The following is a 57,671-nucleotide window of genomic DNA, read 5'->3' on the forward strand; positions in this document are numbered from 1 at the left end:
ATCGCGTGTACCTATCCGTTCTTCCAGAGATATTTTATCTCCGGTCTGACGGTAGGATCGGTAAAAGGATGACACAGGTTTTAACGGAAATGCAGATTTCCGTAGAACAGGGCGGGAGATTCCGCCTGCGAAGCGGCAGGCGCCGGACTGATTTTCCGGTTTTCCGCGCCGCGAATATAAAAAAGCTGCCGTCGGCAGCGCAAAGCAAAAAGGAGGGTTTACAAAATGAAAAAGAAACAGGTACTTGCAATGGCTCTGACAGCTTCAATGGCACTCGGCATGACGGCCGCTACTGGCGTAAGCGCAGCGGCGGAGGATGAGGTCGTTACACTGAAATGGATTCAGGTGGGCAACGGGATGCCGGAAAATTATGATGCATGGCTGGCGCAGATTAATCCGTATCTGGAGGAGAAAATCGGCGTAAATCTCGACATGGAGATTGTTCCGTGGGGCGACTGGGACAATCGCAGAAGTGTAATTACAAACTCCGGTGAATATTTTGATATTCTGTTTACAGACCAGACGCGCTACAGCGCGGAGGTGACGACGGGTGTGCTGATGGATATCACGGAACTGCTTCCGGAGGCGGCTCCCGATCTGTATTCCTTCATTCCGGAGGATTACTGGAAGGCTGTTTCCGTGAATGATGCGATTTACGGAGTTCCTACCTATAAGGACAGTTCGATAACCGAGTATTTTATCTGGGATAAGGATATTGCGGATAAATACGATATTGATATTGAGAGTATTACTACATTTGAGGATCTGGAACCGGCTCTTGCAAAAATCAAGGAGGGCGAAGGCGGCAATCCGTATTATATGTCAAAGTCCGGCGCAGATTTCCTTGTAACGGCATATTATGACCAGCTTGGCGCAGGTCTGTCCGCGATTGGCGTAAAATATGACGACGAGACAAAGACGGTTGTCAATCCGCTGGAGGACGAGGAGATTCTCTCAAAGCTCGACATCATTCACCGGATGTATGTGGACGGTATCATCAACGGTGATGCACCGACAGCAGACGATTCCAACAAATACAGAACCTTCTTCACAGCGCAGGGCTGGAGCGGAGCTGCCAAATCCACATGGGGACCGAATAACGGCATTGCAAACTGCGTGGCAATCCAGTACGGCGATACGGTTGTGTCAAATACATCGGTTCGCGGCTCCATCAGCGCAATTTACTCCGGCTGTGAGCACCCGGACAAGGCGCTTGAACTTCTGCAGCTTGTAAATACGGACAACAAGGTGCGTGACTGGCTGTACTACGGCGTAGAGGGTGAAAACTTTGAATATACGGAAAACGGCACTGTAAACAAGCTGAACAGCGACTGGAGTATGGCGGGCTATACCCAGGGTACCTTCTTCGCAGTTACCGACCTGGAAGGCTCCGAGGGACAGTGGGATGAAGTAAAGGCTCTGAATGAAGCGGCAAAACCGTCCGCGATGCTTGGATTTGATATGGACACCAGCAACGTGGAAACAGAGCTGGCGAACTGCCGCGCCGTATACGAGAAGTATAAATCCGAATTCTTTACGGGTGCGCAGGACCCGCGCGAGCTGATAGAAACCATTAAGAGCGAGCTGGACGCTGCCGGCTGGGAGACCATCCGTGCGGAGGCACAGGCACAGATCGATGCCACAAAATAAAATAGCTCTGCTCTGAGCGGGACGAAAAAGCCGGAAATAGCAGCTGCTGCAAATTGTGTTTAATTTATATGGCGCATTTTGCAGCAGCTTTTTTATAACTGATAAAAGGGGGCAGGAAGGAAAGATGTGGTATCTTGATAAGAGAGTGCAGGTAATCTGCGATGAATTGAAGAAGCTGATAACGGTGAAGACCATGAAGTTCGATAAAATCCGCTATAAGGAAGGACTGTTTTTTTATCCGCGGGAGGTGCAGGAGAACGGCGGGGAATGGCGGGAATTTTATCCGGAGAAGATGAAATGGTACGGTCCGGACCGTCACTACTGGTTCCAGGCGGAATATACCGTACCGGAGGAGCTTGCCGGGCAGGCGCTGCGTCTTTGCGTGAAGACGCAGATCGAGGAATGGGACGATGGAAAAAATCCGCAGTTTCTTCTGTTTGTAAACGGCGAAGCGACGCAGGGACTGGATATGAATCACCGTCTGGTGCATATGACGGAGGCGGCTGCGGCGGGGGAAAAGTGGCGCTTCGATCTGCAGGCGTACACCGGCACGCTGCACGCGGAATTTGATTTGATTCTGGAAATGCAGCAGGCGGATCTGCGCATTGAAAAGCTGTACTATGACCTTGTGGTGCCGCTGCGCGCATTCTCCCGGATGGAAAAAGATGACCGGAACCGGATGGAACTGGAGAGAGTATTAAATGAAGCAGTGAATCTTCTCGATTTGCGGACGCCGTACTCGGAGGACTTTTATCAGAGCATCCGGGCGGCGGAGCAGTATCTGGAGAAGACCGTGTACGGAGACATGGCGGGGTGCGCAGATGTGGTTGCGACCTGCATCGGTCACACGCATATTGATGTGGCGTGGTGGTGGACGGTGGCGCAGACGCGGGAGAAGGTGGCGAGAAGCTTTGCCACCGTGCTGAAGCTGATGGAGGAATATCCGCAGTACCGTTTTATGTCCAGCCAGCCGCAGCTTTACCAGTTTTTGAAGGAGCGGTATCCGGATATGTACGAGCGCATTAAGGCGCGCATCCGCGAGAAACGCTGGGAGCCGGAGGGCGGCATGTGGCTGGAGGCGGATACCAATCTGACGTCCGGGGAATCGCTTGTGCGTCAGCTCTTTTACGGAAAGAAATTTTTCCGGGAGGAATTCGGCACGGACAGCCGGATTTTGTGGCTTCCGGATGTGTTCGGGTATTCGGGCGCGCTGCCGCAGATTATGAAAAAGAGCGGAATCGATTATTTTATGACAACAAAGCTTGCGTGGAACCAGATTGACAAGATGCCGTATGATACATTCATGTGGAAGGGCATCGATGGCTCGGCGGTGTTTACGCACTTGATTACCACGCTCGGCGTCGGGCAGAGCGAGGAGGATTTCTTTACGACCTATAACGGAATGCTGCACCCGGATGCGATCATAGGCGGCTGGCATCGGTATCAGAATAAAGATATCAACAACGATATTCTGGTAGCGTTCGGCTATGGAGACGGAGGCGGCGGACCGACGAGGGAGATGCTGGAGACGGCAAAGCGCATGGAAAAGGGCATCTGCGGAATCCCGAAGGTGCGGCAGGAATTTTCGCGCGTATATTTTGATGAATTGTATGAGCGCGTGAAGGACAGCCGGAGACTTCCGGTGTGGGAAGGAGAGCTTTATTTTGAGTACCACCGGGGAACGTATACTTCGATGGGCCGCAATAAGCGCGCAAACAGAAAATCGGAGATTCTGATGATGGACGTGGAGCTTCTGTGCACGCTGGCGGCGCTGCGCGGAATGCAGACGCCCGCAGAGGAGCTGGAGCGGATGTGGAAGGTGATTCTGCTGAACCAGTTTCACGACATTCTGCCGGGTTCGAGCATCCGCGAGGTGTACGAGGTGACAAAGCAGGAATACGGGCAGCTTGCCAGAAAAGGCGGGGAACTTCTTTCTGAGCGGATGCATCTGTTTGCAGGAGAGGGGGACTGTGTGACGCTCTTTAACACGACAGGCTTTACGCGGAACGATATCGTGCGCCTGCCGGAAGGTATTTGCGGTGCGCTTGTGGATGCGGACGGAACGCGCTGTCCGGTGCAGAGCCTCGGCGCGGAGGCAGTGGTTTATGCTGCAGGACTTCCTGCGAAGGGATGGAAATCATTCTATATCGACAGAGAGAATGGAAAGCCGGATGCTGCGCGCAGCGTGCCGTTTGTGCAGGAGGGCAATATGCTGGAAACGCCGTATTACCGGATTCTGTTTGATGATGACGGTATGTTTTCTTCGATTTATGATAAGAAAAACAGAAGAGAAATCCTGAAGCCGGGCAGACCGGGAAACCGCTTCTGCATGTACGAAGATAAGCCGATGAACTACGATAACTGGGATATTGATATTTATTATACGGAAAAAAGCTGGGATGTACCGGCGCCTGTCCGGATGGAGTGGACGGCGTGCGGACCGGTGTGCGCCGTTCTGGAGCAGGAGCGCCGGATAAGCAATTCCAGGATTTGCCAGAAAATATATTTTTACGCGGATACGCCGCGCATTGATTTTGAAACATGGGTGGACTGGCGGGAGCACCAGCATCTGCTGAAGGTACATTTTCCGGTGGATGTGCATACGGACGAGGCGTCGTTCGATATCCAGTTCGGAAATCTGACGCGCAAGGTGCATACGAACACGAGCTGGGATATGGCGCGCTTTGAATCCTGCGGACAGAAATGGATAGACCTGTCGGAAGGACATTACGGCGTCAGTCTGCTGAATGACTGCAAGTACGGCCATTCCGTGCGGGACGGAGAGATTGGTCTGACGTTGATTAAATCCGGGATTGAGCCGAATCCGGCAGCCGACCAGGAGGAGCATGTGTTTACATACGCTCTGTATCCGCACAGTGGGAGCCTGCGGGAATGCGACACGGTGCGCGAGGGCTACTGTCTGAATTTCCCGGTGCATACCCACGCGGACAGTGCGTTTCAGCCGGAGGCGTCCTTCCTCTCCTGTGACAGCAAAAATGTCATGCTGGAGACGGTAAAGGAAGCGGATGACGGGAACGGCATCATTATCCGTATGTATGAGTATGAAAATGCGCGCACGCAGGCGACGGTTTCCTTTGGCATGGGATACGAAATCGGGCAGGTACAGGAATGCGATCTGATGGAGGAGACGCAGGGCGGCGATATCGTCCCGGAGGGCGGCAGCTTCCGTTTTGAAATCCGTCCATATGAGATCAAGAGCTACAGGGTGGTGCTGAAATAAGTATGGAAAAATATAAAGACAGAACGCTTTCGCCCGGTGCGCGGGCAAGGGATTTGCTGGAGCACATGACGACGGCGGAAAAGGTGGGTCAGCTTAACCAGAGGCTGTACGGGTTTCGCGTCTGCACGCGCAGCGAAAACGGTCTGGAGCTCTCGGAGGAATTTTGCCGGGAGGCGCAGAAATATGGCGGAATCGGCGTGCTGTACGGGCTGTACCGCGCCGACCCCTGGTCCGGGCGCGATTATCAGAACGGACTGGCGGGACGCTTTGCCGTGCAGGCATATAATCTTGTGCAGGAATATGTGATCACACAGTCGCGCTTCGGGATTCCGGTGCTGATCGCGGAAGAGAGTCCGCACGGGCATCAGGCGCTGGACGGCTATCTGCTGCCGGTCAATCTGGCTGTCGGGGCGACCTGGAATCCAAAGCTTGCCGGGCGGGCCGTCGGTGCGTGCGCGCGGCAGATGAAAAAGCTGGGGGTCGACCTGGCGCTCGTTTCCATGCTCGATGTGCTGCGCGACGCGCGCTGGGGACGGTGTGAGGAGTGCTTTGGCGAGGATGCATATCTGGCTGCGCAGTTTGCGCGGGAGGTCGTCGGCGGCTACCGCGCGGAGGGTGTGGACGTTGTGGCGAAGCATTTTGCGGCGCAGGGAGAGACCACCGGCGGCGTGAACGCCAGCTCCGCGAGGATAGGAGAGCGGGAGCTGCGTGAGATTCATCTGCCGTCGGCGTATGCGGCGGTAAAGGCAGGAGCCGCCGGTATCATGGCGGCGTACAATGATATTGACGGGATTCCGTGTCACAATAATCCGTGGCTTCTGGGCGATGTACTGCGCGGGGAAATGGGCTTTGACGGCATTGTGATGGCGGACGGTGTGGCGGTCGACCGACTCGGATTTCTGTATAATACCCCGGCAGAGTGCGGGGCGGCGGCGCTTTCCTCCGGTGTGGATGTATCGCTCTGGGATGAGGGGTTCGCTCATCTGGAGGAGGCGCTTGCGCAGGGAATGGTAAGCCGGGAGCGGCTGGATGAGGCGGCGTGGCGGGTGCTGAAGCTAAAATTTGAGCGGGGGCTGTTTGATGCGCCGTATCTGACGGCGGACGGACAGCGCTGCCCGGTACCGCCGGATTCGGAGGCATATGTGTCCGGCAGTCCGGAGCCGGGAAAGATTCCACAAAGAGAGCAAAATCGGGGATCGGCAGAGTATGCGTCTGAGAGCCTTGCGCTGGCGCTGGAATCGGCGGTGCTTCTGAAGAATGAAGGCGGTATCCTTCCGCTTGCGGGCGCGGGAAAGAGGGGCGGCGATTCAGAGCGGAAACGGCTGCGTGTTGCGCTGACCGGAGAGATAATCCGGGATGTGTATGCGCTGCTCGGCGATTATACGCCGCCGGTGCGTCAGGAGTTCTCCTGGAGCATCGAGCGCGGATTTTATGAGGTATTTGCGCGGAGGAAGGACCTGGAGCTGGTAATCTGTGACAGAGCTGAGAAGACGGCGGAATGTGATGTGACGGTACTTGTGCTGGGCGGCAGCTCCAGCCGTTTTGGCGGGGCGGAATTTGACATTAACGGCGCAGCGGTCACAGGCGGCGGAGGGCATGGCCTTATGGATTGCGGCGAGGGTGTGGATTTATCTTCGCTGCAGCTTCCGCAGACGCAGCTTATTTTTGCACGGAAGGTATTTGCTGCGGCAAAACGGGTTGTAACGATAGTGACTGGCGGAAGACCCTATGCGCTGGGAGAGATAGCGGAGCAATCCGATGCGCTTCTGTACGCTTTCTATCCGGGACCGGTGGGCGCTCTGGCGCTGGCGCAGCTTCTTACCGGAGAGTATGCCCCGTCCGGACGTCTGCCCGTATCGCTGCCGCGCAGCGCCGGTCAGCTTCCGGTCTGGTATAATTCCCGCATATCCTATGAGGCGATGCATTACTGTGACGAAAAGGATGGGGCGCTGTATTCCTTCGGCTCCGGAATGGGATACGGGGACGCGGAGTATCAGGATATTGCGGTCAGAATGCAGGAGGATGGTGTGGTCGTCTCCTTTACAGTGTCGAATCCATTCGAATGGGAGGAGACGGCGGTCCCGATGGTATTTCTCCGGCACCGGGGCGGAAGCGTTCTGCCGCGGAGAGCGGAGCTGAAGGCATTCGGAAAATACCGGCTGGCTCCGGGGGAGACAAAGCGCGGGAGGCTTTTGCTGCCGGCGGAGGCGTTTGCGGTGTGGGACAGCGCGATGCGCCGCCGCGTGGAGCCGGGAGGGGCGGTTCTGACGGTGCGTGACGGCAGTCGCGTATTGCTGGAAACGGAAATAAGAAAAGACTGCTATTGCGCTGCTTTACAGACCGGGACGGGAGGCTTTCTCTGACCGGCATCATAACAGGAAATGACTGGGAGGGAAATTATGGAAAGACAATTATTGCGGGATGGCTGGCATCTGCTCTGGAAAGGACGCGCGCTTCCGGCATCCGTGCCGTTTTCCGTTTATCATGATTTGCTTGCGCACGGGGAAATAGAAGACCCCTATTACCGGGACAATGCGGAGGCGGCGCTCGCGCTGTCAGCAGAGGACTATACGTATGACTGCGACTTTCGGGCGGAGGCGGCGCTTTCCTCCTGCCGGGAGGTACTGCTTCATTTTGACGGCGTCGATACGCTTGCCGACATTTATCTGAACGGCACGCTGCTCGGACATACCTGCAACATGCACCGGGAGTGGGAGTTTCCGGTAAAGGAGCTTTTAAGGGAGGGCGATAACCGCCTGGAGGTGCGCTTTTATTCGCCAGTCCGTTATATGGAGGAGAAGGTGAGAGAGCAGGGCTCCATTCCATGCAATACGGATACGCTGGACGGCTTTAACTATCTGAGAAAATCGAGCTGCATGTCCGGCTGGGACTGGGCGCCAAAGCTGCCGGATATGGGGATTTTCCGCCCGGTAACGCTGCTGGGCGTTTGCGATGAGCGTATTTACAGCGTGCTCATCCGCCAGAAACATATGGAAGGAAAGGTATGCCTGTCGTTTGATGTGGATACGCTGCGCCGCCGCACAGGCGGGGAGGTGGCGTACCGGGTAATGGTGACGGCGCCGGATGGAAGCGTGCAGAGGCGGGACGATTCTCCGCGGGAGCTTGTGATAGAGCAGCCGGCGCTGTGGTGGCCGAGAGGCTACGGCGGACAGCCGCTCTATACGGTGCGCGTGGAGGCGCTGGCGGACGGCGCGGTGCAGGATGTGTGGGAGCGCCGGATCGGTCTGCGCACGATGGGTATGAAGATTGAAAAAGATGCGTGGGGAGAGAGCTTTGCCCACGAGATCAACGGCATAGCGATTTTTGCGATGGGCGCGGACTATATTCCGGAGGACTGTCTGCTGCCGCGGTTTTCCAGGGAGCGCACAGAGAGGCTGCTGGCGCAGTGCGCGGAGGCGAATTACAATACTATCCGCGTCTGGGGCGGCGCGGGCTACCCGGAGGACTGGTTTTTTGATTTGTGCGACGAGTACGGCTTTCTGGTGTGGGAGGATTTGATGTTCGCCTGCTCCACCTACCGTCTTACGGAGGAATTTGAAGAAAACATTTCGCAGGAGATTGCGGAAAACATCCGCCGTATCCGCCATCACGCTTGTCTGGGACTGTGGTGCGGGAACAACGAGATGGAGGGCATGATTATGGACGGCTATACGCGCGACCCGCATCTGATTGGCGATTATACGCGCATGTACAGCTATGTGATTCCCGGAATCGTGAAAAGGGAGGACCCGGACGCTTTTTACTGGCCGTCCAGCCCGTCGTCCGGCGGGGATTTCGACGAGCCGGAGGCGGAATCCAGAGGAGACGCCCATTACTGGAAGGTATGGCACGGCTATCAGCCGTTCCCGGATTACCGCAGGCACAACTTCCGCTATGCCTCTGAGTTTGGCTTTGAGTCGCTTCCGGCGCTGAAGACGATAGAGAGCTTTACGCTGCCGGAAGACCGCAACATCTTCTCGTATGTGATGGACCGCCATCAGCGCAGCGAGAACGGCTATGCGAAGATGATGGTCTATATGGCGCAGTATTTCCGCTATCCGGAGAATCTGTCCGACCTTGTGTACGCTTCCCAGCTTCTGCAGGCGCAGGCAATGCGCTATGCCGTGGAGCACTGGCGGCGTCACCGCGGCGAGTGTATGGGAGCTATTATATGGCAGCTGAATGACTGCTGGCCGGTGACGTCCTGGTCGTCGATTGATTACTTTGGACGCTGGAAGGCGCTGCATTATTTTGAGAGGCGCTTCTTCGCGCCGGTGCTGCTGTCGTGCTGCGAGGAGGGACTGCTTACGCAGAATCCGAATCTGAACGCCCGACCGTATACGGTGGAAAAGAGTGTCCGCCTGCATGTGGCAAATGAGACGATGCAGGAACAGAACGTAACGGTGCGCTACAGTCTCCGCGACGCGGACTCGCAGCTCATCGGGCAGGAGAAGGAAATCAGCGTGCAGGTGCCGCCGCTTTCCGGCGTCTGGCTGGAAAAGGAGGAATTCCCGCAGGCGGATCTGCTGGAGCACCATGTGTTTTATACATGCGTGCAGGAGGGCGGGGTGATTTCCTCTGGCAGCGTGCTGTTTTCCATGCCGAAATTTTACAATTACAGAAATCCGCAGCTTTCCGTGCGGCGCGAGGGCAGCGAGCTGATTGTGACGGCAGCCGCCTATGCCTCCGGTGTGGAGCTGCAGAATGAAAACGAGGACTGGGTATTAAGCGATAATTATTTTGATATGGAAGCCGGGGAGCGCCGTGTGCAGATTCTCTCCGGAAACGCCGGTCATATCCGTGTGCGCAGCGTATATGAAATCGGACGTTGAAGCGTTCATCGTTATTCCCGTAAACAGCAATCCGGACAGATGTTCCGGCAGAATTGCATGGCTGTTTCAATGAAAATTTGAGAGAAGGACCGTCAGAATCAAAAAAGGATTCTGGCGGTTTTTTCTGCTGATGTACAAATTTTGTATTTTCTCTTGACAGCCTGTTCTTTTTCTATTATGATTATAACAGTGTTATATAACGATGTTACATACGGAGGCAGAAGAAGGATGGAGGAAGAGAAATCCACTCTGGAGAGAATACATGAGGCGGCGAAGCGCAAGTTTCTGGAAAAGGGCTTCCAGGCGGCTTCCCTGCGCAATATTGTAAAGCGGGCGGGTGTGACGACGGGCGCGTTTTACGGGTATTACGACAGCAAGGAGGAGTTGTTTGCCGCGCTGGTGGATAAACAGGCAAACTATGTGCTGGAGCTGTTTTGCAATACCATTGATGATTTTGAAAAGCTTCCGGGACAGACGCAGACGGAGCAGATGACGGATACCTCTGTCGTCTGTCTGGAAAAAATGCTGGATTATATTTATGATAATTACGACGCATTCAAGCTGCTGATTGAATGCGCGGAGGGCACCGCCTATGCGGACTTCGTACATCAGCTTGTGGTGCGGGAGGTGGATTCCACCTTCACCTACATACAGACGCTTGCCAAAATGGGATGTCATGTGGAGCCGCTGAATAAAAATCTGATACACATTATCGCCAGCGCGCTGTTTTCCGGAATTTTCGAGGTGATAGTGCATGATATGCCGAAGGAGGAAGCTAGGGAATATATCTCACAGTTTCACCGGTTTTACACGGCGGGCTGGTCGGAGCTTCTGAATGTAAAATTCGGAAAATCCTGAAAGGGCTCCGGGAATATAAGGAAGGGTTCTTTGCCGGGCAACACATAAAATGCTTATGGGAGAAATCCGTTGAGGATTTCTCTTATATAATGATGCCCAGGGGGCGAGAGTGCATAGCACGAAGCAATCCATAGGCATCATAGTTGGAGGTTTATGCCTCGACATCACACTAATGGTTAGAAAAAACTAACTAAAACAAGGAGGAGAAGAAATGAAGCAAAAGGAAAAATCAGTGACAGGCTGGCTTGCCGATTTTACAGGCACGCACAAAAACCTGTACATAGCCAGCGTCCTGCTGGCGGTATGCGGCGTCGCGTGCAGCATCGTGCCCTATGTGATTATGGGGGACGTTGTTTCCAGGCTTATCGCGGGAGAACGGCAGTGGGGGATTTATCTGCGCGAGGGGCTGCTGATGGCGGTGCTCTGGCTGGCGAGAGTAATTTTTCACGCTCTCTCAACAACCTGCTCCCACAAAGCGACCTTTCACGTTCTGGGGAATATCCGCAGACAGGTGTGCGACAAGCTGGCGCGGGTTCCGCTGGGAAGGGTGAAAGACACGCCGTCCGGTTCCCTGAAAAACATTATTGTGGAGCGGATTGACAGCATCGAGACAACGCTTGCGCATATCCTGCCGGAGTTTACGTCGAACCTGCTGGCGCCCGTCGCAGTGTTTGTCTATCTCTGCGTCATCGACTGGAGAATGGCGCTGGTATCTCTGGTCAGCCTGCCGCTCGGCCTGCTTGCTTACATGGGGATGATGATAGGGTATGAGGAGAGCTTTAAAAACACCGTAATAAAAACCAGGATTCTCAATGACACGGCGGTGGAATACATCAACGGCATCGAGGTGATTAAGGCGTTCGGAAAGGCGCAGAGCTCCTACGAAAAGTTTAAAATTGCGGCAAAGGAGGGCGCAGACTGCTACATCGAATGGATGCGCCGCTGCAACGTATTTTTCAGTATCGCTATGGTTTTGTTTCCGTGTACGGCGGTTTCCGTGCTCCCCATCGGCGGTCTGTTTGTGAAAAACGGCACTCTGGCGGTCGCGGACTTTGTGCTCTGCCTGATTCTTTCGCTGGGGCTGACGGCGCCGCTTATCACGGTGATGTCCTATTCGGATGACATCGGCCGTCTGCGGACGATTCTGGGCGAGGTGACGGAAATCCTGTGCTGGGAGGAGCTCTCCCGTCCAGAGGAGGACAAAAAGAAGCCGGCGGACTACTCGGTGACGCTGAAGGATGTAACCTTTGCCTATAAGGAAAAGGAGGTGCTGCACGGCATCGATATGCAGATACGTCCGGGAACCGTTAATGCGCTGGTGGGACCGTCGGGAAGCGGAAAATCCACGATTGCGAAGCTGATTGCGTCGCTGTGGGATGTAAAGAGCGGAAGCATCTGCATCGGCGGCGTGGATATCCGGGAGCTGTCTCTGGAGGAATACAACCGCAGGGTGGCTTACGTTTCGCAGGACAATTATCTGTTTGATGATACCATCCGGGAAAATATCCGCATGGGAAGAATGGACGCCACGGACGCGGAGGTGGAGGAGGCGGCGAAAAAGAGCGGCTGCCACGAGTTTATCATGCAGCTTGAAAACGGCTATGATACGGTGGCGGGCGGCGCCGGCGGACACCTCTCCGGCGGAGAGCGCCAGCGTATCGCCATTGCCCGCGCGATGCTGAAGGATGCGCCTATTGTCATACTCGATGAGGCGACTGCCTACACGGACCCGGAGAATGAGGCGGTCATCCAGTCCTCCGTGGCGAAGCTTGTGCAGGGAAAGACGCTGATTGTGATTGCGCACCGCCTCTCGACGATTGCGGATGCGGATTGTATTTTTGTGGTCGATGACGGCAGGATTGCGGAGCGTGGAACGCACCGCGAGCTGCTGGAGAATGGAAAGCTCTACGCAAAGATGTGGAAGGCGCACATCGGCGTGAAAAACAGTGAGAGGGAGGGCGTATCCTATGCTTAAAATATTCCGGAAGTTTTTCGATTTCTGCGGCGAAACAAATAAAAGAAAATTTTACAAATCCCTTGCGTACGGCGTGCTGCTCGCCTTTATGGAGGCGCTGAAGATACCCGCCATCATGCTGATGCTGCAGGGAGTCATTGGCGGGACTATTACCGGCGGGCTTATCTGGCAGTGCTTCGGCATCCTCTTATTTAGTATTGTGGCAGGCTCTGCGGCAAAATACCGCTCCACCATCCTGCAGTGCGAAGCCGGCTATGGCACAGCGGCAAACAAGCGGGTGGAGATAGCGGAACATCTGCGGTATCTGCCGATGGGATACTTCAATGAAAACAGCCTCGGCTATATTACCTCCGTAACGACAAACACAATGGAAAATCTTGCGGATACGGCAACCCGCGTGGTAATGCTGACTACGCAGGGAATCCTGACGACGGCGCTGATTGCTGTGATGGTGCTTCTTTACGACTGGCGCATCGGGCTGGTGGTGCTGGCGGGAATGCTGCTTTTCTTCGTGATAAACAGCCGGATGCAGAGAAAATCCCAGAAGATTTCTCCGGAAAAAATCAAATCGGATACGTCTCTGGTGGAGAAGGTGATTGAGTATGTACAGGGCATCGCGGAGGTGAAGGGCTATAATCTCACCGGACGGATGGCAAAGAAGCTCAATCAGGCGATCGACCGGAACACGGATATCAATATAGAGATGGAGCTGACGTTTGTTCCCTTTATGGCGCTGCAGAATGGACTGATTAAGCTGACCGGCGTTGTGATGACGCTGCTCTCCATCTGGTTTTATCTGCAGGGGAGCATGGAGCTGATCACCTGCATCGGTATGACGATCTGCTCCTTCCTGGTATTTTCCAGCCTGGAGCAGGCGGGCAACTATTCTGCGCTGCTGCGCGCCGTGGATGTCAGTGTGGACAAGGCGCAGAGCGTGCTGAGCCTTCCGGCGATGGATATCGAGGGAAAAGAGATTGCGCCCGAAAATACGGACGTGGAGCTGTCCGGAGTGGAATTTTCTTACGAGAAGAAGAAAATCATCGACGGGGTCTCCATACATATTCCGGAAAAGACGACGACGGCGATCGTCGGACCGAGCGGCGGAGGAAAGACAACGCTCTGCCATCTGATTGCCAGATTCTGGGATGTGGATGCGGGAAGTGTGACGCTGGGAGGACATAATGTAAAAGAGTACAGCATGGACAGTCTGATGAAAAATTTCAGCTTTGTGTTCCAGAATGTCTATCTGTTCCAGGATACTATCGCCAACAATATCCGCTTCGGGCAGGAGGACGCCCCGATGGAAAAGGTGATTGAGGCGGCAAAGAAGGCGTGCTGCCACGATTTTATCATGGCGCTGCCGGACGGATATGAGACGGTCATCGGCGAGGGCGGAGCGTCGCTCTCCGGCGGAGAGAAGCAGCGGATTTCCATCGCCAGGGCGATTATGAAGGATTCGCCGGTCATTATTCTCGATGAGGCGACCGCCAACGTCGACCCGGAAAATGAAGCGGAGCTGATGGCGGCAATCGATGCGCTTACCAGAGAAAAAACCATCTTCATGATTGCGCATCGTCTGAAGACTGTCCGCGGGGCCGACCGGATTCTCGTGATGGACCAGGGAAAAATCGTGCAGCAGGGGCGTCATGAGGAGCTGATGAAACAGGAGGGCATCTATAAGCGTTTCGTCGAGGCGAGAGAGCTGGCGGCAGGCTGGAAGCTGTAGAGCGACTGGCAGGATATTGACTGATTACCAGAGTATAGCAGGGTTACTGCGAACAGAGCGAACAGTAACGGAATGGGGACGCAGAGATTTGAAATTCAACAGCCCGGCTTGTAAACTTCAAATTGCTATGGTATGATATAAATATCAGAAAAAACTTTGCCGGGAATGCGGCATATAATAAAGGTGGTGAATCCTTTGGGAGTAAAAGATACGGTAACAACAAAATATATGAGACAGAATGAAATCTTTGCGGATGCCTTTAATTATTTTGTATATGGCGGTGAGCAGGTTATCAATCCGGAAAGCCTGGAGGAACTTGATACCCGTGAAATAGATGTTCCCTATGGTGGAGAGAAGGGTGCGAGACAGCCAGTGCAGAAAACCAGGGATGTTATTAAATCAGTCATCGCGATGATGGATAAACGTACCGCTTATTTGCTTCTGGCAATCGAGAACCAGTCTAATATCCATTATGCGATGCCGGTAAAGAACATGGTGTATGATGCTCTTCAATATGCGAAGCAGGTAGAAGAGGCGATAACTTCCCATAAAATGTCTGGTGATTATAAAGGTTCAGATAGTGACGAATATCTGTCAGGCTTTATGAAAGCGGATCATTTGCTGCCGGTAGTAACATTGGTCATATATTTCGATTCCAAAGAATGGGATGGCCCATTGTCTATTCATGAGATGTTTGCGGGGCAGGATGCGAGAGTGCTTGCGCTGGTTCCTGATTATAAGATTAACTTGCTCTCGCCGGCTTCAATAGAGGATGAAGACTTTGGAAAATTCCAGAGTTCTTTGAAAGAAGTGCTGTCATTTATCAAGTATGCAGGAGACAAGGATGAATTAAAAAAGGTATTGGATGCAGACGAATCTTTCCGCCATTTGGGGAGAGAAGAAGTGGATGTATTAAATGCCTGCGTAGGTGCAAAGATAGCAGTCAAAGAAGGTGAGGAGGCGATTGATGTGTGTTTGGCAATACAACAAATGAATGAGGAAGCGGCTCAGAAGGAAAGAATATCCACACTGTTTGTTAGCATTAAGAACCTTATGGAAAAAATGGGATGGTCTGCGGAACAGTCTATGGATGTATTGAGTGTTTCCGACAGTGACCGAAAGGCGCTTTGGAAGTTATTAAAATAAAATGCAGAATGAGCCAGGCAGTATCAATCAAACAGATACTGCCTGTTCTCTGCAGATGCAAATAATTTACTATGAAAAAACGCTTGACTTTCTTATCATGCTATGGTAGTCTGACAAAAGTTAGTTAAAACTAACTAAACGTGAATAAATCATGCAGACTCCCGGAGAATTGGTAGGATACTCTGTTTCCCCGGAACACTGCTGGTTCCGGGGAGGATGCTCTGCACAGTCAGAAAGGGGACAGATGAAATGGATTATTTAGAGATTGAGAAAGTAATCGGAAGGGAAATTCTCGATTCCAGGGGAAATCCGACCGTTGAGGCGGAGGTTATCCTGGCGGACGGAACCGTTGGAAGAGGAATGGCACCCAGCGGTGCATCTACCGGTGAATTTGAGGCGCTGGAGCTGCGCGACGGCGATGCGTCCAGATATCTTGGGAAAGGTGTACAGAAAGCTGTTGAAAATATAAATACGAAAATCTGTGAAGTGCTGGTTGGTATGGATGCCTCCGATACTTATGCAGTAGATAAAGCAATGATTGATGCGGACGGAACAAAGGATAAATCCAATCTGGGCGCAAACGCGATTCTGGCGGTATCCATCGCCGCTGCACGTGCGGCTGCGGCTGCGCTGGAGGTTCCGCTTTACCGGTTCCTGGGCGGCGTTTCCGGAAACCGTCTGCCGGTTCCGATGATGAACATCGTAAACGGCGGCTGCCATGCGCTTTCCTCCGGGCTGGACGTGCAGGAATTTATGGTAATGCCGGTGGGCGCGCCGAGTTTTAAAGAGGGGCTCCGCTGGTGCGCGGAGGTGTTCCATGCGCTGGCTGCCATTTTGAAATCCAGAGGACTGGCAACCTCCGTCGGTGACGAGGGCGGCTTTGCGCCGGCGCTTGCATCCGATGAGGAGGCAATCGAGACGATTCTGGAAGCGGTAAAGAAGGCAGGCTACGAGCCGGGAAAAGACTTTATGATTGCGATGGATGCGGCGTCCTCCGAGTGGAAGACCGGAAAGACGGGCGAATATAAGCTGCCGAAAGCAGGAACGGTCTACACCTCTGAGGAGCTGATTGCACACTGGAAGAAGCTTGTGGAAAAATACCCGATTATTTCCATCGAGGATGCGCTTGATGAGGAGGACTGGGAAGGCTGGAAGAAGCTGACGAAGGAGCTGGGAGATAAGGTGCAGTTGGTGGGAGACGACCTGTTTGTTACAAACACAGAGCGTCTGTCCAAGGGCATTGCACTTGGCTGCGGAAACTCTATTCTGATTAAGCTTAACCAGATTGGTTCTGTTTCCGAAACACTGGAGGCAATCAAAATGGCGCACAAGGCGGGCTATACGGCGGTAACCTCCCATCGTTCCGGAGAGACGGAGGATACGACCATTGCGGATCTCGCCGTAGCGCTTAACACCTGCCAGATCAAGACCGGCGCACCGAGCCGTACAGAGCGCGTCGCAAAATACAATCAGCTTCTGCGCATAGAGGAGGAGCTGGGCGCCAGTGCAGTATATCCGGGCATGAAGGCGTTTAACGTTTCAAGATAATATAAAACACGTTCTCATATCAGTCTCAATCCGGAAGGAATGCTTCGTTCTGCAACGGATGTCTGAGGCTGGCGGGAGCAGTAAATATTTCTGCTCACCCACTGACGGGAAAATGGTCAGAGGGTGAGCAGAATTTTTTGGGGGACAGTTGGCGCAGTTCACTGGACCATGCGTCGGACGGGATAAGTTTTGGAAAGCATCCCTTAAATTTTGTTGCGATATGTCTGCGTATTGGTTATAATAAAAACAATAGCAGAAGCGATGGGAGGTGTGTCTATGTGTACGAAGAATGAACTGGATCATATCATACAGCAACTGGCACAGATATACCATTCCGTTTATGGAAGTAATCTTGTTCAGGTGATTTTGTATGGTTCTTATGCAAGGGGAGACTACGATAGTGAGTCGGATGTGGATATTGTTGCAATCGTGCATGGCGAGCGGACGGTATTACAGGAGCAGCTAAAGCAGGTATGGGATGCGTCCAGCGAGCTGGAACTGGAATACGATACGGTGCTATCTCCTACGGTAATTCCATATGAAGAATTTGAACGGTACAGGGAAGACTTACCGTATTATCGCAACATTGCACAGGAAGGGGTGGTAGTCGTTGCCTAATAACAGGAAAGAATTAATGGATTACCGCCTTGAAAGTGCAAAAGAGCGTCTGAATTCAGCGAAAATATTGCTTATAAACGGAAGCTATAAAGATTCTATTGGAAGATCTTATTATGCAATGTTTACGGCTGTCCGGGCATTACTTGCGAAAGACGGGATAGATTATTCCAAACATGCCGGGGTGATTTCTTATTTTCAGAAGGAATATATCAAAACAGGACAGTTTGACAAAAAATATTCAAAATATTTAAGTCAGGCTTTCCAGATTAGAAACAATACAGATTACTCAGACTTTTTTGTGGTTTCGCAGTCAGACGCAAAGGAGCAGTATGGAAAAGCGGAAGAATTTCTGGGAGTGATTGAAAATTATTTAATACCACAAAATAAAATGTAAAAATTTTCTGCTCACCCACTGACGGGAAAATGGTCAGAGGGTGAGCAGAATTTTTTGGGGGACAGTTTATCAAACAAAAACGGGTTAGAAAAAATGAATGGAATTTTATTTACAGCCGCTTGACAGGCGGTATTTTTTATGATATATTTCATAACGTAGTTATGAAACGATGTTTTTTAAAGAGAAACGATTTTATTTCCGGTGCAAAGGGCCGGGCGGACCGGCAGGATATTGATGAAAATACACGGCATTTTAGATGAGGATAACAGATGAGAAAACGGGTAGAGGGCGTGCGGGAGAGGATTCTGGAGTGCGCTGTCAGGGAATTTCTGGAAAAGGGTTATACGGACGCTTCTCTGCGCACGATTGCAGAACAGGCGGGGACCAGCACAAACTCCATATATGTGCGCTTTCATGATAAGGAAGGACTGTTCTGCGCAATCGTGGAGCCGGTGGCGCAGGAATTTTCGGCGCGGTTTATGACGGTGCAGGAAACCTTTCATTCCTTTGAGAAAGAGCGGCAGCAGGAAGAAATGGGAGAGTATTCCTCCAACGAAATGATGAAGCTGATTGACTATATCTACGACCATTTTGAAGCCTTCCGGCTGCTGCTGGACGCTTCCTACGGGACGAAATTCCAGAATTTCGTAGGCTCTCTGGTGGCGGTAGAGGAGGAATACACCTATAAATGGATGGAGGTCACAGGTTACGAGCCGGAGATTTCCTCCGCGATGACGAAGGAACTGTATCACATGGTGGTGACGTCTTACTTTGAAGGCATTTTCGAAGTGATCCGTCACGACATCAGCCGGGAGGACGCAAAGAAATACGTCGGGATGCTTGGAAAATATCACCATGCGGGGTTTAAGGCGATAGCAAAGGAAGAGCCGTGATAAAACAGGCTGCATCCGGCAGCGGATAACAGCCTTTTTATAAAATCAAAAGTTAGCAAAAACTAACTTCAAAAAGGAGGAATTTACATGAAAAAACAAAGCCCGCTGCTACGCGTCTGGGAGCTGGGAAAACAGGAGCATGGCGGTCTGATTTTCGCCATTGTATGCACGCTCACAGGAGTGGCGCTGGGAATGCTGCCGTATTACGCGGCGGCGCAGATGATTATCGGTCTGCTTGCGGGAGAGCGGGAGCTGTCCGTCTATCTGCCGTGGCTGGGCATCGCGCTGGCAGGTTACGCCGCCCGCACCCTGCTTTATAATCTGGCGCTCTCGCGCTCGCACAGGGCAACCTTTTCGATTCTAAAAAGCATCCGGCAGAGGATTCTGGAAAAGCTGCCGCGCCTTTCTCTGGGAACCGTCATGGATATGTCCAGCGGGAAAATGAAGCAGATTATCGTGGACCAGGTGGAGGGCATGGAGACTACGCTCGCCCATCTTCTGCCGGAGCTGACGGCGAACATTGCCGGACCGGTGCTGATTCTGATTTACATGTTTGCGCTGGACTGGCGCATGGCGCTGCTGTCGCTTGTGACCATTCCGGTGGGAATGGTGTTCATGATGTCGATTATGGGGACTTATGCCAAAGATTACGAGGGAGCGGTCAGAACCACACAGGAGATGAACGGAACCATTGTGGAGTACATAGGCGGCATAGAGGTTATCAAGGCGTTTAACCAGGGCAGAACCTCCTATGCCAGATTTACGGACCGCGTAAAAGCCAACGCGCAGTATTACTATGACTGGATGAAACGGTGTCAGTTCCGGATGTCTATGGGTTACGCCATTGTACCTGCCACGCTGATTACGATTCTGCCTGCCGGATGGCTTATGTACCGGAGCAGAAGCCTGCCGGTGGAGACCTTTATCACGTCGGTGATTCTCTCGCTCGGCGTCGCCGGACCGCTTCTGGCGGCGATGAATTTTGTCGATACGCTGGCGCAGGTGAACACCACCGTGGAAACGGTGGACGGGCTGCTGCAGGCGCCGGAGCAGCATCACGCGGAGGATACCGCAGAGATTTCCGGCAACGATATCGTGCTTTCCCACGTATCCTTCGGCTATCATGCAGATAAGAATATTTTAAAGGATGTGAGCCTGTCCATCCCTGCCGGAAGCATGACTGCTCTGGTGGGACCCTCCGGAAGCGGAAAATCCACGATTGCGAAGCTGATTGCAGGCTTCTGGGACGCAGAGCAGGGCAGCGTATCCATCGGCGGCACAGAGGAGCGCCGGATACCGCTTGCGCAGCTTTATGAGAGAATCGCGTTTGTATCGCAGGATAATTATCTCTTTGACGATACCATCCGGGAAAATATCCGTATGGGCAGGCTATCCGCCACGGACAGGGAGGTCGAGGAGGCAGCGGAGGCAGCCGGGTGCGGCGGCTTTATTCGCGCTCTGGAGCACGGCTATGAGACAAAAGTGGGCGGAGGCGGCGCGCACCTCTCCGGCGGTGAGCGTCAGCGGATCGCCATCGCCAGGGCGATGCTGAAGGATGCGCCCATTGTCATTCTCGACGAGGCGACGGCGTACATAGACCCGGAAAACGAGGCGGTCATCCAGCGGGGAATCGCCCGGCTGGTGCAGGGAAAAACCGTGATCGTGATTGCGCACCGGCTCTCCACCATTACGGATGCAGACCAGATCGTGGTGGTGAAGGACGGTCAGATTGAAGCGGCGGGAACGCACGAAGCATTGAGAAAGACCTGCCCGCTGTATGAATCTATGTGGCAGGCGCATATCGGAGCAAAGGATGGTGACGTCAGATGATCGGAGCATTTAAAAAAATCTGGGATTTTGCCGGAAGTGAGCGGAAAAATATTAATAAGTCAGTAGCGGTCAGCTTTCTGAACGCGGTGTTTCATATGTTTGAGGTGGGAGCAATCTACTTTATCATTCTGGCGCTGACGGAGGGAGAGCGGGGAACGCAGCCGGCATGGACGGCTCTGGCTCTGATGCTGGTCAGCGTTATCGGCTGCGGCGTTACGACCAGTGTATCCAAGATGCAGCAGACGCACGCCGGCTATTTTATGGCGGCGAATGAGCGCATCACCATCGGAAACCGGTTAAAAAGCGTGCCGATGGGATTTTTCAATGAGAACAGTCTCGGAGAGGTGACGGGCGTCTGCACCACGGTTCTGGGAAATATTGAATCAATGGTGCCGATGGTCCTGGTCAATATCCTGGGCGGTCTGATTGGCACGGTTGTATTTACCGCCATGCTTCTGGTATTCGACTGGCGCATCGGTCTGATTGCGCTGGCGGGGATGCTTCTGTATTTCGCGGTTTTATCCTCAATGCAGCGCAGATCCGCCGCCATTGCGCCGGACGCCCAGAAATCCCAGACGGAATTAACCGCCGCGGTGCTCGAATATGTGCAGGGCATGAGTGTTGTAAAATCCTTTCATCTGAGCGGCCGGGGCGATAAGAAGCTGCAGGATGCGCTGGAATACAGCCGCAGAAGCAATCTGGAAATGGAGGAGCTCCTCACGCCCTACAGTATCCTGCAGGAGCTGATACTGCAGGTTGCCGGAACCGGAATGATGCTGGCGGCAGTTCTCTGCTGGATAAACGGCACCCAGACGCTTGCCGGTGCGCTGATGAGCATTGTCATGTCCTTCCTGGTGTTCGGGCAGATCAAGCTGTTCGGCATGGGTGTTACCATGCTGCGGCTGGCGGCATCGGGCATCGACCGGACGCTGGAGACGGAGCATATGGAGCAGATGGATGAGCGGGGAGAGGCGCTTTCGCCCAAAAATCATGAGATTACTTTTGAAAATGTTCACTTTTTGTATGAAAACAGGGAAATTCTCCACGGAATCAGCGTGACGCTGCCGGATAAAACCACCACGGCGGTCATCGGTCCTTCCGGCTCCGGCAAGACAACGCTGGTCAATCTGATTGCCCGTTTCTGGGATACGGACAGCGGTTGCGTGAAAATCGGCGGACGGGATGTGCGCGATTATACGCTGGAGTCGCTGATGAATCAGATCAGCATGGTGTTCCAGAACGTGTATTTATTTGCGGATACCATCGAGAATAATATTAAATTCGGAAAACCGGACGCCACGCATGAGCAGGTGGCGGAGGCGGCGAGAAAAGCGTGCTGCGATGATTTTATCGAAGCGCTCCCGGACGGCTACCAGACTGTGATAGGCGAGGGCGGCGCCACTCTTTCCGGCGGGGAAAAGCAGCGCATCAGCATTGCCCGCGCCATGCTGAAGGATGCGCCCATCGTTATTCTCGACGAGGCGACCGCCAATGTGGATCCGGAGAACGAGGACCGTCTCCAGAAGGCAATCGAGGCGCTGACAAGGGATAAAACCATTGTTATGATTGCGCACCGCCTGAAAACCGTGAAAAACGCCGACCAGATTCTGGTGGTAGATGACGGGCGCATCGTGCAGCAGGGGAAACATCAGGATTTAATCGGGCAGCCGGGTATTTACGCCGATTTCGTCCTCGGACGCAGGGAGGCTGCCGGCTGGAAGCTCTGAAGCAGGATTGGCTCTGCTGCGGAACTCTCCCGGAGACTGCCCGTATGTTTTGCGGAACATACGGGCAAAATTTGCGCTCTGCTGATAGCCGGTCTGCCAGGCGATGTCCCGGATGGAGAGCTGCGTCGTGGTAAGCAGGCGCGCGGCGCAGGACATACGGACCGAGGTGATATAGGCGCCGATGGTAATATGATACTGGTGATGAAAGATAGCCTTCAGCTTCTGGACGCTGATGCCGACCATCGCGGCAAGCTGCATAATCGTAGGGGGATTGACGGCGTTCAGGCGGATAATCTCATGCGCCTTATGCACCGCGCGCAGATCCGGGAGCGTAAGCTGGAAGGAGCGGTTTTTCCCAATCCGGATTCTTCCGTAATCAAGCTGCTTCAGAAAGCCGTTTTCGCTGCTGTATACCTCCTGCTGCAGATGAGCGAGGCATTCCAGCAGTTTTCCCTCCAGCATCAGAGGCGAAAGCCGTTTTTCCCGGATAAGCCGGATAAGCTCTTCCAGAATCTGATAAACGTCCTCCGGGAGATAGCGGTACGTATAATCCGGGCGGAAAGCGGACAGAAAGTCTGCCTCCAGAAGCCGGGAGGCGCCCAGCTTTTTCAGATAGTCTTCGTAGACAATCAGCTCGATGCCGTAATAGTGGTCGCCCTTTTTCCAGTGCTGGATGCCGTGCAGGTTCTGCTCCACCGCAAGGAAGGAGCAGGGCGTGGATTTTGCCGGCGCTCTGCCGTCGAGCTGGTACAGGGCGGCGCCAGTGTGGAAATTGCCAAAATGAAGCAGCGTTTTTTCCAGATGGAACGGGAGCGAAAAATCCTCGGAAATCGTATAGCTTCCCGTCATCAGAAAGTAGCTGCCCGGCTGCTCAAAGAGATACATATGCCCGTAATCCGGGTGCTCCGGATTTGTATATAAAGTAAAATGTCCGTTATGCCGTCTGGCATATAATTGCAGATGTTCCATAAGCTGCGTCTGAAAATTCTCCATATTGTCTGAAAAGCGTAATTGCGGTCCGCTCATTCCGGTGACATATCAATGGGTTAGTATATTCTAACATATAATCATTTCGGGTGCAACTATAATGATAATGGGTGCATGGCTTGTAAAAGCGTTCTGTGATGTTATAATGTAGCCTGTGGTTTGTAATAACTAACTATAAACATTATGGAGAGGAGCAAAAATATTGAAAAAAGCGATTCGATTTGCAGAAGGATTTTTTATGGCGGGCATTTGCGGAGTTTTTCTTTTCGCAGGAAATACAGTGCAGGCAGCGGAGGATGCGGTGCAGTTCCCGGTGACGATTGAGCATGCGCTGGGGGAGACTGTGATAGAGGAGCAGCCAGAAAGAGTCGTTACCATTGGCTGGGGAAACCTGGATGTGCCGTTAGCTCTTGGCATCGCGCCGGTCGGCGTATCGAAGCCCACCTACGGGGCGACGGATGAAAACGGTCTGTTTTCCTGGACAAATGAGGCGTTTACCGGACTGGGCGTGGAAGAGCCGAATGTATTTGACGATACAGACGGGCTGGATTTCGAGGCAATCAACAATGCCCAGCCGGATTTGATTCTGGCGGTATATTCCGGAATATCGGCGGAAGAATATGAGCAGCTCAGTGAGATCGCGCCGACCGTTGCCTACACGACAGAAGCCTGGGCGACCACCTGGCAGGACATGACGCTGGATAATGCGAAGGCTCTGGGAAAGGAAGCGGAGGCGCAGACGCTGGTAGATGACCTGGAGGCGCTGATTGCGGAAAAAACGGCGGAGCATCCGGAAATAGAGGGACTGACGGCGGCATACTGCTACTTTGATACGACCAATCTCGGCTCGTTTAACGTGTATATGCCGAAGGATCCGCGCGCATCATATCTGATGGACCTGGGGCTGGAGCTGCCGGAGGAAATCCGGGCACTGGATGATGGAAGCTTCTTCTTTATGACCATCAGCTCGGAAAACATTGATGTGCTGAATAATCTGGATTTAATCGTAACGTGGGGAGAGAGCGATACGCTGGAGGCGCTGCAGGCGGACCCGCTGATCAGCCAGGTGCCGGCGGTTGCGCGCGGTTCTGTGGTATTTCTTTCCAACGATACCTCTCTGATTGCCGCATCCTGCACACCGACGCCGCTTTCCATTCCGGCGACCATCGATGAGTATCTGGAGGTCATCAGCGCCGCGGCAGAGAAAGTGGAATAAGAGGAGAGCCTTATGAAACACGGCAGAACAGTTTCTTTTGCAATAATCAGTATATTTCTGCTGGGCGTCGCCGTCCTGCTGTCGTTTGCAGTCGGCGCCAGAAACATTCCCCTGCCGGATCTGATGAAAACGATAACGGGAGCGGATACGGATTCGCTGTATCTGCCGATACTGCAGAAAAGAATTTTAAGGACGGTCCTGGGACTGATTGCCGGCTGTGCGTTGGGGACGGCCGGCTGTCTTATGCAGACCATCACGAGAAATCCGATCGCGGACCCTTCGATTCTGGGCGTGAATACGGGCGCGTCTCTTTTTGTGGTGACCGGTATCGCATTTCTGGGGATACACACCACCGCGCAGTATATTGTCTGCGCGCTTCTGGGCGCGGCGCTGACTGCGTTTCTGGTTTTCGGCATCGCGTCCTTTACGCCGGGAGGAACCATAAATGCCGGAAGCGCAAGCCCCATCCGTCTGGCGCTCTCCGGCGCGGCGGTCAGTACCGCCTGCTCATCCCTGATCAGTACGGTCATGCTGCCGCGGACGAACGTGATGCAGGTGTTCCGCTTCTGGCAGACCGGCAGCATCGGCGGAGGCTCCTGGGAAGGTATCCGGATGGTACTGCCGTTCCTTGCGGTGGGGATGGTTCTGGCAATCGTGCTGGTGCCTTCTTTAAATGTGCTGGCGCTGGGCGATGATATCGCAATGGGGCTTGGCGTCAATGTTCCCAGGGTGCGGGCGCTGACAGCGGCGGCGAGCGTGCTGCTTTGCGGCGCTACGACAGCAGTCGCCGGTCCGATAGGCTTTGTCGGGCTGATTATTCCCCATATCGTGCGCATTTTCTGCGGGAACGATTTAAAGGTGCTGCTGCCGTTGTCTGCGCTGGATGGTGCGGTTCTGCTGCTTCTGGCGGATGTCGCCGGCAGATATCTCGGCCGTCCGGGAGAGATGGAGGTCGGCATCGTGACGGCGTTTATCGGTGCGCCCGTCTTTATTGCAATCGTAGGGAAAGCGAAGGTCGGAAAATGAAGAACAGTGAAAAGAGAAGTATTGCAAAGGAGTGCTTCCGCGCGGGAAAACAGCGGGAAATCCGGTTTTTTGCCGGGCTGCTGGCAATCTGGGCCATCCTGTCCGTTTTTCTGCTGATGCACGGGGATGAGTCGTACTCCCTGCAGACGGTCCTGCGGGTGCTGCTCGGAGAGGACATCAGGGGCGCGGCCTATGCAGTTCGCACCATACGCGTACCGCGGGTGCTGGTGGGTACGCTGGCGGGCTTTGCCTTTGGAATTGCCGGAAATACCTTTCAGAAAATCATGCGCAATTCGCTTGCCAGCCCGGACGTGATGGGCGTTACGACCGGAGCCAGCGCCGCCGCCATCGTCTCGATGATGGTGTGGAACCTGGACGGGCTGCAGACAGAGCTGCTCGCGATGGCGGGAGGTATCTGTGCCGCATCGGTCATTCTGCTTCCCGCCGCCCGGCGCAGGGATGCGGTAAATAAGATGATTCTCACCGGAATCGGCATCCAGGCGATGCTGCAGGCGGTGATTAATTTTGTGATTCTGAAAACCTCCGATTATGATGTCTCCGCCGCGCTGCGCTGGCTCTCCGGCAGTCTCAACGGAGCGCGGATGAAGGATGTACCTCTGCTTGGCGGCATTGTTCTTTTGTGCACGGCGGTGATTCTGGCGCTCTCCAGGGAGCAGCAGCTTCTGGGGCTGGGCGAGGAGCTGCCTGTGCTTCTGGGAATGCGTGCGAAGCGCTCCCGGATGCTGCTGATTTACAGTGCTGTCATACTCTGTTCGGGCGCCGCCGCGGTGACAGGACCGCTCTCATCGGTGGCGTTTATGTCCGGTCCGATTGCGGCACGCATCCTGAAGACAGGCGGAACGGGCGCTCTTCATGCGGGAATGACCGGAGCGGTGATCGTGCTTCTGGGGGAAGCGGCGGGGCAGTTTGCGTTTTCGACAAGATACCCGGTCGGCGTCATCACCGGAATTATCGGCGCGCCCTATTTGATTTATTTATTGATGCGGATGAACAGAAAAGCGGGATAGCAGGAGACGAAAAATGGATATGGCAAACAGGAAAACGGCAAAGGACCATGTACTGAAAGCGGAGCAGCTTCAGGTGGGCTACGGCAAGAAAGTCATTGTAAAGGATATGAATATTACCATTCCGGACCATAAGATTACCGTGATTATCGGCTCGAACGGCTGCGGGAAAAGCACGCTGCTGAAGGCGTTCGCGCGTCTGATTCCGGTCATGCAGGGAGAGATTCTTCTGGACGGGAAAAATTATGGAAGCATACAGCAGAAGCAGCTTGCGCAGATAATCGGTCTGCTTCCGCAGTCTCCGCTGGTGCCGGAGGGTATCCGGGTCTTCGACCTGGTGGCGCGGGGAAGGTATCCGTACCAGAAGGCGTTCCGGGGGATGACGAAGGAGGACTATGAGGCGGTGGATGAGGCGATGGAAATGATGGGCGTCGCGGAGTATGCTGACCGGAATGTGGAGGAGCTGTCCGGCGGGCAGCGTCAGAGAGTGTGGATTGCCATGACGCTGGCGCAGCAGACAGACATCCTGTTTCTGGATGAACCGACCACCTATCTTGATATCACCTATCAGGTGGAGATCCTGGATCTGCTGACGGAGCTGAACCGGACGCGGAAGACGACGATTGTCATGGTGCTGCATGATATCAACCTTTCGGCGCGCTATGCGGATTATCTGTTCGCGCTGCGGGACGGCAGACTGATTGCGGAGGGAACGCCGGAGGACATTGTTACGGAAAAGCTGATCTGGGAGACCTTTCATTTAAATTGTCTTGTTGAAAAGGACCCGGTGTCCGCGTCACCCTATATTCTTCCGAAGGGAAGGTATCATGTAAGATAAGGGGATTTTATCCGCGATGTTGACAAATGAAAGACTGCAGTGCTATAATGCATACAGTTAGCGCCTGCTAACCAATGGTTGGCAGGCGCCATTTTGCAACAGAAGAGCGTGAGGATGCGCTTATTTTACAGGAGGGAAGGGGGAAGCTATGAAACGGGCGACGGAGGATTATCTGAAAACGATTTACATGCTTTCGAAAAAAGGTGAGGTACACGGTTCGTATATTGCAGAGAAGCTGGGAATCTCGCGGCCGACGGTTTCTGTGTATCTCAGAAATCTGGAAACAGAGGGGTATATCCGCATGGATGAAAACCGGGCGGTTTTTCTGACGGAGGCGGGAGAGACGATTGCCAGGGATATTTATGCGCGCCATGCCACACTGCAGCAGCTTCTGGAGGAGCTGGGCGTGGACAGCAGAACGGCGGCGGAGGACGCCTGCCGTATGGAGCACGCCATCAGTCCGAAAAGCTTTGAGGCAATCAAAAAACTGATGATACAGAAAGGAAGCTGACAGACCATGAAATTTTACCGGCTTGGGAAAAAAGAAAACCCGGTTATTTTTTTATTACCGGGCACCTGCTGTCACTGGAAGGCAAATTTTGGCGGGGTGATTCCGCTGCTTACGGACGTCTTTCAGGTAGTCTGCGTATCCTACGACGGATTTGACGAGACAGAGCAGACAGAATTTCCGGATATGCTTACGGAGACGAAAAGGCTGGAGAGCTATATACAGAAAAAATTCGGCGGGCGCATCTGCGCCGCATACGGCTGCTCGCTGGGAGGCTCCTTTGTGGGGCTTCTCATCCAGCGCAGAAAAATACAGATTGAGCACGGGATTCTCGGAAGCTCTGACCTGGACCAGGCAGGTGCGCTGAAGGCGGGGCTGGAAGCCGCCCTTATTTCGGGGATTCTTGCCAGAATGTTCCGGAAGGGGACGCTGCCTGGCTTTATGAAAAAAAGACTGGAGAAAAAACCGCCCAAGGAGCAGGAATACTATCAGAAGATGCTGGAGATGTTTGGCGTCGGAAGCACCCGGATGTCCTTCGTGACAGTGAGAAGCATCCGCCGCCAGTTTTATTCAGACCTGGTGACGCCGCTGGAGACGGATATTTCTGTGCCGGGAACGACGATACATTGCTTCTATGCCGCGAAGATGGGTGAGGAATATCTTCAGCGGTATCAGAAGCATTTCCGCCAGCCGGACATCCGCAGACAGGAGCTGCAGCACGAGGAGCTTCTGGTAAGCTACCCGGAAAAATGGGCGGAGGAAGTAAAAAGCTGCTGCGGGCTGCTTCACCTGTGAGGAAAGAAAAATATTAGGCGTATCGACGCCAATTTCTGTCTGTTTCTGACGCAGATAAGCACAGCTCCCATGAGAAAGGAAAGAGGCTGCCGCATTTTTGTATGCTGGCAGCCTTCCGGAACTTTCTGAGCAGGCAAAGAGATTAGAAGCGACGGGGGATTTTTTCCGTATCGAAGGTCTCATTCCGGAAATCACCATTATAATAAGGGAATGGGGCGACCTTTGCACGAATTTCTTTTTGCCGGTGTCCCTTATCTCCCCAGAGAACGACAACTTCCTCACCTTCTATGGCAAATTCTGGTTTTATGTAAGCCAGAGAAATCATTCTTCTTTCATAGTAGGCCCAGGTTCTTCCGACAGCCATGCCGATTTTCTGTCCGTTTTTCAGTACCTGGTCACCGCGTAAAAGCATATGTATCATATCGCCGTCTGTCGGAGTCTCAATCGAATCATAGGGCTCGACATCTTTGCCACGGAAGTTTGAAGCAAACACATCTGCAACATCGTCTGCATTCCATTCCAGTGTTATAACCTTCCTGGGTTGATTGCTCTTCACTTTCAGAAGCGCTTCTTTTCCAATGAAATCATGATTGTAGTTAATCAGATATCCCCAGCCGATATCATAAGGATATACGTAATAATCTTCTATGTAATCTGAGTTGCTCCCATAAGGGGTCAGCGGCATACTGCGCTGTTTCATAAATGCACCGAGCTCCGGATTACACTCTTCATAAGGATAGAGGAAATGCTGCATCTGGTTTGGATATCCTGCTGTAGTATGGTTGATGATTCCATAGCTTCCGATTCCCTGCGGACGTCCGCCGTAGGATTCTAATACATCGCGGATTTTTGTGTAAACTTTTTCGCCGTATTCTGCCTTGCCGTGGACTTCGTAGGCGAGACAGCCTGACATGCCGAGGCGGTGTACAGTCATTTCGGTGCCGCAAATCTGTACCTTTTTATTTTTGGCGAATTTAATATCATGCAGGTCAGTCTGTGTTGCTTCTTCCAGGATTTCCAGGGATTTCGGACCATCAATCTGGAAAAAGTATTCGTCCTGCACATAGGTTCCCTGAACGTCAAGACCGCTCGTGGTTACATAATACTCAAGGACGGGAGCGAGCCAGTAGGTTCTGTATACGGTTCCTTCTTCCTTCATAATTACGCCGTCGGCAATCAAATGACCGTTTTCATTGCAGATTAGTGCATGTTTGCTCATGCCTTCCTGCATCAGTGAAAAATCGCGGTTTACACATACCCGGTTTAAGAGTGTGGCTGCGTCGGGTCCTGAAAGAACATATATAGGTGTTACATTCAGAGTAATTCCAAGCCAGGCAGATTCTCTTCCTGCCAGATACTCATCCCTGGCGCTGGTGTAGACATAAGGAAGTGTTGCTCCCATCATGGTCATACTGGTCTGTGCGCCTTTAAATACATTGCTGTCCGATGAAAAAATCATTGTCATTCTCCCTTCTGTTTTCAAACAGTTTTTTGATAGTTTGATTATAAGCAGAAAATAAGACCCTGTGAAATGCCGTTTTTAAAGGATTATTTCAAAAAATGGAATAATTTATTGTAAAGCAGAAATCGTCGTGCTAAAATGAAGCCGGAGGAGGGAACCTATGATTAAGATAGATTATATCCGGGAATTTGTTATTCTGGCGGAAACATTAAGCTTTTCAAAAACTGCCGAACTGACCTATGTCACCCAGCCGGCTCTGACACGCCATATTGCGGCACTGGAAGAAGAACTGGGCGGAAAACTTTTGTACCGGAATACCAGGAATGTTTCGCTTACGCCTGCGGGCGAGGCGGCGTATGAACCACTGTGTGCCCTGCTGACAAATTATATGACAATAAAAGAACAGACAATTTCCTTATCTGCCGGGAAACAGGGGGTTTTGCGAATCAGCAGTCCGTACTACTGGACAGAGGATTTTATGGAGCCTGGGGTTGAGCTGTTTATGGAAGACCATCCGGATGCCGAGGTACAGATTTTTTCCTGTCAGCCGCCGGAAGGAATGCAGGATATTATGTCCGGAAAATCGGATATTCTGCTGTATATGAAAATTCTGGATGTGGATGATCATATCCGGTATGCTTCGTTTGCAAAGGAACGGTTTGCTGTAGTCTGTCTGAAGGATTCCCATCTTGCAAAGTATGATTCGCTGTTTCTTGAGCAGATACATGGAGAGCAGATTATTTCTTTTGATTTTGAAAACAGTGTTTTCAGTGGATATAACCGTCATCTTTTAGCTCTTATGGCGAAGAGGTGTATTTATCCGAAGGATTTTTTGATTGCACAGCAGGTGGATACGGTTGGCATCAGTCTCAGAAAGCATGGCGGTATCAGTATTCTTCCTTATGGGCTTCGCCATATGGACAGGTCGTATTTAAAATTCCTGCCGTTGATGGATGAGGATTGCCTGATTGATATGTGTCTGTATTACCGGACAGATAATGATAACCCTTTAATTTCACAATTTGTCCGGGCTGCAGTGACAGCGAACAGACCGCATCCGGTAATTCAGGAAAGCTTCCTGCAGGTCCGGCAGTAATTTAAATGATAAAGGATGGTGTATAAAACATGATTTTTGAAAAGCAATATCTCCCGCAGTTCCGGGAGGCTGACAGGGACGGTTATGTGGGGCTGCGCGGGTACATGAATTATTTCCAGGATATGGCGACGCATTATATGCATAATCTGGGAAAGGGAAACGACACGATACCGGAGAAGTACGGTATTGTGTGGATGTATACGAAATACCGGATGCAGGTATTCAAAAAGGCTGATTTTACTGGCGAGATAAAGCTGGAGACCTGGGTGCCCCAGTGGAAGTTGTCCTCTATTATCCATCAGAATCTGCGCATTTCCAGAGACGGGGAGGAATATGCCAGAGGAACATTGGAGTGCTGTCTTTATCATCTGGAGAAAAAGAGGCTGGTGCGCCTCAAAGAAATTGAATTTCCGGCGAATATAGCGGAAAACAGAGACCTTGCGATGCCGGAATTCCGGAAGCTGCCGACGGAGATGGCAGGGATGGAGTACGCATATACCCATAAGATACGATATACGGATTTGGATAAGACCGGACACATGACGAATCTGAAATATGTCGATTTGTTTTTAAACGCGTCAGACAGCGGCTTTTATGAGAATTTTCAGATTGAAGAGCTGGAGCTTCATTTTCTGAGACAATGCTATGAGAAAGAAGTCCTTCATGTTTATAAAAAGAGGGACGGCAGAAGGCTTTCGCTTCTGGCGGTGAACGACGATAAGGTTCCCTGTGCGGCGGCAGAACTCCTGGGACGGAAAGAGGGCGCTTAAAAAACGTAGCGTATAAAAGCTGGACGAACAAATAAAGTGATTTGCTGATATTAGGAAAATCGGAAGATTATGGGGAGGAATAAAGTGAACAGCCAGAATAATATAAATCAAAAATCACACATGATTATTTATACTACAGAAGATGGTCTGACTAAGATTGAAACAACCTTTGATGAAGATACGGTCTGGTTATCTATTGATCAAATGGCTGAATTGCTTCAGAGAGATAAATCGACGATTTCCAGACATATAAAAAATATTTATTCAGAGGGAGAACTTGTTCGGGAGGGAACTGTTGCATTTTTTACAACAGTTCAAATAGAAGGTGACAGACAGGTTACAAGAGAGATTTGTTATTATAATTTGGATGTCATTATTTCCGTTGGCTATCGTGTAAAATCCAAACGTGGTACACAGTTTAGAATCTGGGCAACAAATATTTTAAAGGAATATATGAAAAAAGGATTTGCTATGGATGATGAACGTCTGAAAAACTTAGGTGGCGGTGGCTATTTTAGGGAATTACTTGAAAGAATCAGAGATATTCGTGCTTCAGAAAAAGTATTTTACAGACAGGTTCTGGAAATCTATGCAACCAGCATTGACTATGATCCAAAAGCTGAAATCTCCATTCAATTTTTCAAAAAAGTCCAAAATAAAATTCATTATGCGATTCATGGACAAACTGCAGCTGAGGTTATTTATACAAGAGCAGATGCGGAGAAGGATTTCATGGGACTTACTACATTTGCAGGAAAACAGCCGACGTTGAAAGAAGCAGTTGTGGCCAAAAACTATCTGGATGAAAAAGAACTTCGTGCGATGGGCCAGCTTGTATCTGGATATTTGGATTTTGCGGAACGTCAGGCAGAGCGTGAACAGGCAATGACCATGAAAGATTGGGCAGACCATTTGGACCGTATTCTCACTGTAAGCGGAGAACAGTTATTGCATGGAAAGGGAAGTATTTCGCATAAGCAGGCTGTAGATAAAGCGACGGATGAGTATAAAAAATACAAAGCTAAAACGCTTAGCGAAGTAGAAACAGATTATTTGAATGCTATTAAAATGTTGGAACAGAAAACCGAAAAGAAGTAAGAAAAAGTCATCTGAAAAAGCAATATCTCCCGCAGTTCCGGGAGGCTGACAGGGACGGCAGAAGGCTTTCGCTTCTGGCGGTGAACGATGATAAGGTTCCCTGTGCGGCGGCAGAACTTCTGGGACGGGAAGAGGGCGCTTAAATACAGTGCTTGACAAGGAATAAGTTCCATGATAGAATAATAACCGACAACTTGTCGGTTGCGAGGTGTATTGGGAGCGTGTAACAGATGCGTATAGTAAAAGAAGCAGAAGAGCGCAAAAACGAAATACTGGATGTTGCAGGGAGATTATTTGGCGAAAAAGGTTATGATGCCACAAGTACCAATGATATTCTGAAGGAAATTGGTATTGCAAGAGGTACGCTTTACTATCATTTTAAGTCCAAAGAAGAAATCCTGGATGCTTTGATTGACCGCATGACAGAGCAAATACTTGAAAAAGCCAAATCCATCGTGGAGCAAAAGGATATACCTGTGTTACAGCGTTTTACTATGATGATGCTTGCACTTAATATAAGTGACGGCAGTTTTGAACATGAAATTCTGGAACAGGTGCATAAACCGCAAAATGCTCTTATGCACCAGAAAATACAGAAAAAACTATTGTCTGAAGTCACACCGCTTATTGCATCATTAATTACGGACGGTATCACGCAGGGGATATGTCAGACAGATTATCCGGAGGAAGCTGCAGAAATGACGTTTCTATATTCCTACATAGCATTTGATGACCTCATGGAATACAATGAGGAAGAAAAGAAAAAGAAGATAGCAGCATTTATTTATAACATAGAACGTCTTTTAAACATGGAGCAGGGGAGTATGGAGAACATCCTTCGACCGTTGTTTGGAGAAAATTCATAGCGATATATGGAAAGTATGATAAAAAAGAAAGATAAGGGAATAAGGACATCTGATTCCTTTATTTTTTAACATATAACCGACAGGCGGACGGTCTATAAAGATGCGTTTCCCATAAAAATAATGATAGAAGGGGGTCATGAATATGACATTTGCAGAAAAAAAGAAATCGATTCACAAAGCAGACAGGGGAGTAAATGAGATGAAACCAAATTATCTGAAGAAATATATCATCAGTTCCTATATCCTCGTCTGGGCGCTCATTATTTTTGTGGCAGGCCCGGCAAGCCTTGTCTTTCATGCACCGCCTGTTATCATGTGGATTGTTCGAAACCTTATCGCATGGTCTCCGACATATCTGCTTTTGATTGGGTGGAAATATTTCAGACCCGATGAAACAAGAACGGCTTTTGTAAAGCGGTGTTTTTCTGGAAAAGTAAAGCTGCTTCCACTGCTGCTCTCCTTTGCCCTTACCTTTGGTATCAGCGTGTTGTCGCTGTTCCTTTATTCCATTATGAAGGGAAAGCCGATGCTGTCCTACATCGATCTGGGAACCACAGCGCTGCCGCTCAGCATTTTTCTCTCCCTGACTTCGGGACCGACAGGGGAAGAACTGGGATGGCGTGGTTTTATGCGGGAGGAATTTAATAAAAAGTATGGCTTTTTGAAATCCTCTGTCTGTCAGGGACTGGTATGGTGCTTCTGGCATACTTTGCTTTGGGTAGTGGATTCGGATTTTACCGACTGGAGGGCAATCCCTTATATTATTTCCAACATAGTTGTGATTACATCCATTACCATACTGATGAATATTTTTCTGGAACGGCATAACAACCTGCTTTATTCGGTATTGCTGCACTTTGGCTTTAATATCATTTATGTATTTCTGGATGCGGATATAGGTTTTTTTGTGATTTTGACCGCTCTGTATCTGGTCATCACGCCGATTGCCGTATGGATAAGAAATAAGTTTGTTGAAAAAATGTCAGCAGAGAAAGGAAGATAAAGGAATGAGTAATTTAGAGAAAATTCAAAAAGGAATGAGGGTATTTCAGATACTATCTAAAATCAGTTTGGTATAAGCGGATGTGGATATATATTGTTGGAGAAATTTTGCTCCTTCTCGCAGTGTATCTTATTGTTCAAGGAATACGGTGTAGTATTGCCGTGAAAGAAAGCAAAGAAAGGCTTGCCAAAGAAGCTGTTTCAAAATTCATAGGAGAGCAGTAAATTGCTCGATTGTATAATAGTGAGAGATACACAGACAAAATGGAAAAAGTAGCGACAACCTAAAATTTGATGGAGGCACGATATATGGAATTGATTATGCAGCCTACTTGTTTTACATGTGGACAGGCTTGCATCGCCATGATTGCAGGAAAAAGTGTCGATGAAGTTATCATAGACATGAAAACAGACGGTGCCACAAGTATCGGTCAACTGATCGAGATACTTGACTTTTATGGTATTCGACACGCAGAAAAAAACAAGCGTATTTCAAAAAAGAATCCTGTTCCCTATAATTATTCGATTTTGACAGTCCATATGGATGCGGGATATACCCATTGGACATTGTTTTATGATGATAAATATTATGACCCAGAGTTTGGTCTGATTGAGGGCGAATACACATATGGGAAAATCACGTCATTTTTGGAAATATATGCCGAATAATAGATTCCCACTTGTCGGGGAATTGAGAGAACGAAAAATCGAAAGTTAGGGAGATAGCCATGAAAGAAAATATTGTAGCAAAGTTGACAGTAAAAGACGATAAGTATGCTTGCGCTCTTGCTGATAAAATCATATCCGAAAGTTTGGAAACCGATGAATGGTACGAATATTTTAATGAATTTGCTTCTTTGCTTAATCATCCAAAATCATTGGTGAGAAATCGAGCATTGTATATTCTTGCAGCAAATGCTCAATGGGACGAAGAAAACCGTTTCGACTTGATAATTTCCGATTTTCTTGCACATATAACGGATGAAAAGCCAATTACAGCCAGACAGTGCATAAAGGCGCTTGCACAGGTTGGTTCAGCAAAGCCGCAATATATTCCAGTAATATTATCATGTTTGCGGAGCGCAGATTTATCGAAGTACAAGGACAGTATGCGTCCGCTAATTGAAAAAGACATAACTGAAACGGAAAAGATATTGACAACGTAACTTCCGATTTGTTGAAAAACTAATCAAAAGTGAAGTTCGAATTTTGGATGGGAGAAAAAATGAGCCTGTTGATTATCAATACTTTAGAAAAAAATGATCCATTAGCAAAAGAAGCTATCAGAAATTTATCTGCTCAAACGTCCCTATATACCATTTTTCATACAATGGAAATGAAAATAGCTCCATGTATCGGGTGCAATGCCTGTTGGTTAAAGACACCGGGAATTTGTGCGATAAAAGACGACTATGAAAAGATACTGAAAGCCTGTCTGCAACATGATACAACGATTATTATTTCCGATACTTCGTTAGGATTTATCAATTATAAGGCAAAAAATATTGTTGACCGAATGCTGCCGCTCGCCACTATGTATACTCATATCATAAACGGGCAAATGCGACATATTCCACGCTATGAAAAGAAGTTCCAATTTGGAATTGTATATTCCGGCGTTGTGGATATGAAGTATATGGAGCAATGGTTAGAACGGTTTGCATTGAATTTCAACGGAGTAAGTATTGGTGCTTTTCCGATTGAAAAATGTGGGGAGGTTTCACTATGCACTTAACAATTATCAGTGGTGCGGCACGTTCACAGACCAAAAGCAATACCGCAAAAATTATTGCTGCATTTTGCAAAGGATTTCAGATTGATAATAATACCGTAGAGGTTTGGTATCTTTCGGACAGAACACAATGGAGCAGAGCAAGAAACGCTTTTTACAACAACAAAGAAATTTTGTTTGCTTTACCTCTTTATGTTGAAAATGTTCCTGGTATTATGCTAGAATTTTTAGAAAGTTTATCTCCTAAAACCTGTCCCGATACCCGGCTTTCTTTTCTCATACAAGGCGGTTTCCCGGAAGCGTCCCAAAGCAGATGCTGTGAAAGTTTTCTGAAAACCCTGCCGGGAAAATTAGGGTGTGAGTATGGAGGGACTTTTATTCGGGGAGATATGTTCGGAGTTGGACTTCTTGGAAATAAACTGGGAGAAAAAATGGTTCAGCCGTTTGTCGATATTGGAAACTGTTTCGCACAATATGGGTATTTTGAACCGAAGATTTTTTCACAATTTGCCAGCCCGGAGTATTTATCCAAAAAACAAATCCGCCAATTTGAAAAAACGGGAAAATATATTCAAAAATGGTTTATGAATATAATTGCAAAACGAATTGGCTGTAAAGGGAAATTGAGTGCTAAACCTTATACATGGATTTCTTAAAACAACTACATTAACAAAGAGCCGGACGCTAAGACACAGAGCCGACAGACTTGTGAGAAATCGAAATTTGAAAGGAGGAATTGAAAATGCTTTTTGTTTTTTTTAGTGCGGCATTTTCATGGATATTACTGGGATTATTTGTTGCATTTGCCTGTGCCTGTTTGGGTAAAAAGAAAGGTTAAATTCCCGTTTGTCGGGGAGTTACTTAGAACAAAAAATTGGGATTTGGCTTTATCTTATCGTACCATCGCAATGCCTAAAGAGCCGAAGTATTGGGAGGAAAATAAATGCGAAAAATGATTGCAGGAGTATTGACAATACTTCTATTGATGATGTCAGGAACAACAACGGTGTTTGCTGCTGAAAATAATGAACAGACGCCATCGGGTATTGCCTATTCCGATTTAGAAAAGCAGATAGAGGATTATATTGAAGTTCGTAAAGAAACGACTTCTTCTGTTTCTATAACTGTTTTTAGTGGAACGAATGATATTGCATCCGTAATTTATGGAGATGCAAATACGAAAGAGAACATTAAGGCGGACGAAGATACCGTTTATGAATGGGGCTCGATTTCTAAAATGCTTATTTGGACAAGTGTGATGCAGCTCTATGAGCAGGGAAAGATTGATTTGAATGCAGATGTCCGAACTTATCTGCCAAACGGGTTCTTATCCAATCTGTCTTACAAAGAACCAATCACCATGCTTCACTTGATGAACCACACCGCAGGATTTCAAGAAACTGTGTGGGATGTGGAAGTGACGGACAAAGAAAAAATTATCAGCCTGAAGGATGCGCTGCTCTCTACAGCTCCCGCACAGATTTATGAGCCGGGAACTGTCGTATCCTATTCAAATTGGGGCGCAGCTCTGGCGGCATATATTGTGGAATATGTCAGTGGGATGGACTATGCGGACTATGTGTATGAAAATATTTTTGAGCCGCTCGGTATGGAGCATACCACTATTAAGCCAGATTGCAGCGACAATACCTGGGTAGAGAATCAAAGGGAAAAGATAAATGCTTATTATAATGTGCAAGGTGAATATGAAGATTACGGAGAGTGCAGACGGTATATCCTGCTCTATCCCGCAGGCTCGGCTACTGGAACAATGAGTGACCTTGTACGGTTTGCAAAAGCCTTTCTGCAGGACGGCTCGGAATGTCCATTATTTACATGGGCAGATACCCTTTCTGTAATGCTTTCTCCAACGCTCACATTTAGTGGGACAGACACACCTCGGATATGCCACGGATTATTTTCGCAGAGATACGGAGTAACCCTCATCGGTCATGCAGGGAATACAACAGGTTTTTCCGCTAATCTGGTGCTTGATACAGATGGTGGGACAGGTATAGTGGTCATGACAAATGAAGTGGGAGAAACCACCTATAATTATGGTCTTGTAAGCCTTGTATATGGGGATTGCAAAGAGGAAACAGGATTTACATACGATGATATAGCGGGAATTTACCTCAACAGCAGAGCAAATTATAAGAGCAGTTTTACCAAGCTATATAGCATGATTAGCGGTCTGCTCCCTATATCAAAAGGCGAAACTGAGGGTAACTTTACAGCGGCTATGGTTGGTACAGTAACGCAGATTTCAAAAGATGCCTGCATCATGGATGATGGAAACGGCTTAAAAACCTATCTCTCTATACAAAGGGACGAAAACGGAAATGTAGTTGCTCTGCAGCACATGACGGGGATGGATTTTCAAAAAGAAAATACCATGCTCTTTGTCATCAAGATTATTTTCTTCTGCCTGTTTGTACTGTCCTCTTTCTGGACGCTCATTATGCTTATTGTGCATGGAGTTACGCTGCACAGGTTTAAGCAGACTGATGTATGGAAAAAGAAGCGGTATCAGTTATTGGCGGAGTTGTTTATAGTGCTTGCATCCGTATTGATTTACTGGCTCATTTTACCGCCGCTGATGGGCGGCAGTTTAACCAAAGGGCAGGTTATTGTAAAGTGCGTGATGATAATTGTTTTCTCACTTGCGGAAATAGTGACATTGGTGTTTGGCTTATTTAACGGCATAGATAAGGAACATACCGAGAAAATGCAGATATTTTCCAATAAGCATAATCGTGGAAAAGGACTACGGCAAAAAGCAGGATTTCTTATCACAAGGATAAGTGGCATCCTTTTAGTAGCAAATGTTTTATATTGGCATTTCTATCAGTTTTGGGGATGCTAGTGTGGAGCGGTGATATATGTTCGTTTTTTGGGGAGAGAAGTTTTGTCGCATCGGGACAGAGCGGACAAAACGGGACAGACAAAACAGAGAGCATCTGATATTCTTATCTGGAAAGAGCGGGAGACCGCTTTTTTTCCAGAGCAATGGTTAGAAAAAGCTAACCAAAAGAGGAGGATACAGATGATGTCAAAAACAACAAATGGAAAAATGCTGACCGGGCGTGATCTGATTACGACGGGTATTTTTTCCGCACTCTACTTTGTGATTAATTTCGCGTTTATGCTGATTAGCGGGTTTCATCCGCTGCTGTGGATTCTGATGCCGGGGCTTATCGCGCTGTTTTCCGGGATTCCGTTTCTGCTCATGTGCGCGAAGGTGCAAAAGCCGGGCGCTGTGCTGCTGATGGGAATCATCACGGGACTGATTTATTTTGCGACCGGACAGTTTACGCTGCTGATTCTGGCGACCTTTGTGATTGCCTGCGCGCTCGCAGAGCTGTGCCGTGCGCTGACGCATTACAAAAGCTTTGCAGGAAATGTCGCGGCGTTTATCTGCTTTTCCCTGGGAATGACCGGTTCGCCGCTGCCCGTCTGGGTAATGCGCAGCGATTTTCTGGCGCAGATTTCGGAGCAGGGAATGCCCGCCGATTACGTGGCGACACTGGAGAAGCTGTCTTCCCCGGCTATGCTGGCTGTCATGATAGCGGCGCCTGTCATCGGGGCGGCTGTCGGCTCTGTTTTCACAAAGCGGATGTTTAAAAAGCATTTTGAAAAAGCCGGGATGGTCTGAATATGGGCACAGAGAAAACAGCGGGCGGGTGCAGAAAACCGGACCCAAGAGCCGGACTGCTTCTGCTTGTCTTTGCCAATATTATCGCGTTCGGCGGAAATAATGTTTATCTGGAAATTACCTGGATCGGGGTGCTCGCCTGCCTGCTTTTTGCCTGCGGGCAGCGGCGCTCCGGCATAAAATGGCTGCTGGTCTATGCGGGTATCTGGTGCCTGCAGCGGTATATTCTTCCGGTATCGCCGAAAATCATTGCGACCAGCTTTTCTATTTTTGCCGCTTATGCCAGAAGAATGCTGCCCTGTCTGATGGTGGGAAGCCTTCTGATTCATACGGTTTCCCTGCGGGAGCTGACGGTGGCGCTGCGAAGTCTGCATGTGCCGCAGAAGCTGATTATTCCCATCTGCGTTACGCTGCGCTATTTTCCGGCAATCCGGGAGGAGGCGGGGCATATCCGGGATGCCATGCGGCTGCGCAGCATCAGCGGAGTGGATAAAATCGAGGCGCTGCTTGTGCCGCTGATGGTGTCCGCCACCGCCACGGCGGAGGAGCTGTCAGCGGCGGCGGTGACGCGGGGAATCGAAGACCCGGCAAAGAAAACCAGTATGATACGGCTGCATTTTACGGCGTGGGACTGGGCGCTGACGGCACTGGGCGCGCTTTTTACGGCGGCCATGTTTCTGCTGCAGGGGGTGGGAAGATGATAGATGTTTCTGAGGTATCTTTTTGTTATACACAAGAGGGAGATACGCTCCGGCAGGTCAGCTTTTCCGTAAAGCCGGGGGCGTGCGTCCTGCTCTGCGGGGAGAGCGGCTGCGGGAAAACAACGGTAACAAAGCTGATTAACGGGCTGATTCCGCATTTTACGGAGGGCTGCCGTCTGCAGGGCAGCGTGCTGGTGGACGGGATGGAAGTGAAGAATATGCAGCTCTATGAGCTTGCAAAGAAGGTCGGCTCCGTGTTCCAGAATCCCAAAAGCCAGTTTTTTAATCTGGATACGGACAGCGAGCTTGCCTTCGGCATGGAAAACCAGGGAACGGCGCCGGAGCAGATGGAGCAGCGGATGGCGCAGACCGTCCGGGAGCTGGAAATCGGCGGGCTGCTTCACCGGAATATTTTTACGTTGTCCGGCGGGGAGAAGCAGATGCTTGCTTTTTCCAGCGTGTATGCCATGAATCCGGAAATCTATGTGCTGGATGAGCCGACGGCGAATCTGGATGCGCAGGCAATCGGGCGGCTGAAGCGGCAGATTCAGCTCTTAAAGGAGCAGGGGCATACCGTGCTGATCGCGGAGCACCGTCTCTACTTTTTGACGGATGTCATCGATGAGGCGCTGTATTTTTGCAGGGGCAGGCTGGAACGGAAATTTTCGCGCGGGGAGTTCCTTGCTCTTACGGAGGAGGAGCGCCGGGCGATGGGGCTGCGGAGCCTTAAAGAGACAGAGCTGTCGCTTCCGGCGGCACGCACGGAAAAGGACGGAGAGGGGCTGACGGTTTCGGGGCTGTGCTGCGGCTATAAAAAGGAAGCGGATGTAATCAGCAGGCTGTCCTTTTCTGCAAAGCCGGGCGAGGTGCTGGCGGTTACCGGACATAATGGAATCGGAAAGACAACGCTGGTGCGCTGTCTGTGCGGGCTGATGAAGCAGCGGCAGGGAGAAATCTCTCTGCAGGGCGCTCCTCTGGGCGAGAGGGCGCGCCGCCGGGAGAGCTTTCTTGTGATGCAGGATGTAAATCATCAGCTTTTTTATGACAGTGTCCGGAACGAATGTGAGCAGGCGGCGGGCGGCGTTTCCGGCGAGCAGATAGAGGCTGTTCTTGACCGGTTCGGGCTGCTTCCCTTTAAGGAATGCCATCCGATGGCACTGTCCGGCGGACAGAAGCAGCGTCTGGCGGTGGCGACGGCGCTTTTGTCGGGAAAACGGATTCTGATTTTTGATGAACCGACCAGCGGGCTGGATTACCGGCATATGAAGCAGGTAAGCGCAGTTGTGCGCAGTCTGGCGCAGCAGGGGAGGATCGTGCTGGTAATTTCCCACGACAGGGAATTTATGCAGGAGGCGTGCGACCGCCTGCTGGAATTACAGGAGGCGGCGGACGGCAGGTCTGCATCATTCGTGAAATGAGCGTCTTCCGTATTTGAAAAACGGCGCCGCCACCGTGACAGGGTGGCTGGCAAAAGGGACGGGATAATTGAAATGGGAGGAAATATGAAAAAGATTACGGAGCAGTGCAGGGACGCCGTTCTTCTGGCGGAATCGGACGGCTGCCAGGTCTATCAGTTCCGCAATGAGACGGGAGAGGGAACCATCACGCTTTACGAGGTGTTTCCGGGGGTGGCGCTGGCGTACAATGATTTCCATATGCGCTACTATAATTCGGTCTTTGAGCCGGGGCGGGATTTGTTCTGCATCGACCATTGCCGGGAGGGGCGCCTGGAATATGCCGCGCGCGATAATGCCTGCGGTTATGTGGAGGCGGGAGACCTGAAGCTTGACCGGAGGCTGACGCATTCCGGGCGGTTTGAAATGCCGCTTTCCCACTATCATGGCGTGATGATTTCGTTTGATATGGAAACGGCGTGCCGGACGTTGCCGCAGGAGATAAAGGATTTTCCGGTGAATCTGCAGGCGCTGCAGAAAAAATTCTGCAAGGATATCTACCCGGTCGTTCTGCGCGGCGGAAGCCAGATCGCGCACATTTTTGCGGAACTCTATGCGGTTCCGGAGCAGATTAAGCGCGCGTATTTTAAAATCAAGATTCTGGAGCTGCTGCTTTTTCTGGAAGCGCTCCAACCCTCGGAGCACGCGGAGGAAAAGCCTTATTTCTATAAGCCGCAGGTGGAAAAGACAAAGGCGCTCCAGCAGTTTTTGCTCCTTCATCTGGACGAAAACTTCACGCAGGAGGAGCTGTCCGGGCGCTTTGATATTCCCCAGACAACAATGAAAAAATGCTTTAAGTCGATATTCGGCGCTACAATCGGGGCTTATGTGACGGAGTGCCGCATGAACCGGGCGGCAGTGCTGCTGAAAACCAGCAGGGATATGAGCGTGGCGGAAATCGCCGGGCGCGTGGGCTACGACAGCCCCAGCAAGTTTGCAATGGCTTTCCGCAGGCAGATGGGCATGTCGCCGGCGGAATACCGGAAACGGAGGTAAAACAATATGAAACGAAAAGAGAGCTGGATCGGCAGTCTGCTGGGATATGCGGGCGGGCAGAAAGGAAAATTTCTGGGTTCCATTCTGTTGTCGGTAATCAGTGTCACGGCGGGGCTGGTTCCCTATTACTGCCTGTACAGGGTGATCGCGCAGTTTGCCGACGGCACGGTGCAGAGAAGCAACATCTGGATGTGGTGCGGCGCGGCGCTTGCCGCTTACGCGGTAAAGGCGCTGTTTTTCGGTCTTTCCACGGGGCTGTCCCATCATGTGGCGTACCATGTGCTCGCCGGGCTGCGTCTGCAGGTGGCGGACCGCTTCCTCCATGCGCCGCTGGGGGAGGTACAGCGTCATTCCATTGGAGAAATCAAGAATATTATCGTAGATAAAATTGAACAGATAGAGCCGCCTCTGGCGCATGTGGTGCCGGAGGGAGCAGGACATCTGGCGTTGCCCATCGTGAGCCTGCTGGCGCTGGCATCTGTGGATATCCGGATCGCGCTGGCGTCGCTCGTTACGCTTCCGGCGGCGCTGATATGTATGATACTGACCTTCCGGATAAGCGGAAAGAATTTTGAAAAATATAATCAGTCCAACGCCTATATGAACAGCGCTATCGTGGAATATATTGAGGGAATCGAGGTCATCCGCACCTTCGGGCGCGCCGGGGTCTCCTATGAAAAATATGCCGGAGCGATCCGCGATTACCGTACCTTCGTGGTGCGGTGGATGTCCTCCACCTGGGTGACAATGAAGCTGGCGTTTGCCCTGTTTCCGTCCACGCTGCTCGGAACGCTGCCGGTCAGTCTTTATCTGGCGTCGCGCGGAGCGATTACAGCGCCGCAGGCTGCTTTGGCGGTGATGCTGTCCATGTCGATGGTGACGTCTCTGGCAAAGCTGGAAGTGTTCTCCAATGAAATACAGCAGATGAAGGCGACAGTAGAGGAACTGCAGCAATATCTGACTATGCCGGCGCTGCCGGAGCCGGAAAAGCGCGCTGATGTACAGAAGTATGATATACAGATGAAGGACGTGCATTTTTCCTACGGCGGAAACATGCAGGAACGGGAGTGCGGCAGGAGCACACAGAAATGTGAGGAAAACGAGGTTCTGCACGGAATAAATCTGGATTTGCCGCAGGGAAGCTTTACTGCGCTGGTGGGTCCCTCCGGGAGCGGAAAATCGACCGTCGCCAGGCTGCTTGCCCGCTTCTGGGACCCGGATAAGGGACAGATTCTGATAGGAGGCGTGGATATCCGGGATATGCCGCTCTCCCAGCTCTCGGAGTATGTCAGCTTTGTGACGCAGGACAATTATCTGTTCCGCTGCTCCCTGCTGGAAAACATCCGCATGGGAAATCCGCAGGCGACGGATGAGCAGGTGAAGGAGGCGGCGCGCGCAGCGCAGTGTGAAGAATTTATCCGTAAGCTGCCGCAGGGATATGATACGCCGGCGGGAGAGGCGGGGAAACGCCTGTCGGGCGGAGAGAAGCAGCGGATTGCCATTGCGCGCATGATACTGAAGGATGCGCCGGTAGTGATTCTCGACGAGGCGACCGCCTTCACAGACCCGGAAAATGAGGATAAGATACAGCAGAGCATTGCCCGCCTGGCAAAAGGCAAGACGCTGCTGGTGATCGCTCACAGGCTTTCCACCATCCGGCAGGCGGATAATATCGTGGTGCTGGAGAACGGAAATATTCTGGCGCAGGGGACGCAGGAGGAGCTTCTGAAAACCTGTCCGCTGTACCGCGATATGTGGGAGGCGCACATCGGGGCGAAGGAATGGGCAGTCCCGGCTTCTGCGGAAAACGGGCAGGCGAAGTCACCGGATAAACAGATGAAGAAGCATTCCGGGGAGCAGAAGCCGGAAAAACAGATGAAGAATCGTTCCGGGGAGCAGAAGCCGGTAAAACAGACGAAGAGAAATTCCGGAGGGCAGATGCCGGAGAAGAGGGCGGGTGAAAATTATGTTTAGTACGGTAAAACGGATAATATCCTGGTGCGGGGCGTTTAAGGGAAAGCTTTACGCGGGCTTTGTATTTTCCTTTTTCTCGCACTGGTTTGCGGCTGTGCCGGTGATGATTGCGGCGTACACGGTCGGAATGCTGCTGATGAGCGGCGAAGGTGGCGTGGCCTTTGACGAACGGTGGGTCTGGCGGAGTGCTCTGCTGATTCTGCTCTCCGTAGCTTTGCGCTTTCTCTTTGATTATATGCGGTCGAAGTGCCAGGAGGTAATCAGCTACGAGCTGGTGGCGCGGGACCGGCTGGCTGTCGGGGAAGCGCTGAAACGTGTATCCCTCGGATATTTCCAGCAGAAGAATACCGGAAATATTTTAAGCTCTGTCACCACCGGGCTTACCACGCTGGAGAGCATGGGAATCCGTATGGTGGACAATTTTGTCGGAGGATATCTGAATTTCCTGGCGATTTTCCTCTGCCTGCTGGTCATCCGCCCGGCGATTGCCCTGATTGCCCTGGCGGCGGCATTTGTATCCTTCCTGTTTTTGATGCTGATATCGGCGCACAGCAGAAAAAACGCGCCGGTGGAGGCGCAGAGCAATAAGGAGCTGACGGGTGCGGCGCTGGAATATGCCAGAGGTCTTTCCGTGGTGAAATCCTTCGGGCAGAACGGCGCGGCGGCAGCGGCGATGGAGGAAGCGGTAAAAAGCAGCAGACGGATTCATCTGAAAATTGAATGGGGCTTTGTTCCGCCCAACTGCCTGCATCTGCTTGCGCTGAAATGCGGCTCCGTGGGGCTTGCCCTCGCGTCCTGCCTTGCCGGGCTTTCCGGGGAAATGACGCTGCCTGTGATGCTGATGTTTGTATTCTTTTCCTTCAGTATTTTCAGCTCGCTGGAGCCGGTCAGCGACAGCGCCCATATACTGGGCGTCATCGACGACGCCATGAACCAGCTCGACGCGCTGCGGGAGGAAAGCTTTCTGGATGAGGACGGAAAAGACATCCATCCGGAGCGGTTTGATATTGAATTTAAGAATGTGGATTTTGGCTATCAGAAGGACCGGCAGGTGCTGAAGAACGTTACATTCCGGATTCCCCAGCATACCTCAACCGCGATCGTGGGTCCGTCGGGAAGCGGAAAAACAACGATTGTAAATCTGCTGGCGAGATTTTATGATGTGGATGCGGGCAGCATATCGCTGGGCGGACGGGATGTGCGGGAATTTACCTGCGACAGCCTGCTTTCCAATATTTCGATGGTATTCCAGAATGTCTATCTGTTTCACGATACTATCCGGGCGAATATCTGCTTCGGCAGACCGGATGCCACGGAAGAGGAAATGGTGGAGGCCGCCAAAAAAGCATGCTGTCATGAGTTTATCAAAAAGCTGCCGGACGGCTACGATACAGTAATCGGTGAGGGCGGCGGGACGCTCTCCGGCGGAGAAAAACAGCGGATTTCCATCGCGCGCGCCATGCTGAAAAACGCGCCCGTCATCATCCTGGATGAGGCGACCGCCAGCGTGGACCCGGAAAATGAGCATCTGATCCAGCACGCTATCTCGGAGCTTGTGAAGGGAAAAACAGTCATTACCATTGCTCACCGGCTTGCGACGGTTGAAAATGCTGACCAGATTCTGGTGGTAAATGACGGACAGATCGTCCAGAAGGGCACCCATCAAGAGCTGATGGAGGAGGACGGGATTTACCGCCGCTTTGTAGAAGTCAGACAGAGGGCGGAGGGCTGGTGCTACAGCCAGAATTAACGTATCCGGCGGGACTGTGCGCAGGCAGCGCCGCAGCGCCCGCCCGGCATCTGCCGGAGCAGAGCGCAGACCGGATACCCGGTGACCCGGCTGCGCTTTAACCCGGATATCCCGTTACTTTCGGCGGTATATCCGGCTTCTGTGCAAGCTGGCAGATAATATCCGCGCAGCCCTCAATTCCGAATTTGGCGGTATCCAGGCAGACGTCATAAAACTGTGCCATGCCGAATACCGTATCGGTGTAGTAGGTGCAGTATTTCCGCCTTTTGCGGTCGATTGCCTGCAGCTCATCGGAAAGCTTCGCCTCCGGCGTAGCTGGCATAAGCGTTTTCATGTGCTGTATCCGGTAGTAGGAGGGAGCGTGGACGAACACATGAAGCGTGTGGTCGAATTCCCGGAGAATGCTGTTGGCGTTTCTGCCGATGATGACACAGTTCCCTTTTTCTCCGATTTCGCGGATAACCTCCTTCTGTGCCTCGAAAAGCTTTTCGCTCAAAGGCTTGTTGTAAAAATCAAAAAGACTCTGGGCGAAGCCGAAGTTGTGCGGCACCCGCTCGTCATAGTGCAGAAAACGCTCCAGATCAACGTTGGACTGCGTTGCCGCTTTCATAATAATCTCTTTATCGTAGTAGTCGTAGTGCAGCTTTTCTGCAACCATCCGTCCGATGGTTCCGCCGCCTGCGCCGAACTCGCGGCTGATAGTGATGATTTTCTTCATGCTATACTCCCTATACTCCTTTTACAATACCGGTCGTCAGACAAATTGCTGCCGGTTTTCCGGCTCATAATACCTTGTTCAGAAAATCGATGGTCCGCGCTTCTTTCGGATGCTTCAGGATTTCCTCCGGGGTTCCCTGCTCCACGATATAGCCGCCGTCCATAAACACAATGCGGTTTGCCACCTCGCGCGCAAAGCCGATTTCGTGTGTCACCACCGCCATTGTCATGCCGTCCCGCGCCAGTTCGCGCATAACCTCCAGTACCTCGCCGACCATTTCCGGGTCGAGCGCGGAGGTGGGCTCGTCAAACAGCATAATGTCCGGGCTCATGGCAAGCGCGCGCGCAATCGCCACACGCTGCTTCTGACCGCCGGAGAGCTGGTTGGGGTAGGTGCCCGCTTTGTCGGCAAGTCCGACGCGCGCTAAAAGCTCCATACCTTTTTTCTCAGCCTGCTCCTGCGTGAGCTTCTTTAATTCCACCGGTGCGAGCGTGATATTCTTCAGCACCGTCATATGCGGGAACAGATTAAAGTGCTGGAACACCATGCCGATGTTTTCACGCACCTTGTTGATGTCCGTGTGCTTATCCGTCACGTCCATGCCGTCGACGATAATCTTTCCGGCGGTGACGGTCTCCAGCTGGTTCACACAGCGCAGGAACGTGGATTTTCCGCTTCCGGAGGGACCGAGCAGCACCACGACCTCACCCTCGCAGATACTGATGCTGATATCCTTCAGAACCTCCAGCTTTCCAAAATTCTTTTTCAGATTTGTAACCTGTATCTTTACTTTACTGCTGTCCACGTTTCAGCCTCCTTTCCACACGCTTTGCCACCTTGCTCAGAGTGATGATGACAACCATGTACATAACGCCGACGATAGCCCATACCTGCAGATTCATGAAGGTATTTCCGGCAACGTTTTTGGCAGTGTTTACCAGCTCCGGGAAACCGATTACGGAGAGGATGGAGGTATCCTTCAGCGTAATGATGAACTGGTTGATGATAGAGGGAATCATGGTGCGTATCGCCTGCGGAATAATAATCAGACGCATACTTTTTCCATATGAGAGTCCGAGACTGCGGCTCGCCTCCATCTGTCCCTTATCAACGCTCTCGATTCCGGCGCGGATAATCTCCGCCATATAAGCGCCGCAGTTCATGGAGAGCGCGATGATGCCCGCGGTCAGCGCCGAGAGGCGGAAGCCGGAGACATTCATCATTTTCGCAGCCTGCGGGACGCCGAAATAAACAAAATATGCCAGTACGATCAGCGGAACGCCGCGCACGGCATCGACAAAAATGGTACCGATTAAATTCAGAACACGGTTCTTCCCTACATTAAACAGGGCGACAATCAGACCGATTATCATGGCGAAAAGCAGCGAGAGCACACACAGAAGCAGTGTGTTGCCCATCGACTTTAAGAGCATTACGCCATATACCTGGATGATACTTATCATGTAAACTTCTCCTTCCGGAAGACTGATGAGAGGAAGCTCCGCCTGCTGCGATCACAGCTTCCGGGAGCCTGCCTGCTGAAAATTTTCCCACGAGATAAAAAACGCAGAGGGCTGGAAAAACCCTCTGCGCCAGTATGGTTTACTCCTCAGTCTTCAGATATTTATCAAGAATTTCGTCGTAAGTTCCGTTTTCTTTGATATTCTTCAGACCGGCATTAAACATATCGAGAAGCTCCTGGTTTGCCTCATCCATGATGGCAAAGCCGTACGGTGCAGATTCGCTCTCGGCGCCCTCAGCTTCCAGTTTCTTTAACTGAACGCCATCCTGTGTGATATAAGCGAGCGTAATCGGAGTATCGTCGATACAAGCGGCGCTGTTTCCGTTGATAACATCCTGGTACATATCTGTGGAGGTCTCCATCGTGGTAACGGTGAAGCCGTACTCATCCATCAGACTTTCTGCGAAGGTCTTGCTTGCGGTACCGATTTTAACGACCACATTTTTGCCTTCCAGGTCTTCCAGAGAAGCGATATCGCTGTCTGCCGCCACAAAGAAGGACTGTGTTGCATCGTAGTATCCGTCTGAGAAGATCCAGCCTTTTTCCTTTCTCTCATCGTTGATGGTGGCACCGGCAATCAGACCGTCCGCCTGTCCTACCTGGACAGCGGCAACGCCGGCATCCCAGCCGATGGACTGCAAATCGTATTCAAATCCCTGGTCCTCAGCGATAGCGGCAAGAATATCGACATCAATGCCGACAAATTCACCGTCCGCGTTGGTGTATTCAAAGGGACGGAACGCTGTGTCGGTAGCAATCACCCACACCTTATCAGATGCGGATACGGCACCTGCCATTGTGCAGAGGGCAAGCGCGCCGACTGCTGCTGCAGAAACCAGTTTTGCGGTAAAATTTTTCTTCATACTTATTTCCTCCTTTTCTTTTCAGAAAAATATCTGAATAACACAAAAAGACAACGCGACCGTCAGCCGGCTTCGTTGCCCACTTGTACTGTACTTTATTATAAAAGCCGGACAAATTCTTGTCAATCAGAAATTGTGAATTGTTATAATGAATATTTTGCATTTAATCCGATTCAGAAAACCTGCTTACAAATACAGGAAAACGTGATACAATGTTACTATTCACAGCCGATGTGGGTATACAGGCAGAATCGTCATGCCTGCAGGCATGTAAGAGACTGCCTGCATACCCACATCGAGCCTGCGAAGCAGGAACCCGCCAGCATAAGCAGTCTTAGCTCCGTAAGGAGCGGGACTGGAGCCTCAGAGAGGCGGGCTTTCTTATTCAGTACCACATAAGGAGGGCGACAGATTGAACAGACCACTAATCGGATTGATTCCATTATATGATGACGAAAAGGAGAGCCTCTGGATGCTTCCGGGGTATATGGACGGCATCGTATCAGCAGGCGGAACGCCGCTGATGCTTCCGCTGACAGAGGATGAGGATATGCTGGGGCAGATGACAGAGCTCTGCGACGGCTTCCTGCTGACGGGCGGACACGACGTATCGCCCGCGCTGTACGGGGAGACGCCCATCGAAGCCTGCGGCGCATGCTGTCCGGCGCGGGATGCGATGGAGAAAAAGCTGCTTGCGCTGGCTCTTGAGCGGGACATGCCGGTGCTCGGCATCTGCCGCGGTATCCAGTTTTTAAATGCCGCGCTCGGCGGAACGCTTTATCAGGACCTGCCGCAGCAGAGACCGTCCCGGATAGAGCACCATCAGAAGCCGCCCTACGATATACCGGTGCATAAGGTGACGATTGTAGAGAAAACGCCGCTGGCAGAGCTTCTGCAGGTTCCGGTCCTTGCGGTAAACAGCTATCATCACCAGGCGGTAAAGGAGCTGTCGCCGCAGCTTACGGCGATGGCGTACTCTGAGGACGGGCTGGTGGAAGCCGTTTATATGAAGGAAAAGCCGTTTGTGTGGGGCGTCCAGTGGCACCCGGAATTTTCCTGGAAAACAGAGGAGAGCAGCCGGAAAATCCTGGAACAATTTGTGAAGGCGGCAAAAAAATAACGACAGACCTGGAAAGGAAAAATTATGAAGGTAGTATTGGAAAATCTGACAAAGAAATTCCCGGAGCGCGGCAGAAAAGCGCGCGGGGAGGTGACGGCGGTCAGCGACATGAGCGTGGAGATACCGGATGGAAAACTGATCGGACTGCTCGGTCCCTCCGGCTGCGGAAAAAGCACGGCGCTCAATCTGCTGTGCGGACTGTTAAAGCCCACCGACGGCAGAATCTTTTTCGGGGAGGAGGATGTCACAAATCTTCCGGCGGAAAAGCGGGGCGTCGGTATGGTATTTCAGAATTACGCGCTCTATCCGCATCTTACGGTGCGCCAGAACATTGTATTTCCGCTGGAAAACCTCAGAGGGAAGGAAAAGCTCTCCAAAGAGGAAATGCAGCGCAGGGCGATGGAAGTGGCAAAGCTGGTACAGATTGACGAGCTGATGGAGCGTAAGCCTGGCGAGCTTTCCGGCGGACAGCAGCAGCGTGTGGCGATTGCGCGCGCTCTGGTGAAGATGCCGCGGATCCTGCTGATGGACGAGCCGCTCTCCAATCTGGATGCCCGGCTCCGCCTGCAGACGCGCGAGGAGATAAGGCGCATCCAGCGGGAGACAAAGATTACCACCGTTTTTGTAACGCACGACCAGGAGGAAGCGATGAGCATTTCCGATATGATTGTCGTGATGAACCGGGGCGTGGTACAGCAGATTGGAAAGCCGCAGGAGGTCTACGACAGACCGGTAAATCTCTTTGTGGCGAAGTTCCTCGGCACGCCGCCCATCAATGTTTTCCGCGGGCAGATACGGCAGGGAATGCTTTATATAGGAAAGGACGCCGTCCTGCGCGTGCAGGGATGCGCGGACAGGGAGGTTTTTGCCGGTATCCGTCCGGAAGGCTTCGTCCTGCACCCGCAGGGGGCGCTTACCTGCCATCTGAATGGCGTCGAGGTGCTGGGACGCGACATCAGCGTGGTTTCCACAAACGAGGCGTGTGAAAATACAGTAATCCGTTCGATTATCAGCGCAGAGAGCGGTGTCGACACCGGAAGCGGGACGGTCCGTTTCCACGTAAAGCCGGAGAAGGTGCACATTTTCGACCGGGAGACGCAGGAGCGGATTCCTTTTGAAACAGAGCGGGCGGGGGAATAGTGTTATGGATAAAAATAATCTGAAGGGCTGGCTTTATCTGCTGCCGGCGTTCCTTTTTCTGGGATGTTTTCTGATATATCCTCTGATAGATGTCTTTATCTATTCCTTCGAGGAAGGCTTTAACTTTGCTTCCCAGACGTATTACGGCGTCGGTCTCTATAATTACTCGTATATCCTGCATGACCCGTATTTTCTGCAGGCGGTGAAAAACACCTTTATCCTGGTGGTGATTACCGTGCCGCTTTCCACGGGACTTGCGCTGCTGATTTCCGTGCGTCTGAGCTCCATAAAGGCGCTGCGTGAGCTTTATCAGACCATTTATTTTCTGCCGTATGTGACAAATACGCTGGCGGTCGGTCTGGTTTTTATGATTCTGTTTAAGAGAACGCCCTACACGGACGGCTTCATCAATCTGCTCCTGGGGCTTTTCGGCACCGGTCCGGTGGACTTTATCGACGGACCCTACTGGGCGAAAATGTTTGTGCTATGCCTGTACACCATCTGGGTGGTCATGCCGTTTAAGATACTGATTTTAACGAGCGCCCTCGCCTCGGTCAATGAGCAGTATTACAATGCGGCAAAGGTGGACGGCACCCCGCGCTGGCGTATTTTTATAAAAATTACGGTGCCGATGATATCGCCGACGCTGTTTTACCTTGTCATCACCGGTTTTATCGGGGCGTTCAAGGCGTACAGCGATGCGGTGGCGCTCTTTGGAACCGATTTGAACGCGGCGGGGATGAACACCATCGTCGGATACGTTTACGACATGCTGTACGGCAGCAGCGGCGGCTATCCGTCCTATGCGTCGGCGGCAGCCATCATCCTGTTTGTGATTGTGCTGACGATTACCTGCATCAACCTTCTCGTCAGCAAAAAACATGTTCATTATATGTGAGGTGCGCTATGGAAAATCAATTTGAAAAGACAGAAAAAAACGGCAGGGCGCATTTTCCCGTGGGGAAAATTCTCACATATGCGCTGCTGACGCTCTGGGCGGTCATCGTGCTGTTTCCGTTTTACTGGATGCTGCTCACCTCGGTGAAGAGCTACAGCGCCTACAACTCGGAGTACATCCCGAAGCTTTATACGCTTGCGCCCACGCTGGAGAACTATAAGGAAGCGTTTACGGCAGTGCCGCTGGCGCGCTATTTTGCCAACACGGTGATTTTTGCCGTGATTACCACGGCGCTGATGGTAATTGTGACCGTGCTGGCGGCGTTCGCCTTTGCAAGACTGAAATTCCGCGGGCGGGACCTGGCGTTTACGCTCTTTCTCGCGCTGATGATGATTCCAAACGAGCTGGTAGTGATTACCAATTACGTGACCATCACGAATCTGGAGCTGCGCAATACCTTTGCCGGGCTGATTCTGCCGTCGGTCACATCGGTCTTTTACATTTACCTGCTGAAGGAAAATTTCGCGCAGGTTCCCGACCAGCTCTATTATGCGGCAAAGGTGGACGGTACCTCCGATTTCCGGTACCTGCGCAGGGTAATGATTCCCATCTGCAAGCCGACGATTGTCACGATTACGATTCTGAAGGTGATTGAATGCTGGAATTCCTATGTGTGGCCAAGGCTGATTACCGATGATGAAAATTATTTTCTGGTGTCGAACGGAATCCAGGAAATCCGCGAGAACGGCTTCGGACGGGAGAATATTCCGGCAATGATGGCGGCGGTCGTGGTGATTTCGGTGCCGCTGATCATTCTGTTTCTGCTGTTCCGCAAAAAGATTATGGAGGGCGTATCCAGAGGAGGTACAAAGGGATGAAGAAAAAAATCAGAAAGCTGCTGCCTCTGGCGGCTGCGGCGGCAGTCAGCGCGCTGCTGACCGGCTGTCACGGGGCGCAGGAGAAGAGCGCCTTTTCGATTCCGGAGACGTTCGATACCTCGCGGCAGTATGAAATAACCTTCTGGGCAAAAAATGATACCAACAAGACGCAGACGCGGATTTATGAGCAGGCAATCAGCGATTTTGAGGAGCTTTACCCCAATATTACGGTGAATATGCGTCTGTATACGGATTACGGCAAGATTTATAACGATGTCATAACCAATATTTCCACCAACACCACGCCGAATGTCTGCATCACTTACCCGGACCACATCGCCACCTACCTGACGGGGAATAACAGCGTTGTGCCGCTGGATGAGCTGTTTTCCGATGAAAATTACGGGCTCGGCGCCAGCCAGGTGCGCTTTGATTCGCCCGCGCAGGAGGAGATTATCCCGCAGTTCCTGGAGGAATGCCGGGTGAGCGGGCATTATTACGCCATCCCCTATATGCGCTCCACGGAGGCATGCTACATTAATAAAACGTATCTGGAAAAGCTCGGCTACGAGCTGCCGGAGACGCTGACATGGGATTTCATCTGGGAGGTATCGGAGGCGGCGACGGAAAAAGATGCCGACGGCAATTTTTCTGTCAACGGGCAGAATGTGATGATTCCGTTTATCTATAAATCGACAGATAACATGATGATTCAGATGCTGAAGCAGAAGGGTGCCGGGTATTCCACGGAAGACGGGGAGATTCTGATTTTCAATGACACGACAAAGGAGCTTTTGTATACGATTGCGGAGCACGTAAAGAGCGGAGCGTTTTCCACCTTTAAGATTTCCAGCTATCCGGCAAATTTCCTCAATGCCGGTCAGTGCATCTTTGCTATCGATTCCACGGCGGGCGCCACCTGGATGGGAAGCGACGCGCCGCTCTCCGACATCAGTGAGGATAAATTCGTGGAATTTGAGACGGCGGTGATGCCCATCCCGCAGTTTGACACGGAAAATCCGCAGATGATTTCGCAGGGACCGTCCGTCTGCATCTTCCAGAAGGACGATGCCCAGGAGGTGCTTGCCTCCTGGCTGTTTGCGCAGTACCTGCTTACCAATGAGGTGCAGATCGCCTATGCGCAGACAGAAGGCTATGTGCCGGTAACGTCAAAGGCACAGGAGAGCAGCGAATACCAGGATTATCTGGCAAGGAGCGGCGAGGACAACAGCACACATTATGATGTGAAGATTAAGGCGTCGGAGCTTTTGCTGGATAATGTGGAAAGTACCTTTGTGACGCCGGTATTCAACGGGTCTGCATCCCTGCGCGATGCCGCGGGGCAGATGATAGAGGAGGTGGCAAAATCCACGCGCAGAAAAAAGACGGTGGACGATGCCTATATCGAATCACTCTACAGCGATATGAAATCGCTGTATCATCTGGACGAGGGGCAGGGCGCTCTGACAGGCGACGGGAAAGCGGACTTAGGACCACTGCCGGTTACTGCCGTGGTTCTGCTGGCGTCGCTGGCGGCAGTGTGGGCGGCGATACTTCTGTATGTGATTATCAGGGCAGTGAAGAAAAAAGGATAACTATCTGACCGGAAGGAAAAATCCGCCTCTGATATTTGCCGCATGATGAAACAGTTATAAAAAATGTCAGTCAGGCATTGATTTCCTGAAATTTTCGATTATAATAGAGGATGAATACGGGTGAACAGCAGCATGACTGCTGATACCGAAGGAGGATAAGTATGAAAAAACTTACAGCATTATTATTAACACTCTCTCTGGCAGCCGTTTCCGCAACCTGCGTTATGGCAGAGGAAACAGAGACAGAGGCAGAAACCGTTGTGACAGAAGCAGCCGCGGCGGACGAAGAAGCGGACGTAAAGTCGGAGGGCGTGATGACGCACGACGAATATGTGGCGGCGGAGCTTGATTCCGAGGTCGTAGTCGAGACCTACGTGCAGGCAAAGCAGTCCTGGTGGGAGGACAAGGCGACCGTTTATACACAGGACAAGGACGGCGCATACTTCCTGTATGACATGGCTTGCTCCGAGGAAGATTATGAAAAGCTGAACGTCGGAACAAAAATCCGCGTTACCGGTTATAAATCCGAGTGGTCCGGCGAGGTGGAAATCGTCGATGCGACCTTCGAGATTCTGGACGGCGAGTACGTTGCTCCGGTAACGGATGTGACAGAGCTGCTCGGCACAGATGAGCTGATCGACCATCAGAACGAGTACGTTTCCTTCAAAGGCATGACGGTGGAGGCTTCCACGGATGCGGACGGCAACGAGGCACCGTTCCTTTACAACTGGGACGGCTCCGGACAGGACGGCGATGATTTGTACTTCAACGTTTCTCTGAACGGCGAGACCTATACCTTCACGGTGGAATCCTATCTGTGCGACAACACCACAGACGTTTACAAGGCGGTAACAGAGCTGCAGGTTGGAGACAAAATCGATATGGAAGGCTTCCTGTACTGGTATGAGGGCGTAAACCCGCACATCACATCGGTAACAGCAGCAGAATAACGGACAGTAAAACGCTTTTTTCGGAGTCACCTCGAAAGAGGTGGCTCCTTTTATACCACGGGATGCGGCGCCGGAAGGTCTGTATTTGAAGTAACGCCGGTAATTTACGAAAGGCTTTTTTACGCGAATCCGTTTGCCATACATCCAGTCGCAGACACGTTGATTTTTTGATTTTGCTGCGCCGCCTATTGGCAGCAATTTTGCCTCCATAGAAGCCGGTCGGACAAAATTGCTGCCGCTATGCTCGCAAAATCTGCAAAATCTGCCTATCGTCTGCGGCTGGATGTATGGCACCGGATTCTGCTGTAAATATTTCTATTGTAAATTACCGGCATTACTTCAGTACATGATTTCCTGGTCCGGACACTTGTAGAAAGGGAAGAAAAATGAATGAGAAGAAGCTTATGATGCAATACAGCGCGCTGCAGGGCTGTTACTGGATGCTGTTTGGCACGGTGTACAGCTTTGCTACGGTATACCTTCTGGCGCGCGGTTTCGACAGCACAGGGATTGGCATCTGTATTGCCGTGGGAAACATCTGCGGGGTGATCCTGCAGCCTGTTTTTGCCGGAATGGCGGACCGCTCTTCCAGAATTAC

At 51.3% G+C, this 57,671-nt stretch carries 50 protein-coding genes (2 of these 50 cut by a window edge); 44 read left to right on the top strand and 6 right to left on the bottom strand.

All coding sequences use genetic code 11. The annotated features are described in order from the left end of the window. From NQ534_RS17990 to NQ534_RS18060, 15 genes are all read left to right on the top strand, one after another. On the top strand, nucleotides 1-72 hold the 3' end of the coding sequence (locus NQ534_RS17990) for a carbohydrate ABC transporter permease (RefSeq protein ID WP_006862620.1). 855 nt of this gene lie to the left of the window's left edge; only the last 72 of its 927 coding nucleotides appear in the window; the start codon falls outside the window, past its left edge; its stop codon occupies nucleotides 70-72. Between the two features lie 153 nt (nucleotides 73-225). Further along, nucleotides 226-1,650 (top strand): ABC transporter substrate-binding protein, encoded by a 1,425-nt coding sequence (locus NQ534_RS17995; protein WP_006862622.1) that lies wholly within the window; start codon nucleotides 226-228, stop codon nucleotides 1,648-1,650. Nucleotides 1,651-1,774: 124 nt separating this feature from the next. Beyond that, entirely contained in the window at nucleotides 1,775-4,891 is a 3,117-nt protein-coding gene (locus tag NQ534_RS18000) for an alpha-mannosidase (RefSeq protein ID WP_040783753.1), read from the top strand. A 2-nt stretch (nucleotides 4,892-4,893) separates the two neighbouring features. Beyond that, a complete protein-coding gene (locus NQ534_RS18005; protein ID WP_006862624.1) occupies nucleotides 4,894-7,254 on the top strand; it encodes a beta-glucosidase family protein in 2,361 nt (786 codons plus the stop codon). A gap of 36 nt (nucleotides 7,255-7,290) precedes the next feature. Beyond that, nucleotides 7,291-9,723 carry a beta-mannosidase gene (locus tag NQ534_RS18010; RefSeq protein ID WP_040783754.1) on the top strand — a complete coding sequence of 811 codons (2,433 nt, stop codon included), beginning with the start codon at nucleotides 7,291-7,293 and terminating at the stop codon, nucleotides 9,721-9,723. A gap of 228 nt (nucleotides 9,724-9,951) precedes the next feature. Then, nucleotides 9,952-10,581, top strand: coding sequence for a TetR/AcrR family transcriptional regulator (locus NQ534_RS18015; RefSeq protein ID WP_040783757.1), 630 nt, complete (start codon nucleotides 9,952-9,954; stop codon nucleotides 10,579-10,581). Nucleotides 10,582-10,792: 211 nt separating this feature from the next. Beyond that, nucleotides 10,793-12,556, top strand: coding sequence for an ABC transporter ATP-binding protein (locus tag NQ534_RS18020; RefSeq protein ID WP_006862628.1), 1,764 nt, complete (start codon nucleotides 10,793-10,795; stop codon nucleotides 12,554-12,556). Then, nucleotides 12,549-14,282 carry an ABC transporter ATP-binding protein gene (locus NQ534_RS18025; protein ID WP_006862629.1) on the top strand — a complete coding sequence of 578 codons (1,734 nt, stop codon included), beginning with the start codon at nucleotides 12,549-12,551 and terminating at the stop codon, nucleotides 14,280-14,282. The genes NQ534_RS18020 and NQ534_RS18025 overlap by 8 nt, the downstream gene beginning before the upstream one ends. Nucleotides 14,283-14,468: 186 nt before the next feature. Beyond that, entirely contained in the window at nucleotides 14,469-15,428 is a 960-nt protein-coding gene (locus NQ534_RS18030; RefSeq protein WP_416388636.1) for a hypothetical protein, read from the top strand. Nucleotides 15,429-15,677: 249 nt separating this feature from the next. Then, entirely contained in the window at nucleotides 15,678-16,976 is a 1,299-nt protein-coding gene (gene eno / locus NQ534_RS18035) for a phosphopyruvate hydratase (RefSeq protein ID WP_040783821.1), read from the top strand. Nucleotides 16,977-17,252: 276 nt separating this feature from the next. Further along, complete coding sequence (locus tag NQ534_RS18040; protein WP_040783759.1) at nucleotides 17,253-17,594, top strand: nucleotidyltransferase domain-containing protein; 342 nt, start codon at nucleotides 17,253-17,255, stop codon at nucleotides 17,592-17,594. A 16-nt stretch (nucleotides 17,595-17,610) separates the two neighbouring features. Further along, nucleotides 17,611-17,988: a HEPN domain-containing protein gene (locus NQ534_RS18045; RefSeq protein ID WP_006862633.1), complete on the top strand. Its 378-nt coding sequence runs from the start codon at nucleotides 17,611-17,613 to the stop codon at nucleotides 17,986-17,988. Between the two features lie 269 nt (nucleotides 17,989-18,257). Then, on the top strand, nucleotides 18,258-18,881 hold the full coding sequence (locus NQ534_RS18050; RefSeq protein WP_006862635.1) for a TetR/AcrR family transcriptional regulator: 624 nt from the start codon (nucleotides 18,258-18,260) through the stop codon (nucleotides 18,879-18,881). A gap of 87 nt (nucleotides 18,882-18,968) precedes the next feature. Then, nucleotides 18,969-20,711, top strand: coding sequence for an ABC transporter ATP-binding protein (locus NQ534_RS18055; RefSeq protein WP_006862636.1), 1,743 nt, complete (start codon nucleotides 18,969-18,971; stop codon nucleotides 20,709-20,711). Further along, nucleotides 20,708-22,438: an ABC transporter ATP-binding protein gene (locus tag NQ534_RS18060; RefSeq protein ID WP_006862637.1), complete on the top strand. Its 1,731-nt coding sequence runs from the start codon at nucleotides 20,708-20,710 to the stop codon at nucleotides 22,436-22,438. The genes NQ534_RS18055 and NQ534_RS18060 overlap by 4 nt, the downstream gene beginning before the upstream one ends. Here the strand turns inward: NQ534_RS18060 and NQ534_RS18065 are convergent. Next, a complete protein-coding gene (locus tag NQ534_RS18065) occupies nucleotides 22,367-23,431 on the bottom strand; it encodes a helix-turn-helix transcriptional regulator (protein ID WP_006862638.1) in 1,065 nt (354 codons plus the stop codon). The two genes, NQ534_RS18060 and NQ534_RS18065, sit on opposite strands and share 72 nt — an antisense overlap. 196 nt (nucleotides 23,432-23,627) lie before the next feature. Between NQ534_RS18065 and NQ534_RS18070 the strand changes: the two genes are divergently transcribed. The 6 genes from NQ534_RS18070 (at nucleotide 23,628) to NQ534_RS18095 (ending at nucleotide 28,833) form a co-directional block, all read left to right on the top strand. Beyond that, the gene (locus NQ534_RS18070) at nucleotides 23,628-24,641 is read left to right on the top strand and encodes an iron-siderophore ABC transporter substrate-binding protein (RefSeq protein ID WP_143115724.1); all 1,014 of its coding nucleotides are present in this window, start codon (nucleotides 23,628-23,630) and stop codon (nucleotides 24,639-24,641) included. A gap of 12 nt (nucleotides 24,642-24,653) precedes the next feature. Then, entirely contained in the window at nucleotides 24,654-25,667 is a 1,014-nt protein-coding gene (locus NQ534_RS18075; protein WP_006862640.1) for a FecCD family ABC transporter permease, read from the top strand. Next, nucleotides 25,664-26,695: a FecCD family ABC transporter permease gene (locus NQ534_RS18080; RefSeq protein ID WP_006862641.1), complete on the top strand. Its 1,032-nt coding sequence runs from the start codon at nucleotides 25,664-25,666 to the stop codon at nucleotides 26,693-26,695. The genes NQ534_RS18075 and NQ534_RS18080 overlap by 4 nt, the downstream gene beginning before the upstream one ends. Nucleotides 26,696-26,708: 13 nt before the next feature. After that, entirely contained in the window at nucleotides 26,709-27,530 is an 822-nt protein-coding gene (locus NQ534_RS18085; protein ID WP_006862642.1) for an ABC transporter ATP-binding protein, read from the top strand. A gap of 148 nt (nucleotides 27,531-27,678) precedes the next feature. Then, nucleotides 27,679-28,041 carry a metal-dependent transcriptional regulator gene (locus NQ534_RS18090; protein WP_006862643.1) on the top strand — a complete coding sequence of 121 codons (363 nt, stop codon included), beginning with the start codon at nucleotides 27,679-27,681 and terminating at the stop codon, nucleotides 28,039-28,041. Nucleotides 28,042-28,047: 6 nt separating this feature from the next. Continuing rightward, nucleotides 28,048-28,833 (top strand): alpha/beta hydrolase, encoded by a 786-nt coding sequence (locus NQ534_RS18095; protein WP_006862644.1) that lies wholly within the window; start codon nucleotides 28,048-28,050, stop codon nucleotides 28,831-28,833. 142 nt (nucleotides 28,834-28,975) lie between these two features. Here the strand turns inward: NQ534_RS18095 and NQ534_RS18100 are convergent, their stop codons facing one another. Next, nucleotides 28,976-30,292, bottom strand: coding sequence for an aminomethyltransferase family protein (locus tag NQ534_RS18100; RefSeq protein ID WP_176944179.1), 1,317 nt, complete (start codon nucleotides 30,290-30,292; stop codon nucleotides 28,976-28,978). A gap of 163 nt (nucleotides 30,293-30,455) precedes the next feature. Here NQ534_RS18100 and NQ534_RS18105 point away from each other — a divergent pair, with 163 nt between their 5' ends. From NQ534_RS18105 to NQ534_RS18180, 16 genes are all read left to right on the top strand, one after another. Then, entirely contained in the window at nucleotides 30,456-31,391 is a 936-nt protein-coding gene (locus NQ534_RS18105) for a LysR family transcriptional regulator (protein ID WP_006864408.1), read from the top strand. Nucleotides 31,392-31,420: 29 nt separating this feature from the next. Next, nucleotides 31,421-32,161 carry an acyl-[acyl-carrier-protein] thioesterase gene (locus tag NQ534_RS18110; protein WP_006864409.1) on the top strand — a complete coding sequence of 247 codons (741 nt, stop codon included), beginning with the start codon at nucleotides 31,421-31,423 and terminating at the stop codon, nucleotides 32,159-32,161. A 120-nt stretch (nucleotides 32,162-32,281) separates the two neighbouring features. Further along, nucleotides 32,282-33,259 (top strand): virulence RhuM family protein, encoded by a 978-nt coding sequence (locus tag NQ534_RS18115; protein WP_334292667.1) that lies wholly within the window; start codon nucleotides 32,282-32,284, stop codon nucleotides 33,257-33,259. Between the two features lie 230 nt (nucleotides 33,260-33,489). Further along, the gene (locus NQ534_RS18120; RefSeq protein WP_006864411.1) at nucleotides 33,490-34,125 is read left to right on the top strand and encodes a TetR/AcrR family transcriptional regulator; all 636 of its coding nucleotides are present in this window, start codon (nucleotides 33,490-33,492) and stop codon (nucleotides 34,123-34,125) included. Nucleotides 34,126-34,267: 142 nt separating this feature from the next. After that, entirely contained in the window at nucleotides 34,268-35,128 is an 861-nt protein-coding gene (locus tag NQ534_RS18125) for a CPBP family intramembrane glutamic endopeptidase (protein ID WP_198140208.1), read from the top strand. Nucleotides 35,129-35,436: 308 nt separating this feature from the next. Further along, nucleotides 35,437-35,796 carry a hypothetical protein gene (locus NQ534_RS18130; RefSeq protein ID WP_143115723.1) on the top strand — a complete coding sequence of 120 codons (360 nt, stop codon included), beginning with the start codon at nucleotides 35,437-35,439 and terminating at the stop codon, nucleotides 35,794-35,796. Between the two features lie 59 nt (nucleotides 35,797-35,855). Next, the gene (locus NQ534_RS18135; protein WP_006864416.1) at nucleotides 35,856-36,293 is read left to right on the top strand and encodes a hypothetical protein; all 438 of its coding nucleotides are present in this window, start codon (nucleotides 35,856-35,858) and stop codon (nucleotides 36,291-36,293) included. 59 nt (nucleotides 36,294-36,352) lie between these two features. After that, on the top strand, nucleotides 36,353-36,862 hold the full coding sequence (locus NQ534_RS18140; RefSeq protein ID WP_143115722.1) for a flavodoxin family protein: 510 nt from the start codon (nucleotides 36,353-36,355) through the stop codon (nucleotides 36,860-36,862). After that, a complete protein-coding gene (locus tag NQ534_RS18145) occupies nucleotides 36,853-37,515 on the top strand; it encodes a hypothetical protein (RefSeq protein ID WP_006864418.1) in 663 nt (220 codons plus the stop codon). The genes NQ534_RS18140 and NQ534_RS18145 overlap by 10 nt, the downstream gene beginning before the upstream one ends. A gap of 287 nt (nucleotides 37,516-37,802) precedes the next feature. Beyond that, nucleotides 37,803-39,725: a serine hydrolase domain-containing protein gene (locus tag NQ534_RS18150; protein ID WP_006864420.1), complete on the top strand. Its 1,923-nt coding sequence runs from the start codon at nucleotides 37,803-37,805 to the stop codon at nucleotides 39,723-39,725. A gap of 180 nt (nucleotides 39,726-39,905) precedes the next feature. After that, nucleotides 39,906-40,514, top strand: coding sequence for an MptD family putative ECF transporter S component (locus tag NQ534_RS18155; protein ID WP_330371661.1), 609 nt, complete (start codon nucleotides 39,906-39,908; stop codon nucleotides 40,512-40,514). Between the two features lie 2 nt (nucleotides 40,515-40,516). Beyond that, nucleotides 40,517-41,215: an energy-coupling factor transporter transmembrane component T gene (locus tag NQ534_RS18160; protein ID WP_006864422.1), complete on the top strand. Its 699-nt coding sequence runs from the start codon at nucleotides 40,517-40,519 to the stop codon at nucleotides 41,213-41,215. After that, entirely contained in the window at nucleotides 41,212-42,633 is a 1,422-nt protein-coding gene (locus tag NQ534_RS18165; protein WP_006864423.1) for an ABC transporter ATP-binding protein, read from the top strand. Before NQ534_RS18160 ends, NQ534_RS18165 begins: the two co-directional genes overlap by 4 nt. Before the next feature lie 84 nt (nucleotides 42,634-42,717). Further along, complete coding sequence (locus NQ534_RS18170; protein WP_040785422.1) at nucleotides 42,718-43,665, top strand: helix-turn-helix transcriptional regulator; 948 nt, start codon at nucleotides 42,718-42,720, stop codon at nucleotides 43,663-43,665. Nucleotides 43,666-43,671: 6 nt separating this feature from the next. Next, on the top strand, nucleotides 43,672-45,639 hold the full coding sequence (locus tag NQ534_RS18175) for an ABC transporter ATP-binding protein (RefSeq protein ID WP_006864425.1): 1,968 nt from the start codon (nucleotides 43,672-43,674) through the stop codon (nucleotides 45,637-45,639). After that, nucleotides 45,632-47,389: an ABC transporter ATP-binding protein gene (locus NQ534_RS18180; protein ID WP_006864426.1), complete on the top strand. Its 1,758-nt coding sequence runs from the start codon at nucleotides 45,632-45,634 to the stop codon at nucleotides 47,387-47,389. The genes NQ534_RS18175 and NQ534_RS18180 overlap by 8 nt, the downstream gene beginning before the upstream one ends. Before the next feature lie 97 nt (nucleotides 47,390-47,486). On the opposite strand, the gene NQ534_RS18185 is transcribed toward NQ534_RS18180, so the two are convergent. The 4 genes from NQ534_RS18185 to NQ534_RS18200 form a co-directional block, all read right to left on the bottom strand. Next, on the bottom strand, nucleotides 47,487-48,107 hold the full coding sequence (locus NQ534_RS18185; RefSeq protein WP_006864427.1) for a cytidylate kinase-like family protein: 621 nt from the start codon (nucleotides 48,105-48,107) through the stop codon (nucleotides 47,487-47,489). A gap of 64 nt (nucleotides 48,108-48,171) precedes the next feature. Beyond that, a complete protein-coding gene (locus tag NQ534_RS18190; protein WP_006864428.1) occupies nucleotides 48,172-48,912 on the bottom strand; it encodes an amino acid ABC transporter ATP-binding protein in 741 nt (246 codons plus the stop codon). After that, nucleotides 48,899-49,570 (bottom strand): amino acid ABC transporter permease, encoded by a 672-nt coding sequence (locus tag NQ534_RS18195; protein ID WP_006864429.1) that lies wholly within the window; start codon nucleotides 49,568-49,570, stop codon nucleotides 48,899-48,901. The genes NQ534_RS18190 and NQ534_RS18195 overlap by 14 nt, the downstream gene beginning before the upstream one ends. Nucleotides 49,571-49,709: 139 nt before the next feature. Next, nucleotides 49,710-50,492, bottom strand: a complete 783-nt coding sequence (locus NQ534_RS18200; RefSeq protein WP_006864430.1) for a transporter substrate-binding domain-containing protein — start codon at nucleotides 50,490-50,492, stop codon at nucleotides 49,710-49,712. 412 nt (nucleotides 50,493-50,904) lie between these two features. Between NQ534_RS18200 and NQ534_RS18205 the strand changes: the two genes are divergently transcribed. From NQ534_RS18205 to NQ534_RS18235, 7 genes are all read left to right on the top strand, one after another. Beyond that, the gene (locus NQ534_RS18205; protein WP_074679888.1) at nucleotides 50,905-51,612 is read left to right on the top strand and encodes a gamma-glutamyl-gamma-aminobutyrate hydrolase family protein; all 708 of its coding nucleotides are present in this window, start codon (nucleotides 50,905-50,907) and stop codon (nucleotides 51,610-51,612) included. Between the two features lie 24 nt (nucleotides 51,613-51,636). Beyond that, the gene (locus NQ534_RS18210; protein WP_006863488.1) at nucleotides 51,637-52,752 is read left to right on the top strand and encodes an ABC transporter ATP-binding protein; all 1,116 of its coding nucleotides are present in this window, start codon (nucleotides 51,637-51,639) and stop codon (nucleotides 52,750-52,752) included. A gap of 4 nt (nucleotides 52,753-52,756) precedes the next feature. Continuing rightward, complete coding sequence (locus tag NQ534_RS18215; protein ID WP_006863487.1) at nucleotides 52,757-53,650, top strand: carbohydrate ABC transporter permease; 894 nt, start codon at nucleotides 52,757-52,759, stop codon at nucleotides 53,648-53,650. Nucleotides 53,651-53,658: 8 nt separating this feature from the next. Further along, on the top strand, nucleotides 53,659-54,528 hold the full coding sequence (locus NQ534_RS18220) for a carbohydrate ABC transporter permease (RefSeq protein WP_006863486.1): 870 nt from the start codon (nucleotides 53,659-53,661) through the stop codon (nucleotides 54,526-54,528). Beyond that, nucleotides 54,525-56,123 (top strand): ABC transporter substrate-binding protein, encoded by a 1,599-nt coding sequence (locus NQ534_RS18225; RefSeq protein ID WP_006863485.1) that lies wholly within the window; start codon nucleotides 54,525-54,527, stop codon nucleotides 56,121-56,123. The genes NQ534_RS18220 and NQ534_RS18225 overlap by 4 nt, the downstream gene beginning before the upstream one ends. 161 nt (nucleotides 56,124-56,284) lie before the next feature. Continuing rightward, nucleotides 56,285-57,073 carry a hypothetical protein gene (locus NQ534_RS18230; RefSeq protein WP_006863484.1) on the top strand — a complete coding sequence of 263 codons (789 nt, stop codon included), beginning with the start codon at nucleotides 56,285-56,287 and terminating at the stop codon, nucleotides 57,071-57,073. 386 nt (nucleotides 57,074-57,459) lie between these two features. Then, nucleotides 57,460-57,671 carry the beginning of an MFS transporter gene (locus NQ534_RS18235; protein WP_006863482.1) on the top strand. The gene runs 1,096 nt beyond the window's last position, so 212 of the gene's 1,308 nt are visible here — the first part of the coding sequence; it begins with the start codon at nucleotides 57,460-57,462; its stop codon lies off the right edge, out of view.

It is taken from the genome of Marvinbryantia formatexigens DSM 14469 (genome assembly GCF_025148285.1).
GTDB classification, from domain to species: Bacteria; Bacillota; Clostridia; order Lachnospirales; family Lachnospiraceae; genus Marvinbryantia; species Marvinbryantia formatexigens.

Bases quoted from the DNA above. Each gene is read 5' to 3' on its own strand.
- NQ534_RS17995 (WP_006862622.1), top strand. From the start codon at position 226: ATGAAAAAGAAACAGGTACTTGCAATGGCTCTGACAGCTTCAATGGCA.
- NQ534_RS18000 (WP_040783753.1), top strand. From the start codon at position 1,775: ATGTGGTATCTTGATAAGAGAGTGCAGGTAATCTGCGATGAATTGAAG.
- NQ534_RS18005 (WP_006862624.1), top strand. From the start codon at position 4,894: ATGGAAAAATATAAAGACAGAACGCTTTCGCCCGGTGCGCGGGCAAGG.
- NQ534_RS18010 (WP_040783754.1), top strand. From the start codon at position 7,291: ATGGAAAGACAATTATTGCGGGATGGCTGGCATCTGCTCTGGAAAGGA.
- NQ534_RS18015 (WP_040783757.1), top strand. From the start codon at position 9,952: ATGGAGGAAGAGAAATCCACTCTGGAGAGAATACATGAGGCGGCGAAG.
- NQ534_RS18020 (WP_006862628.1), top strand. From the start codon at position 10,793: ATGAAGCAAAAGGAAAAATCAGTGACAGGCTGGCTTGCCGATTTTACA.
- NQ534_RS18025 (WP_006862629.1), top strand. From the start codon at position 12,549: ATGCTTAAAATATTCCGGAAGTTTTTCGATTTCTGCGGCGAAACAAAT.
- eno (WP_040783821.1), top strand. From the start codon at position 15,678: ATGGATTATTTAGAGATTGAGAAAGTAATCGGAAGGGAAATTCTCGAT.
- NQ534_RS18040 (WP_040783759.1), top strand. From the start codon at position 17,253: ATGTGTACGAAGAATGAACTGGATCATATCATACAGCAACTGGCACAG.
- NQ534_RS18045 (WP_006862633.1), top strand. From the start codon at position 17,611: ATGGATTACCGCCTTGAAAGTGCAAAAGAGCGTCTGAATTCAGCGAAA.
- NQ534_RS18050 (WP_006862635.1), top strand. From the start codon at position 18,258: ATGAGAAAACGGGTAGAGGGCGTGCGGGAGAGGATTCTGGAGTGCGCT.
- NQ534_RS18055 (WP_006862636.1), top strand. From the start codon at position 18,969: ATGAAAAAACAAAGCCCGCTGCTACGCGTCTGGGAGCTGGGAAAACAG.
- NQ534_RS18060 (WP_006862637.1), top strand. From the start codon at position 20,708: ATGATCGGAGCATTTAAAAAAATCTGGGATTTTGCCGGAAGTGAGCGG.
- NQ534_RS18065 (WP_006862638.1), bottom strand. From the start codon at position 23,431: ATGGAGAATTTTCAGACGCAGCTTATGGAACATCTGCAATTATATGCC.
- NQ534_RS18075 (WP_006862640.1), top strand. From the start codon at position 24,654: ATGAAACACGGCAGAACAGTTTCTTTTGCAATAATCAGTATATTTCTG.
- NQ534_RS18080 (WP_006862641.1), top strand. From the start codon at position 25,664: ATGAAGAACAGTGAAAAGAGAAGTATTGCAAAGGAGTGCTTCCGCGCG.
- NQ534_RS18085 (WP_006862642.1), top strand. From the start codon at position 26,709: ATGGATATGGCAAACAGGAAAACGGCAAAGGACCATGTACTGAAAGCG.
- NQ534_RS18090 (WP_006862643.1), top strand. From the start codon at position 27,679: ATGAAACGGGCGACGGAGGATTATCTGAAAACGATTTACATGCTTTCG.
- NQ534_RS18095 (WP_006862644.1), top strand. From the start codon at position 28,048: ATGAAATTTTACCGGCTTGGGAAAAAAGAAAACCCGGTTATTTTTTTA.
- NQ534_RS18100 (WP_176944179.1), bottom strand. From the start codon at position 30,292: ATGATTTTTTCATCGGACAGCAATGTATTTAAAGGCGCACAGACCAGT.
- NQ534_RS18105 (WP_006864408.1), top strand. From the start codon at position 30,456: ATGATTAAGATAGATTATATCCGGGAATTTGTTATTCTGGCGGAAACA.
- NQ534_RS18110 (WP_006864409.1), top strand. From the start codon at position 31,421: ATGATTTTTGAAAAGCAATATCTCCCGCAGTTCCGGGAGGCTGACAGG.
- NQ534_RS18115 (WP_334292667.1), top strand. From the start codon at position 32,282: ATGATTATTTATACTACAGAAGATGGTCTGACTAAGATTGAAACAACC.
- NQ534_RS18120 (WP_006864411.1), top strand. From the start codon at position 33,490: ATGCGTATAGTAAAAGAAGCAGAAGAGCGCAAAAACGAAATACTGGAT.
- NQ534_RS18125 (WP_198140208.1), top strand. From the start codon at position 34,268: ATGACATTTGCAGAAAAAAAGAAATCGATTCACAAAGCAGACAGGGGA.
- NQ534_RS18130 (WP_143115723.1), top strand. From the start codon at position 35,437: ATGGAATTGATTATGCAGCCTACTTGTTTTACATGTGGACAGGCTTGC.
- NQ534_RS18135 (WP_006864416.1), top strand. From the start codon at position 35,856: ATGAAAGAAAATATTGTAGCAAAGTTGACAGTAAAAGACGATAAGTAT.
- NQ534_RS18140 (WP_143115722.1), top strand. From the start codon at position 36,353: ATGAGCCTGTTGATTATCAATACTTTAGAAAAAAATGATCCATTAGCA.
- NQ534_RS18145 (WP_006864418.1), top strand. From the start codon at position 36,853: ATGCACTTAACAATTATCAGTGGTGCGGCACGTTCACAGACCAAAAGC.
- NQ534_RS18150 (WP_006864420.1), top strand. From the start codon at position 37,803: ATGCGAAAAATGATTGCAGGAGTATTGACAATACTTCTATTGATGATG.
- NQ534_RS18155 (WP_330371661.1), top strand. From the start codon at position 39,906: ATGATGTCAAAAACAACAAATGGAAAAATGCTGACCGGGCGTGATCTG.
- NQ534_RS18160 (WP_006864422.1), top strand. From the start codon at position 40,517: ATGGGCACAGAGAAAACAGCGGGCGGGTGCAGAAAACCGGACCCAAGA.
- NQ534_RS18165 (WP_006864423.1), top strand. From the start codon at position 41,212: ATGATAGATGTTTCTGAGGTATCTTTTTGTTATACACAAGAGGGAGAT.
- NQ534_RS18170 (WP_040785422.1), top strand. From the start codon at position 42,718: ATGAAAAAGATTACGGAGCAGTGCAGGGACGCCGTTCTTCTGGCGGAA.
- NQ534_RS18175 (WP_006864425.1), top strand. From the start codon at position 43,672: ATGAAACGAAAAGAGAGCTGGATCGGCAGTCTGCTGGGATATGCGGGC.
- NQ534_RS18180 (WP_006864426.1), top strand. From the start codon at position 45,632: ATGTTTAGTACGGTAAAACGGATAATATCCTGGTGCGGGGCGTTTAAG.
- NQ534_RS18185 (WP_006864427.1), bottom strand. From the start codon at position 48,107: ATGAAGAAAATCATCACTATCAGCCGCGAGTTCGGCGCAGGCGGCGGA.
- NQ534_RS18195 (WP_006864429.1), bottom strand. From the start codon at position 49,570: ATGATAAGTATCATCCAGGTATATGGCGTAATGCTCTTAAAGTCGATG.
- NQ534_RS18200 (WP_006864430.1), bottom strand. From the start codon at position 50,492: ATGAAGAAAAATTTTACCGCAAAACTGGTTTCTGCAGCAGCAGTCGGC.
- NQ534_RS18210 (WP_006863488.1), top strand. From the start codon at position 51,637: ATGAAGGTAGTATTGGAAAATCTGACAAAGAAATTCCCGGAGCGCGGC.
- NQ534_RS18215 (WP_006863487.1), top strand. From the start codon at position 52,757: ATGGATAAAAATAATCTGAAGGGCTGGCTTTATCTGCTGCCGGCGTTC.
- NQ534_RS18220 (WP_006863486.1), top strand. From the start codon at position 53,659: ATGGAAAATCAATTTGAAAAGACAGAAAAAAACGGCAGGGCGCATTTT.
- NQ534_RS18225 (WP_006863485.1), top strand. From the start codon at position 54,525: ATGAAGAAAAAAATCAGAAAGCTGCTGCCTCTGGCGGCTGCGGCGGCA.
- NQ534_RS18230 (WP_006863484.1), top strand. From the start codon at position 56,285: ATGAAAAAACTTACAGCATTATTATTAACACTCTCTCTGGCAGCCGTT.